Genomic DNA, 57671 nt, shown 5'->3' with positions numbered 1-57671 from the left:
AGCCCACCAGATCCTGGCCATCAACGAGCTAGGCAACCCAGAGCTCGGTACGACGGTCACTCCGACCAAGCTCGTCTCCGGTACGACGCGCAACACCGTCCCCGCCGCAGCGAGCTTCCTGGTCGATGTGAGGGCACGGACTGTCGCCGAGCAACTCCGAGTGGACGAGGCGATGCGAGCGCTCCAGCCGGTACTCCCCGAGGCAGTACTGGAGCTGATCGGTGGTCCGAACCGGCCGCCGTTCGAACGCAAGATGGCCGAGGACCTGTACGAGCAGGCCTCCCGACTGGCCGCAGAGCTCGGCCAGCCCCCGCTACGCCAGATCTCGGTCGGCGGCGCGTCTGACGGCAACTTCACTGCCGGAGTCGGTACGCCGACTCTCGACGGGCTCGGTGCGGTCGGTGGCGGCGCACACGCCGACGACGAGCACGTGATCGTCGACGAGATCGCACCCCGGACCGCTCTGCTCACCACACTGATCGCCGACCTGCTGGGGCGACGATGACCGAGACGGCAACCGGCGTCCAGGTCCGCGAGTTGAAAGAGCTCGCCGACCTGGAGGCGGTCTACCAACTGTTCGACTCCATCTGGCGTCCAGACCCGCACAACCCGCCGGTGACGACCGAACTGCTCCGGGCGATGTCCAAGGCCGGCAGCTACGTCGGTGGCGCGTACGACGCCGGCCAGCTGGTCGGAGCGTGCGTCGGATTCTTCGGTGCACCGTCTGAGCGGACTCTGCACAGTCACGTGGCCGGTGTGTCCCGTCAGGCACGTGGCCGGAGCGTCGGGTTCGCTCTCAAGCTGCACCAGCGCGAGTGGTCGCTGCAGCGTGGTCTCACCGCGATCGAGTGGACCTTCGATCCGCTGATCCGGCGCAACGCGTACTTCAACCTCGTCAAGCTCGGTGCGCGGCCGACGCAGTACCTGACCAACTTCTACGGGCAGATGCGCGACGAGATCAACGGCGAGGACGAGAGTGATCGGCTGATCGTGCGTTGGCAGCTGGACGAGCCGGTCGGTGGTGCTGAGTTGTCGGCAGCAACTATCGCCTTGGGACGTGGTGACGACGGCCGCCCGATCAGGGGTGAGCTGACAGCGGCGGGTCCCGTGGCGGTCGCCGTACCGGCTGATGTGGAGGCGTTGCGGGCAACGGACTTCGCTGCGGCGCGGGAGTGGCGGTTGGCGGTCCGTGAGGTGCTCGGTGGCCTGCTGGCGGACGGTGGCCGGGTGACCGGCTTCGATCGGACCGGAGCGTACGTAGTCGAACGAGAGGTAGGCGCATGAAGCTGACCGGAGTCGAGTTGCGGCGGGTGTCGCTGCCGCTGGTGTCACCCTTCCGGACGTCGTTCGGGACCGAAGTCACCCGGGACGCGCTGCTGGTCCGAGCCGTCGGCACTGAGGCTGAGGGCTGGGGCGAGTGCGTCGCCATGGCCGCACCGCTGTACTCGGAGGAGTACGTCGACGGTGCGATCGACGTGCTGCGCCGGTACTTCGTACCTGCGATGGCTGCTGTCGATCGGGCCACTCAGGTGGCGCCTGCCCTCGCGAAGTTCCACGGGCATCGGATGGCGAAGGCTGCACTGGAGACCGCCGTACTGGATGCCGAACTGCGGACCGAAGGTCGATCGCTGGGCCGCGAGTTGGGTGCAGTGCACGACCGGGTGCCGTGTGGAGTATCCGTTGGCATCATGGATTCCATCGATCAACTGTTGACTGCAGTTGATCAATATCTTGACGAGGGTTATCTACGGATCAAGTTGAAGATCGAGCCCGGCTGGGACATCAAGCCGGTCGCGGCCGTGCGAGAGCGGTTCGGCGACATCCTGCTGCAGGTCGACGCCAACACGGCGTACGCGGTCTCGGACGCCCGGCACCTCGCCCAGCTCGACGCCTTCGACCTGCTGCTGATCGAGCAGCCGCTCGACGAGGAGGACATCCTCGGACACGCGGAGCTGGCCAAGCAGCTCAAGACACCGGTCTGCCTGGACGAGTCGATCACCTCAGCCCGGGCGGCCGCGGCGGCCATCTCCCTCGGCGCGTGCTCGATCGTCAACGTCAAGCCCGGCCGGGTCGGTGGCTACCTGGAATCGCGGCGCATCCACGACGTCTGCGTGGCGAACGGCATCCCGGTCTGGTGCGGCGGCATGCTCGAAACCGGTCTCGGCCGCGCGGCCAACGTGGCCCTCGCCGCCCTTCCTGGTTTCACGCTGCCGGGTGATACGTCTGGCTCATCGCGCTACTACAAGACCGACCTCACGGCGCCGTTCACGCTGGCGGACGGTCACCTCGCCGTACCGGCTGGTCCTGGGATCGGTGTGGATCCGCTGCCTGATGAGCTGGAGGCGTTCACCACCTCGACCGAGTGGCTGCCCCTGTAGGAATCCACCAATCCAGGGACCAAAGCTGTCCGGATGCACAATGGCTGAGTGACGCAGCGACCCCGGGCCAGCCTCGGCCGAGTACTCGACGATCTCGGCGCGACCCTGCTCGAGCTCGTCGCCGGCGACCCGGATCGGCCCATCGGTGGGGTCGCCATCTACGACCCACTCGACGATCCGCTTCTCCCCCAGCACGCCCTCGTCCTCGGGGTCGGCCTCCGCGACCCCGAGGAGATCACCCAGGTACTGCGTGATCTCAGCCGCCAGCAAGCAGCAGGGCTGGTACTGCGCAGTCCGGTCACGGTGGAAGAGGACGTGGTCGAGGAGTCGGGGGTTGCCGTCCTCGCGCTGACCAGAGGCGCCACCTGGGACCAGCTAGGCATCCTCCTGCGCTCAGTGCTCGATGTCGGCGTCGCAGAGTCGGAGACACTCGGTGGGATGCCCGCCGGCGACCTGTTCGCGCTGGCGAACGCGACTGCGGCCCTGCTCGACGCACCGGTCACTATCGAGGACCGCAGCTCCCGAGTGCTCGCCTTCTCCGGACGACAGGACGAAGCCGACACAGCACGCGTCGAGACAGTCCTGGGCCGACAGGTCCCCGAACGTTACTCCCGACTGCTCTCCGAGCGTGGTGTCTTCCGAGAGCTCTACCGAAGCGACCAGCCCGTCTACGTAGCGCCGATGCCTGCCTCCGGACCCGAGGTCGCGATTCCGCGCGTTGCTGTCGCGGTGCGAGCTGGAGACGAGGTCCTGGGATCGATCTGGGTCGCTGTCCACGAGCCGCTGACCGAAGAGCGTTCTGAGGCCCTGCTGGATGCTGCCAAGGTCGTTGCCCTGCACATGCTGCGCATCCGCGCCGATGCGGACGTCGAACGCCGGCTACGCGCTGACTTGGTCAGTACGGCGCTCGACGGTGGTACCGGTGCACGAGAGGCGCTCGATCGGCTCGGGCTGGCCGACCACACGCTCGTCGTACTGGCTCTCGCCGTACCGGCGGCTGCTGAGCGGCAGCGGCTGGCGGATGCGTTCGCGATGCACCTTGGTGCGGTCCAGCAGCGGTCAGCGGCCGCGCTGGTGGGTGACGTGACCTACGGGCTGATGCCGGTCGACAACGAGGAGCGTGCAGCTCGCATCGCCCAGGACTTCCTGGACCGCGTCGGTGATCGCTTCGGCGCGACTATCGGCGTGGCAACCGCGGTGCGTCTGCCACAGGCGCGGGCGAGCGCGGATCGGGCATTGCGGGTGCTGCGGAGCGGGCGCCGTACTCAGCGCGTGGCCCGGCTGGCCGACGTACAGGTTGAGGCCTTGCTGCTCGAGCTACGCGACCTCGTCGAGGCCCGCGGTGAGCAACCGACCGGACCGATCGCGCGGCTGGTGGCGTACGACCGGGAGCACAACTCCACGCTCGTCGAGACACTGCGGGCTTGGCTGGACGCCTTCGGTGATGTGACTGCCGCAGCGGCCGCGGTCTACGTGCATCCGAACACCTTCCGGTACCGGCTGCGGCGGCTCGCTGAGATCGGCTCACTCGACCTGGGCGACCCGGACGCACGGTTCGCCGCGATGCTGCAGTTGCGAGTGCTTGCAGCTGACACGGTGTCAGGCGGTTCGCTGGACGAACCATGTTGAGTATCGGAGACCTCGCCCGGCACACCCGCATCTCAGTGCGGATGCTGCGGCACTACGACGCACTGGGGCTGGTTGTGCCCGAACGCGTCGACCCGCACACCGGCCACCGCTGGTACGCGCTGTCGCAGATCTGGCGTGTCGACAGTCTGGTCGCGCTGAAGGAGCTCGGGTTCACGTTGGAGCAGTGCGGCGCACTCCTCGACGAACAGCTACCTGTCGAGGAGCTACGCGGAATGCTGCGCCTCCGCCGCGCCCAGCTCGAGCAACGACTGACTGCGGACGCAGACCGGCTGACGGAGGTCGAGCGGCGGCTCCGATCGATCGAAAGAGGCCTGACCATGACGAACCAGACGCTACGACTCGGACCGCTCCCCGCCCTCCGCCTGCTGCACCTGAGCGCGGAGGTGAACGACGAGTCCGAGATCGGCGGCGCAGTACAGACACTGACCGAACAGCTCGACGCACTGCGGCTCCAAGGCCAGCGAATCCACGTGTACGACGGGCGCACCGACAAGATCACGGTCTCGGTCGGAGTCGCGGCCGAGGAGCCACGAGAGTGTCTGGAGCTCACTGAACTACCGGCCGAACCACAGGGTGTCTCAGTCACCTACCGCGGACCGCTGGACGGTGTGGCCGACACCTGGCGGACGCTGGACGTCGCACTCGAGGAACAAGGGCTGGAGTCGTACGGCGTCTATCGCGACCTCCGGCTGGACACCCAGGACCCGCAGCAGGTGATTGTCGAGCTACAGGTGACGGTCCGACCCAATGCGGGCTAGCCACGGGTGCCCCGGGTGCAGGTGGTCGATCATGTCGGCCAGCCAAACCCGCTGGTCGGCTGACAGCAGCGGGAGGGCGGCATTGAAGTCCAGCTCGTCCTTCGGCCTGGCCAGCTTCGCCTTGTAGGCAAGGGCCATCTCGGGGTTGAGGTAGCGGACACCGTCGGGCGCCCGCCAGGTGATGTCCTCGAGCGCGAAGTCGAGCGCCGGATCGCGCCGGAACACCCACCGGCCGGCGCGGTCCGGATTCACCACCACGTCGTACTCCCACGGTGCCAGCGCATGCTTGCGTAACCAGATCTGGTCCGCGTCCTCCGGGTGTTCGGGCGCCTGGTCGGTCAGCGGCCGGAACCGCCCACCGGCGTTCGACCACAGGTCGTACCTCCCCCGCAGATGCAGCCGCAGCTTCTCGACATCGCGCCGCCACAACGACAGGTCGACATCCTCGTGTGCCCGGTGCACTCCGGTGAACGCATCGATGGCCCATCCGCCGGCGATCCACCAGTCCCCGTCGTACCGGCTCATCATCGCCAACGCATCAGCCGGCGTTGACCGCTTCCACGGCCCGTGCAGCCGCTGGAACGCCAGCTCTTCGGGATCCAGCCCGTCCTCGTACCAGTACCGCTCCTCGTCAGCCACCTGCCGATCTTCACACAGCAGGAGCAGCACCGGCAGACGGTACGGATTAGAGAGCGGTGGCAACGATCCGGAGGTACTGCGAGTCGGCCAGCAGGGTCCCGTCAGTAGCTCGGTTCGCACGCTCGTACGCACCCTCAGCCGCCGCTGCCATGGCGGACTGCCCCTCTGGGTCCAATCGGTCGAACAGCATCCGCCAAGGCGGCAGGTGCGTCAGCATGGTCGCAACCTGCGCCTGCGCCGACTCCGCAAAGAACTCCTCCGTCAGTACGTCGGAACTGGCCACCGCAATGCGATCACCGAACAGCTCCTTGTAGCGCTGCTCAGTCCCCCACAGATGTGGCGACGGAACACCGGGTGGCGGTGGCGGCAGTACGGCGCCCAGCGCGCTCTGCAAGTCCGCCATCAATCCAGTCAGGCACCAGCTCACCAGTCCGATCCGGCCACCCGGCCGACACACCCGCAACAGCTCGTCGGCAGCACGCTGCTGGTCCGGCGCGTACATGACTCCGAACGTCGACAGCACGACATCGAAGCTCCCATCCTCGAACGGCAACTGCTGCGCGTCAGCCACCTCAGTCGCGATCGACACGCCCTCTGCCGCAGCCCGTCGTACCGCACGATCCAGACCGACCGGGCTGAAGTCCGTCGCGGTCACCAGTGCGCCACGCCGAGCCGCGGCCAGCGCGGTGTTCCCAGTCCCAGCAGCAACATCCAGCACGCGGTCACCCCACCGGACCGCGGCTGCCTGCACCTGTAGCTCGCTCGTCAGCACGGACTGCTGCGCCAACGGCTGGTAGTCGACCTCAGCGCTCCAAGCCGCCCGGACCCGCTCCGTGATCACCTCGAATGGTGTTGTCATCCCGTCCCCCGCAGTCTTGATCGTTTGACACTCCGATATTCACTAGCCTTTGCGGCTAGTCAATTGAGGACTACGGTAGCCGGGTGGCCGACAATGTCAACCCCCGCCGCTACACCTCGCCCGTTCGGGAACAGCGCGCACAGCAGACGCGGACCGCCGTACTGGATGCGGCGGAGCAGATGTTCACCACCCGCGGCTTCGTCCGGACGACGTTGCCCGCGGTCGCCGAGGAGGCCGGGGTGTCACTGGCGACGGTCAAGCTTGCGTTCGGCACCAAGACCGACCTGCTGCTGAACGTCTGGCACCGCACGCTCGCCGGTGGAGTGGACGATCAGGTGCCGGTGGTCGAGCGTGACTGGTACAAACAGCAGTTCGAGATCGCGGATCCGATCCAGCGGATCGCCTTCGCGACAGGCAACGGGCTGATGATCAGACGGCGGATCGCCGGGCTGATCGCGGTCATCGAGGCCGGCGCCACGGTGGACGACACGCTGGCCGCACTGCGCGACCGCATGTTCGAGGAGCACTGGCACGTCACCCGGAACTTCGCCCAGCGCTTGGCGGACGACGGGCATCTGCGCGACGGACTGACGGTCGAACGGGCCACGGACGAGCTCTGGCTACTCAACCACGTGAGCAACTACCGGCATTTGACCGAGACGCGCGGCTGGTCCGCGGCGGAATACGAAGCGTGGCTGACCAGATCGGTCAGCCACGCCCTACTGAAACCTGAGTTGTATTAGTCAGGACTTGCGCTTGGTGACCTCTTCGGTGGCGGCCGGGAGGACCTTGTGCAGGTCGCCGACGACGCCGAAGTCGACCAGCTCGAAGATCGGGGCCTCGTTGTCCTTGTTGATGGCAACGATCGTCTTCGAGGTCTGCATGCCGGCGCGGTGCTGGATCGCGCCGGAGATACCGGCGGCGACGTACAGCTGCGGCGACACGGTCTTGCCGGTCTGGCCGACCTGGTAGGCGTGCGGGTACCAGCCCGAGTCGACCGCGGCGCGCGAAGCACCAACAGCAGCACCGAGCGAGTCGGCAAAGGCCTCGACCGGACCGAAGTCACCGCCGGTACCGCGGCCACCGGAGACGATGATCGCGGCCTCGGTCAGCTCCGGGCGACCGGTGGCTGCCCGCGGCTTCGAGTCGGTGATGCGAGCCGTCTTGGCGGCGTCGGAGATCGTGACGTCGAACTCCTCGACCTCGGGCGACGTCTCGGACGCCTCCGGGGTGGCGGCGTTCGGCTTCACGGTGATGATCGCGATGCCCTTGGTGATCTTCGACTTGACGGTGTAGTTGCCCGCGAAGACCGACTGCGTGGTCACCGGGCCCTCCTGCACATCGACGGCGTCGGTGATCAGGCCGGACTCGAGCTTGACCGCGAGCCGGGCCGCGATCTCCTTGCCCTCGGCGTTCGACGAGATCAGGATCGCCGACGGCTCGATCTTGGCCGCGACCTGCTGCAGCGCCTCGGCCTTCGGGGCCACCAGGTACTGCGAGAGCTCCGGGTTGGTCAGCGCGATCACCTTGGTGGCGCCGTACTGGCCCAGGGCCGGAAGGGCGTCGGTAACGCCGTCGCCGATGAAGACGGCGACGGGCTCACCGAGCCGGCGGGCGATGGTCAGAAGCTCGGCGGTCGTCTTGCGCACGACGCCGTTGGTGTGGTCAACGAGGACCAGAACGTTAGACATCTAGGCCCCTCAGAGGAACTTGTTGGTGGACAGGAACTCGACGAGCCGGCCCGCACCGGAGCCGTCCTCATCGGTCACGATCGTGCCCGCGGTGCGCGCCGGACGGGCGGTCACCTCGACCACCTCGGTCCACGCCGACGAGCCGCCGACCTGCTGGGCCGTCAGCTCCAGGTCGGCCAGCGACCAGGTCTCGACCGGCTTCTTCTTCGCGGCCATGATGCCCTTGAACGACGGGTACCGCGGCTCGTTGGCCTGGTCGGAGACCGACAGCACCAGCGGCAGCGTGCCCTCGACGGTGTCGCTCGCGGTGTCACCGTCACGACGGATCTTCACCGACATACCGTCCACGGTGACCTCGGAGCCGAGCGTGACAGCCGGCAGGCCGAGGCGCTCCGACACCATCGCCGGTACGACGCCCATGCCGCCGTCGGTCGAGCTCATCCCGAACACGACCAGGTCAGCCTCGAGCTTCGCGAGCGCCTTCGACAGCACCAGCGAGGTGGCGACCGCGTCGGACCCGTGGATGGCGTCATCGAGCACGTGGACACCGGCGTCGGCGCCCATCTGCAGACCCTTCTTCACCGCGTCCGCAGCCTGCTCCGGGCCGACGGTGAGGATGGTCACCTCAGCGTCCCCGGCCTCCTTCACGGTCAGCGCGGTCTCGACGGCGTACTCGTCCAGCTCGGACAGCAGCCCATCCACACCGGCACGATCCACGGTGTTGTCTTCTGGGCGGAAGCGGCGGTCCGCCGTGGCATCCGGCACGAACTTCGCGCAGACGACGATCTTCATAGCGTGTTGGACCCCTTCTGGTTTTCGGTCTCTCCCAGCCTGCCACGGATGTTACTCGCGAGAAACATAAGCCACGTGCGAGCCCCATCACACCGCCGGCGCCTGCTCAGGCTATCCCCTCGCCTCAGACCCGGTCAGGGGCGGCAGCCGAGGCGTCCGACACACCCGACCCGGCCACGAACAGTCATCGAGGGTTTACCCATCGTGAGGTCGGGCACCGGATTGTCGTTAGTTGCTGCACGCAAACAACCACACGGGGTTGATGAGAATGACCATGCAGGGAATCGAGAACGTCGTCGGCGAGACGGCGTACGACGTGTCCGGGGACAAGGTCGGATCGGTGGGCAATCTCTACGCCTCCGACAGCACCGGCCGCCCGGAATGGGTGACCGTCAACACGGGCCTGTTCGGCAGCAAGCACACGTTCGTACCGCTCGACGGTGCGCATGTGGAGAAGGACGGCCTGCACCTGGCGCCGACCAAGTCGAAGATCAAGGACGCGCCGCGGATCGACGCCGGCGGTCACCTGTCCGAGGGCGAGGCCACCGAGCTCTACCGGTACTACGGCCTGGGCACGCCGAAGGCCAACGGCAATGCCAACAACGGCAAGGCAGGCATGGCCGGACAGCCCGGGATGCAGAACGCCAAGATGGACGGTACGGCGGCCGACGGGTCGATGGTGCGTTCCGAGGAGCGGCTGCGCGCCGGTACCGAGACGGTCGAGTCCGGCCGGGTCGGTCTGCGCAAGGTCGTCGTGACCGAGGAGCAGCAGGTCACCGTCCCGGTCAGCCACGAGGAGGTGCGCGTGGTGCGCGAGCCGATCGCCGAGGGCGAGACCGGCGGCCGGATCGGCGAGGACCAGCGCGAGGTCGTGCTGCACGAGGAGCGTCCGGTCGTGGCGAAGGAGACCGTCGCCGTCGAGCGGGTCGGCCTCGAGACCGAGACCGTTCGTGGCGAGGAGCAGATCACCGAGACCGTCCGCAAGGAGCAGGTCGAGGTGGACGGCCTTGACGACGACGGCACCGGGAAGCACAAGAAGCACTGATCTGATGCGTGGAAGGCGGTGTCCGGGCCGGGCGGGCCCGGACACCGCCTTTGTGCATAAGCTGACCGCGTGACCGAGACGTTGGCCCTCACCGGCGAAAGAACGGCCCCCGGCATCTGGCACGAGAACTACTGGTTCGCCCGGCACGAAGCGGCGTACCGGTGGATCGTGGCCGAACTGCTGCCGCTCGGTGGGCGGGTGCTCGAGGCCGGCTGCGGCGAGGGGTACGGCGCGGAACTCCTCCGCACATCTGGTTCGGAGCCCGTGTTCGGACTCGACTACGAGGAACTGACTCTCGAGCATGTACGGCGGGCTTATCCGCAGGTGCAGGTGGTCCGCGGCAACCTGGTCCAGACCCCGTACGCCGACGCGAGTTTCGGACTGCTCACGTCGTTGCAGACGATCGAGCACCTGTGGGAGCAGCCGCGGTTCATCACCGAGTGCGCGCGAATCCTGCGGCCGGGCGGGACCGCCGTACTGAGCACTCCGAACCGGCTGACCTTCCCCAGCGGGAACTGGTACCACACGCGTGAGCTGACGATGGCGGAGTTCACCGAACTGGTCGAACCGTCATTCGAGATCACGCACACGCTCGGGCTTCACCACAGCGAGCGGTTGCAGGACTGGGAAGCGACCAACGGTTCCTGCGTCGACGCCCAACTGGCCGCGCCCCATGACGAGTGGCCGGACGACCTGCGTGAGCTCGTGACAGGCACGACGTACAGGGACTTCTTTATCAAACACAGCGAGATCAGGCCGGGCGATCTCGACGAGTCGCTCGACCTGATTCTCGTTGCCGTGAAACCTACGGACGGATGAAGCGTTCGAGGATCTTGCCCGCGATCAGGTAGACGAGCGCGGCGATCCCCCAGTTCACCAGCAGGGTGTTCTTGGCGGTCTCGAGCCGGAACAGGTCCTTGAACGGGCCCACCAGGTCGTGCCCGCGCTCCAGCACCCAGCGCACGATCTCGTTGCTCTGGTTGGTCTGATCGAGTGCGGTGAACAGCGCACCAAGCGCCAGCATCGCGGCTGCCAGTACGGCGATCAGCCAGATCAGCGAGGCGAGCAGATTACGCACCTGCCGGACGCCAGTACCGACTGAGCTCAACGCCTGCTTACCAGCCGGCGCACTCTTCACCGCAGGCTTGGACGCCGGAGCAGCCGTCACCCGACTGACCGGCTTGGTGACCGTCGTCTCCTCCGACGACGGCGACGACGACGGAGTGGAAGCAGCCGAGGCCGCAGCCTCTTCGCGAGCCTTCTGCTCCGCCACGATCTCGGCAGCCGTCCGCGGCTTGGCCGTCTTGGTCGCCGTCGCACCGGCTACTGGAGTGTCCTCGGGTGTTTTGTCGGCCTCGGCCGCTTGCGCTTTGTCGTCCTTGCCCACGTCACCCATCTCCTCAGCCGGGTTCAGTTCCTCACCTGCGCCTGGAACCGGTGCTGCCGACTTCCGCCGGCGGCTGACCGGAACCGGCCGCGGCGACAACCGCCGCCGCGCCCCGGCGATCGGAGCCGGCGCCACGTCATCCGCTACCGGTATCCCACCGGCAACCGTTTCAAGCGCTGGTTCCAACGTAGCGCGTGCAGGTTCAGCCGCGGGGCCGTCGGTCCTGGCATGCTCAGCCACGCTGCTTCTCCTCTCCGACGGTCATCCGGTCGTGCGGGCCATAGTGCCCGACTGGTGAGTAACTTGAGAACCCCTCAGCGCCTTCTTTGTCGCCGCCGGTAGTCGGTGTCACGGTCACCTCAGGTGTCGCTGGCTGTGCTGGAACAGGCTGGACTGGTGCAGGCTCGACAGGACCCTGCGTGCGCAACTGGGCGGCGGTCGCGGCGTTCACCTCGGCGAGACCGGCCAAATAGGCACGGCGTGGCGCGTCGGCGGCATAGCGGGTGGTGCGGTCGGCGACGACGACCGCCGGAACCCCGGCGGCGACGGCGTACGCAGGAATGTTGCCACGGGCAACGCTGTTGGCGCCGATCACCACGCCGCGACCGAGGTCGGTTCCGCGGGTGACGGTGACCTTGGTGGCCAGCCAGCAGTCCGGCCCGATCCGGACCGGCGACTTCACCAGCCCCTGGTCCTTGATCGGCAGGCCGAGATCCTCGGTCTTGTGGTCGAAGTCGCAGATGTAGGTCCAGTCCGCGATCAGCGTGGAGGCACCGATCTCGATGTCCAGGTAGCAGTTCACCGTGACGTCGCGGGCGAACACGACCTTGTCGCCGATCCGCAGCGTGCCCTCGTGCGCGCGCAGCCGGGTCTCGTCACCGAGGTGCACCCACTTGCCGAGGACGATCCGGCCGTGCCCACGGCGCGCGACGATCTCGAGCTTCTTGCCCAGGAAGACGAAACCCTCGGTGATCACCTGCGGATGCCGGAGCTTGAACCAGGCGAACCGCCAGTACCGCTTGAGGTAGTACGGCGTCCACGCCCGGTGGCGCACCACCCAGCGCAGATTCGCCACGGACAGCAACCGCATCCAGTTACCTTACTGCTACTCCAGTGATCGAGACGTTGTAGTACAGCTCATCGGGGACGACGTTCGACAGCACCTTGTCCACCTTGGACAGCTGCAGCCACGACTTGTAGGCGAACATCCGCCAGCCGAAGCCGAGCTTCTGCTCCGGTACGGCGGCCTCGAACGTGCGGATCGGCCAACCGAGCCAAGCCGCGGTCAGCTCCTCGGTCACCGTCTTCACCTGTACGGCGCCCGCGCGGGTGGCCGTCCGCGCGAGGGTGTCCGGGTCGAAGGTGTGCAGGTCCACAACGGCTTCCAGCGCGGCGGCGCGCGAGGACTCGTCGAGCTCGGCCTGCGGGCGTCGCCAGTCCGACAATGCGGGCAGCTTGGTGACGTTGGTGGTCGCCCACCAGGTCAGGCGGGACAACCGGCGGGCGATGAAGTCGCCGTACCGAGTGGGTTCGCCACAGATGACGAAACGGCCGCCGGGCTTGAGGACGCGGAGCATCTCGCGGAACGCGAGCTCGACATCCGGGATGTGGTGAATGACCGCGTGCCCGATCACCAGGTCGAACGTGTCGTCGTCGTACGGGAGCTTCTCGGCGTCGGCGACCCGGCCCTCGACCGCGAACCCGAGGGTCTTGGCGTTCTTCTTGGCCGCCTCGACCATGCCCGGGGACAGGTCGGTGACGTGGGCCTCGTCCATCACGCCGGCCAGCTTGAGGTTCAGCGTGAAGAAGCCGGTACCGGCGCCGATCTCGAGCGACTTGCCGTACGGCCAGCCCTGGTCACCGGCAATGTCGGTGAACCGGTCCCGCGCGTAGGCGACGCAGCGCTCGTCGTACGAGATCGACCACTTCTCGTCGTACGTCGAGGCTTCCCAGTCGTGGTAGAGCACCTGGGCGAGCTTGTTGTCGTTCCAGGCGGCCTCCACCTGCTCGGCAGTCGCGGCGGGCTTCTCGGCTGAGGTGGTCATGTCACTGTCCCTTGAAGGAGGCCTTACCCGGCCCGTTTTCTACGAAAGACTTCATTCCGATGGTGCGGTCCTCGGTGGCGAAGAGGGCGGCGAACTGCTGCCGCTCGATCTCCAGGCCGGTGTTCAGGTCAACGCCCAGCCCGGCGTCGATCGACTCCTTGGCTGCTCTGAGAGCAAGCGCGGCACCCTTGGCGAACTGTGCGGCCCAGGCGACCGCGGCGTCGTACACCTCGGCGGCCGGGACGACCTTGTCGACCAGGCCGATCTGCAGCGCCTCGTCGGCAGCCACGAAGCGGCCGGTGTAGATGATGTCCTTGGCCTTGGACGGGCCGATCAGCCGGGAGAGGCGCTGGGTGCCGCCGGCGCCGGGGATGACGCCGAGCAGGATCTCCGGCTGGCCGAGCTTGGCGTCCTCGGCCGCGATCCGGTAGTCGGTGCACAGCGCCAGCTCGCAGCCGCCACCGAGTGCGTACCCGGTGATGGCTGCGACCGTCGGCTTGGGGATCGTGGCCACGGCGGACAGGGCGGCCTGCAGCGGACCGGAGCGCTTGACCATGTCGGCGTACGACATGTCGGCCATCTCCTTGATGTCCGCGCCGGCGGCGAAGACGCGCTCGCCGCCGTACACGACCACCGCACGGACGTCGTCGTTCGCCGTCGCCTCGTCGGCCGCGGCGCGGATCTCGTCCTGCACCTGGACGTTCAGGGCGTTCATCTTGGGCCGGTCCAGCCGGATCGTCCCGACACCATCACTCACGGTCAGGTTGACGAACTCACCCATACGCCACTCCCTTTGGTCACCTACCCACCGGTCACATCACCGGGAACCGTACTACAGGTCCACTGGCTGACCGGAAACCGCAGAACGACGAGCAGCGTCGACGATCTGTAGCGTGCGCAGGCCGACTGCCCCGTCCGGCTGCGGTACGACGGCCGGCTCCTTACCGGGGACCGGTGGACCGGACTCGCGGACCGCATTGAGGAAGGTCGCCAGCAACGACTCGTCGAGGTTGCCGCCGAAGGCCAGGAAGACCTCACCTTCCGGATCGGTACCACCGACATGCGGCAGGAAGGGCTCGATCTCCACCGAGCCGTTGGTTCCGGTCACCCGCAGCGAGACGCCGCCCCAGGTCGGACCGTTGTCCGGAACGCTCCACGAGCAGTCGATCGTTGCCAGCAGCCCGTTGTCGTAGGTGATGGTGACCAGTCCGCCGGTTTCGACCTGCACGTCCTTGTCCTGGTGCAGCACGTGATTCGCTGCCGCGTAGACGCGCGCAGCCGAAGCACCACCGGTCAGTCCGTCGATCAGGTCGGCACAGTGCACGGTGTGGTCGACCAGCGCGCCACCACCGGCCAGTTCGGCATCCGTGAACCACTGACGAGCGGCGTACGGGATCTTTCCGTTGTTGGTGCCGACGACGGCGTAGACGTCGCCGAGGCGGCCAGCTTCGACCAGAGCGCGCAGCCGCAGGTACGACGGCGCGAAGCGCACCGGGTACGCGATCATCAGGATCGAACCGGCTGCCGCGCAGGCGTCCAGCATGGCTTGGCCATCCGCGACCTCAGTGGCCAGCGGCTTCTCACACAGCACGTGTGCACCGACTGCTGCGGCCCGCTCGACCAGTGCGCGGTGGCCGGCGTTCTCCGACGTCACCACGACAGCGTCCGGGCCCCACGCGAACAGCTCGTCGTACGAGTCCACGTAGGCGACACCGAACTTCGCGGCGAGCTCTGCACCCCGCGGACCGGCGTCCGGTGCCGCTGCACCGTCCGGGTCGGCAGAGAGCACCTCGACGTCAGGCATCTGGGCCAGCAGGTAGGCGTAGGACGCCGCGTGGGTGTGAGCAAACGAAGCGATCGCAACCTTCATGCCACAGCTCCTGAAGAGGTGAAGGACTTCATGTCGATGGTCTTGCCGGACTCCATGGACGCACGGGCCGCCTCAGCGAGGTAGACCGCCGCTGCACCGTCGTCACCGACGACACGTGGCTCCGGACCACCCCGCAGTGCGATCGCCAGCTCCCGAAGCTGTGTCAGATAAGGACTCTCCCCGCGCGCAGCCGCCGGAATCAGTACGTCGCCACCGACCGCATCGTCCCGCAGTTCGTCGACGAACCCGGTGTCGGTACCGGCCGCATACTTCAGTACGCCGGAAGCCCCGGCAACGTGGAATCCGGTCCGGAACGGAGCTCCGGGCACACCCCAGGTCGCGCGGCAGAAGGAGATCGCACCGGACTCGTGGGTCAGCGTCACGTGCGCAGCGACGCACACCGGGCTGATGCCGTCCACGTTCGGCGGGCTCTGGACGGCGTACACGGTGGTGACCGGTCCGCACATCCACTGCGCCTGGTCGAGGTCGTGAACCATCAGGTCCATGATCACGCCACCGGAGTGGTTCACGTCGCGGTACCACTCCACACCGGCCGGGGAGGAGCCCTGACGGTAGAAGCGCGCGACGGCGACCGGACCGATCCGGCCAGCCTGGACAGCGTCGTACGCGGCCTTGTACTCGGGGAAGAAGCGCACCACATGCGCCGGGAAGACCTTCACGCCCGCAGCCTCGGCCGCGGCCATCACCTCGTGCGAGTCGGCCGCAGTGAGCGTCAGGGGCTTCTCACAAATCACGTCCTTGCCCGCTGCGATCGCTGCGAGCGTCAGCTCCTTGTGTGTCGGCGACGGGGTGACGATGTCGACGAACTCGACCTCGTCGAGCAGTCCGTCCAGTGTCGGCGCCACCTCGAGGCCGTACTGCTCGGCCAGCGACTCCGCGCCTTCGACCGAGTGCACGAGGATGCGTGCGCCGAGTGCTTTCCACGCCGCCACGTGGACGTGGGCAATGTTGCCCGCGCCGATCAGGCCGACTGTCAGATCGGCCAAGTGTTCCGCCATGAGACCCTCACTTGAGTCTGGAAGTATGTCGTAACTTAGTAACAGACCTTGCCTATCACTGCGCAGAGACGTTCACAACCACCGTCTCACGATCACAACCCGGGCATTCGGGGTCAATACACCCCGCCCTCCGACAGGTTTGCCAGTACCTGTGCAGAATGTGCCGGTGACTGACACGACCGCGACTCCGACCACAGCCGGTCCAGCCGGCGACCTCGGGCCGCGGCTGGGCGCAGTGGTCCAGACCGATGGGACGACGTTCACGCTGTGGGCTCCCGCGGCTGAGCGGGTGGAGCTCGCCCTCGTCGCCGAGGACGGCAGCCAGCGCAATCTCGACCTCGCGCACACCGGTGAGTTCTGGACCGGGTTCGTGGCCGGGGTCGGTCCCGGCCAGCGGTACGGGTACCGCGTGCACGGGCCGTTCGACCCGTCGCACGGACTGCGCTTCAACCCGTCCAAGCTGCTGCTCGACCCGTACGCGCGCGCTGTGGACGGTGTGCTCGATTTCGCCAGTCCGCTGATCTATGACTCCTCAGACGGCGACTCGGCCGGACATGTCCCGGTCAGCGTCGTGGTCGGCGAATCCGAGCCCCCACCGCCGATCTGCAAGCCGGTGCACTGGGGCGAGACAGTCGTGTACGAGCTACACACCAAGGGCTTCACGAAGCTGCACCCCGACGTACCGGAGCACCAGCGCGGGACGTACGCCGGTCTGGCGCACCCGTCGGTCATCAGCTACCTGCAGGAGCTTGGGGTCACCTCGGTCGAGCTGTTGCCGATCCACCAGTTCCTGACCGAGCCTGCGATCGCGGCGCGTGGTCTGCCGAACTACTGGGGCTACAACACCCTCGGCTACTTCGCTCCGCACGCTTCGTACTCGGCGTCAGGTAGCCGTGGTGAGCAGGTGACCGAGTTCAAGGCCATGGTGGCAGCGTTCCATGCTGCGGGCATCGAAGTGATCCTGGACGTCGTCTACAACCACACCGCCGAGGGCGGGTTCGACGGACCGACACTGAGCTTCCGTGGCATCGACAACCGCGCGTACTACCGGCTCGGCGCCGGCGGCACCATGTACGACGTCACTGGTACCGGCAACTCGGTCGACACCTCACATCCGCAGGTCCGGCGGCTCCTGATGGACTCACTGCGGTACTGGGTGGAGGAGATGGGGATCGACGGCTTCCGGTTCGATCTTGCTGTAACGCTGATACGTAACGAGCGTCATGAGGTCGACCTGGTCGATCACCCCTTCCTCTCCGAGGTGGCGGCCGACCCGGTGCTCGGCCGGGTCAAGCTGATCTCCGAGCCCTGGGACGTCGGCAACTTCGGCTACCAGGTCGGCAACTTCGGCACTCCGTGGTCGGAGTGGAACGGCAAGTTCCGCGACAGCGTGCGCGACGTCTGGCGCAACACCTCCGACGGCGTGAAGGACCTGGCCTACCGGCTCTCCGGCTCCAGCGACCTGTACGGCGACGACGGCCGCTACCCGTATGCGTCGATCAACTTCGTCACGGCACACGACGGCTTCACCCTGCGCGATCTGGTCAGCTACGACCACAAGCACAACGAAGACAACCACGAGGACAACCGGGACGGCACCGACGACAACCGGTCCTGGAACTGCGGCGTCGAGGGTGAGACCGACGACCCTGGCGTGGTCGCGTTGCGGAAACGCCAGATGGCGAATCTGATGTCCACCCTGATCCTGTCCACCGGCGTACCGATGATCACCATGGGCGACGAGTGCGGGCGGACGCAGGGCGGCAACAACAACGCCTACTGCCAGGACAACGGCATCTCCTGGTTCGACTGGACACTGCCAGACGAGTGGGCCGACCACCTCGCGCTGACCAAGAAGCTGATCGCGCTGCGGTCGACCCACCCCACTCTGCGGCAATGGCACTACTTCTCCGGACAGCCCGTCGTACCGGGTGGTCGTAAGGACCTGTCCTGGATCGCACCGCACGGCGGCGAGATGAACGAGTCCGACTGGCACGACGGGAACCTGCGCACGATCGGCATGTTCCTGGCCGGGGATGCGCTGCGGGCTACTGATGCGGAGGGCAACGCGCTGACGGACAGCTCGTTCCTGCTCGCTCTGAACGCCACCGCCGACACGCGGCCGGTCGTCGTACCGGATGCTTCGTGGGCCCCGGCGTACGAGGTCGTGCTGGACACCAGCAACAGCATGGTGACCGAGGTCGAGGCCGGTGCGACGGTGCCGCTTCCCCCGCGCTGTCTGGTGCTGCTGCGCGCGCTCTAAGGCCGGCGTGAGCGCACTCTCAGGCGTTTCCTGAGGTTGTTAACCTTCGCCTTGTACCTTCATTGGTCACCTGCTGTTCATGTTTGGGGGGACCAATGTTTCTGCTGCGCCGCGCCCCGCGTCGTGAACGAACCACGCCCATCGGGGCGATGCATCGCGCCATCATGCGCTGGGGCGAGGCGGACCGGACGAGTTCCCGGCTGGCTGTGCAGCGTTGGCTCGACGGTGTCGCGTACGTCGACGTCCAGGCACGCACGTACGCCGACTACTGGACCCAGCAGAACTCTCACGTGCTCGCAGGGAGCGGACCACTGTGGGTCGTACTGGGTGACTCGACTGCGCAGGGACTCGGCGCATCCAGCCCTCTGCACGGCTATGTGGGTCAGGTGCTCAACGCACTCCGCCGTACCGGGACTCCGTGGCGTGTGCTCAACCTGTCTCGTTCTGGCGCCCAGACGCGGCACGTGCTCGACGACCAGCTCCCTCTGCTCGAGGGACTACAACCTGCGCTCGTCACCTGCGGCATCGGGAGCAATGACATCCTTGCGACGCCGCCGAAGCGCTTCCGCGACCACCTCAAGCAGGTGATCGGCCGGCTGCCCGCGACGTCTGTAGTGATGGACCTGACCGTGCCCGACCGTCTGTGGCGCGTCGGTGGCGCAGTCAGCCCATATGTCGCCGGCATCAACCAGCACATCAGCACCGCGGCCGCTGATCGCGGCCTCCCGGTGGCCGAGGTGTCCCGGCATGCACGGCCGCCCTGGCGCGGAATGCTCGCGCCGGACAACTTCCACCCGAACAACCTCGGCTACCGGCGGCACGCCGACGCCCTACTCATGGCGCTTCAGGCCTCCGGAGTCTGCGGGCCGTCGGCCAGCAGCAGGTAGAGCGAGCGGCGCGCGTCGCCCAGGATCTTGGCGGCTGCGGCACGCTGCTCCTCAGAGCCAGTGCGGCCGACCTGCCGAGCAGCGATGTGCAGCTCCTCAAGCAGTCCACGCAGATCAGTGGCAGGCTCAGCCTGCGCAAACGCGGCGAACGGGTCGACCGACGCCTCACGGCGCTCTTCGACGTACGCACGGCCGGTGTCGGTCAGAGTGACGAGCTTGCGGCCTGCCTCTGCCGTGACGGCGACCAGGCCCTCGTCCTCTAGTTGGTTGATGGTCGGATAGATCGCGCCCGGGCTGGGGGTCCAGCGTCCGGCGCTACGGTCGGCGATCGCCTGCATCAGCTGGTAGCCGTGCATCGGCTGCTCACTGAGCAGCATCAGGACCGCCGTACGGACATCGCCGCGCGGAGCCCGGCCACGGCCTGAGCCGCGTCCCGGTCCCCGACCACCGCGTCCGCGGTGCATCGGCATGCCTTCTCCCATCCGCGGTCCACCGCGGTGGGGATGGTGGTGGCCGCGTCGGCGGCCACGGGTCTCGTTGGGGGTGTTCATGGTTTCCTCCTCGTATGGATTCATGACACTAACGATATATCGTTACCGTCATGAACGCAAGAGGGCTTTACTCTCCCCCTGGGGGAGGCTGTTGGATGACGATGTGTTGACGATCAGCGAGTTCGGGCGGCGGGCAGGGCTTTCCCAGAAGGCACTGCGGCTGTACGACGTCTCCGGGTTGCTGGCGCCCGCCCGGGTCGACCCGTCGAACGGCTACCGGTTCTACGACGAGGAGCAACTCGAGCGAGCCCGGCGGATCAGCGTGCTGCGGCAACTGGACATGCCACTGGCCACGATCACCGACGTACTGGCTGGATCGGATGCGGAAGCGGTCATCCGGCTCGACCGGTGGTGGGCGGCCGAAGAGGCGACGACCGCGGCGCGGCGCGCCACCCTCGAGTACCTGCGGAGCCGGTTGACCCACAACGGGACCGTCGGTCTGGCGCCGCGGCCGGTGCACGTCCGCGAGGTGCCGGAGACGAAGATCGCGACGATCCGGACGGAGACCGACCAGCAGTACCTCGTCGGCGTGATCGTGTCGTCGACCAGCGAGATCATGGCCTACCTGCGCTCGGCCGGCGCCGAGCTGACCGGTGAGTCCTGGGTGCTGTTCCACAGCGCGGTCACACCGGAGGCGGAAGGAACCGTCGAGATCTGCGTGCCGTTCACCGGCACGGTCGATCCGGCCGGCCCGATCGTGATCCGGATCGAGCAGGCGCATCAAGAGGCCTACACGACGCTGACGATGGACGAGTGCGCGTTCCCGCGGGTGCTGCTCGCCTACGACCTGGTCTACGACTGGGCCCGTGGATCTGAACACCCCGAGGCCGGTCCGCCGCGCGAGATCTACCGCCCCGACTGCCACCTGCTCCCCCGCGACGAGCCCGCCGTCGACGTTGCCCTGCCCATTGTTGTGAGGAGAAGTTGATGGACTACGCGAAACAAACGCCGTACAGCGACCCGGGTGAGCACGCCGCGCTGTTCGATGCACTGCCGGACGACATCCCCGCCATCGGCGCGGTCATCCGCAATCTGCTCATCCATTATCGCGGCGGCGGCATCGAGTTCACCGGCGACCGCCTGGCCGAGATCGACAACCGGTGGGTCTCCGCCATCCTCGCCACCGACCAACGCCGCAACGGTACGGCGCTCGCCACGCCCCGCGAGCCGGTCGACCGCGTCGTCGGCTGCTGCCGCGACTACACCTTGCTGTTCGTCTCCGCCCTACGCCACAAGGGCATCCCGGCCCGCAGCCGGATCGGGTTCGCGGTCTACTTCGGCGAAGGCTTCAATTACGACCACGTCGTCGCCGAGTACTGGAACGGCGACCGCTGGGTGCTGACCGACGCCCAACTCGACCCCGCCGGCAACCACCCCTTCAACACCCTCGACATGCCACCCGGCCCCTTCGTCTCCGCCGCCGAAGTCTGGCGCGACGCCCGCGCCGGCCGCATCGACCCCGACCTGTACGGCGTCCAGCCCGGCCTGGCGATCACCGGCGACGAGCTCAACACCAACCAGCCCGGCCTCGCCCTCGGCGGCCTCTGGTTCATCCGCACCTACGTACACCACCAACTCGCCCACCTAATGGGGGACGAACTCCTCCTCTGGGAAGCCTGGGGCACCATGGCCCCCACCTACACCGAAGCCGACGCCGCCCACACCGACGAGCTCGCCGCCCTCTTGATTGCCTCCGACAACAATGACGAAACCGCCACCAAAGAACTAGCCCACCGCTACCAAACCGACCCCACCCTCGCCCCGAACGGCCGCACCCTCCTCACCTCCCCCTCCGGCCGCCCCCACGAATGGGTCAACCTCGCGCAGTGAACCGGCCGCAAAGGCGTCCGGCCCGGAGACTTGATCAAGGTCTCCGGGTCGGATTCACACACCTAAGTTGCTATTGGGCTCAGCATGCCGTCGCCTTGGTCGACCGACACACACGCGATTCCGTTGGCATAGGCGCAGATGGCCAGCGCCGCGTTCCGACTGTCGGACCGCCTGCGGCTGGGGGTATCACCACCATCGAAACCCGTTTTGGATCGATCGGTCTAAAACATGTTATGGTCGGTGCATGGTCAGGCCGCGGATGTTCGACGAGGAGCAGGCTGTCGATGCTGCGATGCGCGTGTTCTGGGCTTCGGGGTATGAGTCGACGTCGACGCAGGCGCTCTGTGCGGCGACCGGGCTCGGGCGTAGCAGCATCTACAACACGTTCACCAGCAAGCGGGCGTTGTTCGACCTCGCCTTGCATCGCTATATGGAGCTGACGAGCTCGGCGCAGCTCGAGCTGATCCAGCGCGACGACCTCCCGATCCGCGAACGGGTACGGCGCATCCTGTGGAACGCCGTCGAGCCCGGCCCGGGCGATCCGCCCGGCTGCCTGGTCATCAACACCGCGGTCGAGCTCGGCCCGACCGATCCCGAACTCGTCGAGCTCCTCGACCGCGACCACGCACCCAAGCTCGAGGCCCTCGCCGCAGCGATCCGCACCGCACAGGCCGCGGGTGAGGTCGCCGCCGATCGCGACCCGACCGCGCTGGCCGACTACGTGTACGTCGTACTGGGTGGTCTGCGCGTGGCTGCCCGCCGCGGCGCGTCTGCCGGCGCTCAACAATCCGTCATCGAGGCCGCGCTCCAGGCCTTCTGAATCCTGAGGAAACCATGCCCTCCCAAGGGAAAACTCTGCCCTTTGCCGTCTATCTGCTCGGTGCCGCGATCTTCGCCCAGGGAACGTCTGAGCTGATGCTGGCCGGTCTGCTCCCGGAGATCTCGTCCGATCTCAACGTATCCATCCCGGCGGCCGGTCTGCTGATCTCGGCGTTCGCCATCGGCATGCTGGTCGGCGCCCCGGTGCTGGCCGTGGTCACGTTGCGCTGGTCGCGGCGGGCCGCGATGCTCGCCTTCTTGGTGGTCTTCGCGCTGACTCACGTCGCCGGCGCCCTGACCTCGAGCTACGGCTTTCTCCTCGCGACCCGCGTCGCCGGCGCCTTCGTGTACGCCGGATTCTGGGCCGTCGCGTCCGTCACCGCGATCGAACTGGCCGGCCCGCAGTCCCGCGCCCGAGCGATGAGCGTCCTGGCCGGCGGCCTGACCATCGCGTCGATCGTCGGCCTCCCGGCCGGTACCGCGCTCGGTCAGCACCTGGGTTGGCAGTCGGCCTTCTGGGCCGTCGCCGCACTGTCGGCGATCGCGATGATCGGAGTCGTCTTCACCATCCCGGGCGGCCGGTCCGCGACCACTCCCGAGCTCCGCCAGGAGTTCCGGGCAATGCGCAACCCAGGACTCTGGCTCGCCTACGGCACCACGGCACTGTCCACGGCAGCAATCCTGGCAATCTTCTCCTACCTCGCTCCGCTGCTCACCGAAACCACCGGCCTGCCCGAAGCCTGGATCCCCGCAGTTCTGGCCGTGTACGGCGTCGGCGCGCTGATCGGCATCACCACCGCCGGCCGCACCGCAGACCGCCGCCCCTTCACCACCCTGACCGTCGCGCTCACCGGTCTCGGCGTGGCCGCCATTGCCCTCGCCCTCGGCGCCAGTACCCCGTGGCTCGCCGTACCGGCCATCATCCTGGTCGGCGCCTTCGGCTTCGCCAACAACCCCGCCGTCAACGGCCGAGTCTTCAGCCTCGCCGGCTCCGCCCCCACCCTCGCGGCCGCCTTCAACGTCTCCGCCTTCAACGTAGGCATCACCGTCGGCCCCTGGTTCGCCGGCCTAGCCCTCGACGCCGGCGCCGGCTACTCCTCCGTCGGCTGGGTAGGCGCCCTCTTCACACTCCTTGCCCTAGGCACCGTTCTCCTAGCCACCCGCCTCCGCGCGCCATCCACCGAGCTCCAGTCCGCGATCGCCGGCTGACAGTGCCGCCTGGCGGTACCTCACGCTACGCTCGGCTGCTGCGGATCCTTGAGGAAGGCTGGTTGTCGTGGTTCACGAGCGGGCGATTGCGCTAGCGGCGCTGGAGAGCTTTCCTGTTGAGGTACGGCGGATTACTCGCGCGGCGCAGTCGTTCAACACGATCTACCGGGTTGAGACGCTGGGCGGGACTTATGCGCTTCGCGTTGGGCCGGCGTTGCAGATTCACGCAGCCGGTACGGCGGCCGCGGAGGCGGAGTGGCAGCGCGCTCTGGTGGCCGATGGGTTCGCGGTGCCTGACGTGGTGCTGACCCGTGAGGGTGAGCCGGTGGTGACGGTCGAGGGGCGCACGTGTGTGTTGTTCACCTGGATCCACGGGCGCTCGATGCGGACGCGGCTCGGTCCTTCACGGGCTCGTACGCTGGGCCGGTTGATGGCTCGGTTGCACGATCATCCGGGGCGGCGTGATGTCGACGTACTGCATGCGGACAAGGTGCTGTACTGGCTGCTGCCCGATCGGTTGGGTGATGTACCTGAGCACGGGAAGGTACTGGCCGAGGCGCGGGACAGTGTTCAAGCGCTGATCGATGAACTCTGGACCGGCCGCGAACCGCAGGTCGTCCACGGCGACCTCACCGCGGCCAACGTCATCGAAGCTCCCGGCCCCGTACCGATCGACTTCCAGGACCTGGTGATCGGCCTCCCCGAGCAGGACATCTCGTTCACCCTCGCCTCGTTCGGCCGCCGCGACGACCGCGACGCGATGGCCGAGGCGTTCCGCACCGGCTACGCGGAGGTCCGCGCCTGGCCGGAGATGCCGGAGACCACCTTGCGCGGTCTGATCGTCGCGCGTGGCCTGCACCAACTGAACCTCTCGCTGGCCACCGCCGAAGGCCCACTCCCCCAGGACTACCTCGACTACCACGGAGCCCGGGCCAAAACCTGGCTGAATTCCTGACCGCACCCGCTGCTCGTGTACCGATGAACGGGTAGTAGTCGGCTCGGCGGCCTCATCCCAGGCGCAGGTCCGCCGACGGCAGCTCGTTCGGCGGGACCACTACCCGTTCTTCCGTACATCCCTCCCACAGCCCGCGGGAAAATCAAGACCCCGCCTGGTGAGGTAGGCGGGGTCTCCTTGTAGGTGGCTTAGAACTCTGAGCCGGCCGGGAGGTCGGGCGCGCTGGGGTCGTCCGGGTCGGACGGGCCGGCGGCCAGGCCTAGTTCGGCAGGGCTGGCGAGCGCCTTGTGCTGCGGGACGACTCGGACCGTGTAGCCGAAAGGGCCGGTGCGGTCGAGCTTCAGTTCGCCCTCGTAGCGGTGGCGGTTGCCTTCGTAGGTTTCGGCCAGCGACAGGGAGGCGCGGACCGGGTCGGTGATCTCGTCGTTGGCGTCTACGCGGCCGTGCAGAACCTCGACGCAGATGTCGGTCGGTTCGAGGTCGCCGAGGGCCGCGAAGGCGCGGACGCCGACGGTGGTCCCGAGCTGCGGTACGTCGCCGAGGCCTTGCAGCTCCACGTGGTCGACGCGGATCTGGGGCCAGGCGGCGCGGACCTTCTTCTTCCAGGCGGCGAGGTCGCGAGCGCCGTCGTACGTGGAGTTCAGCGCACGCGATGACAAGGCGGCCGGCACGTAGAGCTGCTGGACGTAGTCGCGGACCATGCGGGTCGCGAGGACCTTCGGGCCGAGCTCCTTGATGGTGTGCCGGAGCATCTCGATCCAGCGGCCGGGGACGGCGCCGTCGTAGAAGCGCGGGGCGACCTGCTTCTCGATCAGGTCGTAGAGGGCGTGCGCCTCGAGGTCGTCGCGGCGGTCGGTGTCCTCGATGCCTTCAGCCGAAGGAATCGCCCAGCCGAACTCGTCGTCGTACCACTCGTCCCACCACCCGTCGCGGATGGACAGGTTCAGCGCGCCGTTGAGCGCGGCCTTCATGCCGGACGTGCCGCAGGCCTCGTACGGGCGCAGCGGGTTGTTCAGCCAGACGTCGCAGCCCGGGTACATCGGCTGCGCGAGCGCGATGTCGTAGTCCGGGACGAAGACGATGCGGTGCCGCACCTCGGGGTCGTCGGCGAAGCGAACCATCTCCTGGATCAGCTTCTTGCCACCCTCGTCGTGCGGGTGGGACTTGCCGGCGATCACGATCTGGACCGGCCGCTGCGGGTGCAGCAGCATCGCCTTCAGCCGCGCGGGGTCGCGCAGCATCAGGGTCAGCCGCTTGTACGACGGGACGCGGCGCGCGAATCCCATCGTCAGTACGTCGGGGTCGAGGATCTCGTCGACCCAGCCCAGCTCGGCGTCACTGGCACCGCGGTTGATCCACGACTGCCGGACCCGGGCCCGGGTGTCGTCGATGAACCGCTGGCGCAGGATCCGCTTGGTCTCCCAGATCTGCGCGTCGGTGGTCTTGTCGAGACCGTCGAAGACGTCCTCGGACTCGGACCGGTCGGTGGCCGCGAGCGTCAGGTCGTTGATCTCCCGCGCCACCCAGGTCGGCGCGTGGACGCCGTTGGTGATCGAGGAGATCGGTACGTCGGTGGAGTCGAAGCTCGGCCACAGCCCGGCGAACATCCCCCGGCTGACCAGGCCGTGCAGCTTGGAGACACCGTTGGCGCGCTGCGCGAGCCGCAGACCCATGATCGCCATGTTGAAGACGCCCGGGTCACCGCCCTCGAAGTCCTCGGCGCCGAGCTGCAGGATCCGGTCGATCGGCACACCCTCACCGAAGGCGTCCGGCGAGAAGTGCTGCTGGATCAGCTCGACCGGGAACCGGTCGATACCGGCCGGGACCGGCGTGTGCGTGGTGAAGACGGTGCCACCACGGTTGACCTCGAGCGCGGTGTCGAAGTCGAGGCCCTTGTCGGCCGCCAGCTCACGGATGCGCTCGACGCCGAGGAATCCGGCGTGGCCCTCGTTGGTGTGGAACACCTCCGGCGCGGCGTGCCCGGTGATCCGGCAGAACTCACGGACCGCACGGACACCGCCGACGCCGAGCAGGAGCTCCTGGAGAAGACGGTGCTCGGTAGTACCGCCGTACAGACGGTCGGTGACCTCGCGCTCGGCGGGCTCGTTCTCTTCGATGTCGGAGTCGAGCATCAGCAGCGGCACCCGGCCGACCTGGGCGACCCAGATCTGCGCACGCAGCTCCCGCTCACCAGGCAGCGTCAGCGTGACGGTCGCAGGTGCGTCACCGTCGCGGAGCAGGCTGATCGGCAGCCCGTCCGGGTCAACAAGCGGGTAGCGCTCCTGCTGCCAGCCCTCGCGGTTCAGCGACTGCGCGAAGTAACCGTGCCGGTACAGCAGACCGACACCGATCAGCGGTACGCCGAGGTCACTGGCGGCCTTCAGGTGGTCACCGGCCAGGATGCCGAGACCGCCGGAGTACTGCGGCAGCACGTGGGTGATGCCGAACTCCGGGGAGAAGTAGGCCACCCCGGTCACCGGAGAACCCGCCTCGGCCTGGAACCAGCGGTCGTCGGTGACGTAACCGTTCAGGTCGGACACAGCCAGTTCGAGGCGGCGCAGGAACGCCGGGTCGCTGGCCAGCTCGTCAAGCCGGGCCGCCGGGACCTCGCCGAGCAACCGGACCGGGTCACCACCGGTGCTGCGCCACAGCTGGGGATCCACGGCCTCGAAGACATCCTGCGTCTCCGGGTGCCAGGCCCAGCGGAGGTTGTTCACCAGGGTGCCGAGGCCGGTCAGGGGCTCGGGCAGGACAGGGCGGACGGAGAATCGTCGTATCGCTCGCACCGGGACACCGTACCGGCCATCCGCTGCGAGAACACCCTCGGCGTGCATCTTTTTTGCAACGCGAGCAAGACTTTGCAGAGGTTGTCCCGGTGACCGGCTGTTCACATTCCAGGCAGTGGACCGAACCGTGACCCCCGGTTGCGAGATGTGGACGGTGGGAACCGATACGGTCAGGGTTGTAGTTCAACGATCACAGAGTTCCCCACCCGCCGCACCGCTAATTACGGAAGCGAAGGTTTCTTTACGCCATGACTGGGCGCATCCCGATCACCGACGTCACCCCGACCGTCGACGCCGGCGCGTATCCGGCCAAGGCCGCCGTGGGCGAGACGTTCACCATCGCGGCCACCGTGTTCCGCGAAGGCCACGACGCGGTGAATGCGAACGTCGTCCTGACGTCGCCGACGGGACAGACCAGACGGATGCTGATGACGCCGGGCGCGCCCGGCACCGACCGCTGGAGTGTCGACGTCACCCTGCAGGAGCAGGGCGCGTGGACGTTCGCGGTCGAGGGCTGGAGCGACCCGTACGGCACCTGGCGGCACAACGCCGAGATCAAGATCCCGGCCGGGATCGACGTCGAGCTGATGTTCGCCGAAGGCGCCGCCTTCTTCGACCGCGCGGCGGCCGGCGTACCGCCCGCCGTACGGGCTGATCGGGCCACCCTGGGCGACGCCGCGCAGGCGCTGTCCAACAGCGCGCTCCCGCCGGAGGCACGGCTCGCGGCCGGTATCTCGCCGCAGGTGCGCGCCGCGCTCGGGCGCTACCCGGTGCGTGAGCTGATCACCTCGTCGGAGACCTACCCGGTGTGGGTCGACCGGGTGCGTGCGCTCTACGGCAGCTGGTACGAATTCTTCCCGCGCTCCGAAGGCGCCGAGTACGACGAAGCTTCCGGGCAATGGAAGTCCGGCACCTTCCGGACGGCGGCCGAGCGCCTCGAGGCCGTGGCCAAGATGGGCTTCGACATCCTCTACGTGCCGCCGATCCACCCGGTCGGCAAGGCCTTCCGCAAGGGCCCGAACAACACCCTCGACCCGAAGGAAGGCGACCCGGGGTCGCCGTGGGCGATCGGTTCGGAGGAGGGCGGCCACGACGCCATCCACCCCGAGCTCGGCACCTTCGAGGACTTCGCGTACTTCGTCGGCCGGGCCCGTGAGGTCGGTCTCGAGGTCGCCATCGACCTGGCCCTGCAGGCCTCGCCGGACCACCCGTGGGTCAAGGAGCACCCGAAGTGGTTCAACGTCCGCGCCGACGGCTCGATCGCGTATGCCGAGAACCCGCCGAAGAAGTACCAGGACATCTACCCGATCAACTTCGACAACGACCCCGAAGGCATCTACGCCGAGGTGCTGCGGATCGTGAAGCTGTGGATCGACAAGGGCGTCACGGTGTTCCGGGTCGACAACCCGCACACCAAGCCGGTCAACTTCTGGGAGTATCTGCTCGGCGAGATCCGCAAGACCGACCCGGACGTGGTGTTCCTGTCCGAGGCGTTCACCCGGCGGCCGATGATGCACGAGCTGGCCAAGGTCGGCTTCCACCAGTCCTACACCTACTTCACCTGGCGCAACGAGAAGTGGGAGCTCGAGGAGTACCTGGAGGAGCTGACCAAGGAGAGCGGCCACTTCCTGCGGCCGAACTTCTTCGTCAACACCCCGGACATCCTGACCGCCTACCTCCAGTACGGCGGACCCGGCGCATTCAAGATCCGTGCCGCGATCGCCGCGACCTCGTCACCGTCGTGGGGTGTGTACGCCGGGTACGAGCTGTTCGAGCACGTCGCCCTGCGGCCGGGCTCGGAGGAGTACCTCGACACCGAGAAGTTCCAGCTCCGCCCCCGCGACTGGGCCGCCGCCGACGCCGAGGGCCGCACCCTGGCGCCGTACATCACCTTGCTGAACACGGTCCGCCGCCGGCACCCGGCGCTGCAGCAGCTGCGCAACCTGTCGCTGCACACGACCGACGACGAGGCGATCATGTGCTTCTCGAAGCGCACCACCGTCGCCGACGGTCACAGCGACACCGTGATCATCGTCGTCAACACCGACCCGCACGCCGTTCGCGAGACCGTCGTCCACCTGGACATGGCCGCCCTCGGCATGCGCCCGGAAGACACCTTCACCGTGTACGACGAGATCACCGGCGCCACGTGGCGCTGGGGCCAGCAGAACTACGTCAAGCTCGACCCCAACGCCGAGCCCTGCCACATCCTCGCCGTACGCCGCGGCCAAGCCTGACCCGCGACGTGTGACATCCAGCTGTGTGGAAACAAATGTGCGGTAGGCGGCATGGAGTTTCCACACAGCGGACCCGGGCCCTTCCCGGCGCTGCTCCCCATGGCCTGATGGGTTGCCCATTGAGGTGGTGGGTTGCCCCCTGAGATTTTCAACGGGCAACCCTCCAGCTGAGGGGATATCTCCCGAGGTGGAGGGTTCGCCGATGTGGGGTGAGTGTGCTGCGGCGGTCGGTGGGGGAAGGCTTGTCAGCGGACGACCTGGTAGCGGAGGTGGGTTACGCCGCTGCCGGCTTCTACTACTCGGGTGCGGTCGAGGGTGATGGGGCCGCCGCCGAGGAGGTCGAAGAGGCGGACGCCGCCGCCGAGGAGGACCGGGACGAGGTGGACGTGGATCTCGTCGAGGAGGCCGGCGGCGAGGGCCTGTTGGGGTGCGGTGGCGCCGTGGAGACCGACGGTCTTGTCGCCGGCGACGGCTTGGGCCTGCTTGACGGCACTCTCGATGCCGTCGGTGACGAAGGTGAACACGTCGGGCGCTTCAGCGGGCGGGTTGTGCGTCAGCACGAAGCACGGGACCTGGCCGGCGGGACCGCCGTCACCCCAGCCGCCTTCGCCGACAGAGATGTCGTACGAGCGGCGTCCCATCAGGATCGCGCCGGCTCCGTCGCCCATCTCCTGAAGCACTGCCTGGTCGGCGGCGGTCGCCTTGGTATTCAGCCACTCGTGCAGGACCAGTCCACCTTCACCGAGCGGGTTCTTGCGGCTGACGTGCGGTCCGGTGACGTAACCGTCCAGCGACATCGACATGGCCGAGGCGACCGTACCCATGATGTTTCTCCTTCGCAGGCTTGCTGTTGATGTCACAAGCCTGCTGGTACGGCGCCTCGGTGTGATCCGTAGTCACCACTGAATCGCGTCCGGCGACCTTGAGCACGGTTCAACCATCTGACCGTGCGATTCATGGTTGATCGGTGCTCAAGGTGCAACCACCCGGCCACCTTGAGCACGGTTCAACCACCAGACCAGGCGATTCATGTTGATGGGTGCTCAAAGTGGCCGCCGGAGTTTGGGCGCCTCAGGCGTGAGTCGTTCGGCCTGCTGCGAGCGACAGGGTGGTTGTGCGCTCGAAGTCCGCGTCGATGCGGTCCCATTGGGCTACCGCTTCGACCAGCAAGGCCCGATCACCACTCAGACGAGCTCGGGCGCGGGTCAGACAGGCGGCGGCCCAGTCGTTCTCGGCCGCGGCTGGTTCGGCTGCAACCAGGTAGTCGGCTGCATCGGGCAGCCCGGCGACCACTGCCAGCTCCGCCCCGGCCGCGTGGGCGTAGGGCAACCACCACTTCTCGGCGAACGGCATCAGGGCGGCGTCGACCAGCACGCGGGCGTCGTCGTACCGGGCGGTGTGGACGGCGATGCGCGCGTCGACGAAGGCGGCCGGAGCGGCCAGGGCGAGGGAATCGGCGGCGTTGTCGACGTGAGCGATGCGGCGAGCGCGCAGGCGCCATTCCTCGTACGCCGGTCCGTCACCACGCAGGCCGTGGACCATGGCCACGATCGACGCGGCTGATGACGGCCAGTCGCCACGCAACGAGGAGAGCTCGCCGACCGCGGTCGCGGACAGCCAGCCGTCCCAGAGGATGTCGGCCTGCTCCAGCGCTTCGTCGAATCGACCGGTCAATCCATAGAGGCGGATGAGCCGCGGCGCGATGATCGCGGGATGCGTCGCGACCGAACCCTCCTGTACGGCGATGCGCGCGGCCGCCGGCAGATCCCCCGCCGCGATCGCGGAGGTCGAGGCAACGTGCAAGAGGTCGACCAACTCGGCCGCAACCGCGGGATCGTGAGGCGAGGCGCCAGCGGCCAACCGCAGTCGCTCATCCGACAACCGATGCGCCTGGCGTAGTCGGCCGGCGTTGGCGAGCGCCGTACCCAACGCATCCAGCGCGCCCGGCACCAACACAGGATCGCCCGTACGACGAGCCGCCTCCACCGCGGTCCGCGACAGCTCGAGATCCGGATCGAGCGGCGTCTCCCCCGAAGCCCAAGCTCGCGCAATCGCCAGTACGGCGACACATCGCGCGTCGCCGGGATCAGCCGAAGCCGTCGCCTCATCCAGTAAGGCGATCAACCGCTCCCGCGGAACCGGTTCCTCGAACGACATCGAGAATCGGGTAGCCGCCACCACGGCCGAAGCAAGCGCCACCGCCCGCGCCGCCCCGTCCACCTGATCACTTGCCTTCAGCAACAATCCGTAGGCGGTCGCCCCATCGGCAGACACCAGAGCGACGGCGGCAGCCGACCCGAGATCGTCCGCAGGGTGATCCGGGTTCAGCTCCGCGGCCCGGACGTAGTGGTTGCGGGCAGCAACCACCTGGCCGCGGATGAAGCTCAAGTGGGCCAGGGATTTCGCGAGCCGGTAGCTGTCGGGTGTCGTCTGGGTGAGGGCGTTGCGAAGGTCGTCGGCGACCGCATCGAAGTCAAGAGCGTCCACTGCAGCTGCCGTGTCGGCGGCCCAGCGCACGTACCGCGGAGTGATGTCCTCGCCGCTTGCCACCAGTTCGTGGAGGGCAACCGCTCGCACCGTCTCCAGCAGCGACCATCGCGCAGTGGTACCGACTCGGCGGTGGACGACGAGGCTTCGGTCGGTGAGGCGGCCGATCAGGTCGGCGGCTGCGCCAACGGTCAGCTCCCGGTTGAGGGCAACGACTGCGTCCAGGTCGAAGCCACCGACGAAAGCACCCAGCCGACGGAAGAACAGGCGCTCCTCATCGGAGAGCAGGTCGAGGCTCCAGCCGATGACCTCACTGAGCGAGTGGTGGCGTTGATCCGGGCCACGGCCGCCGGAGATCAACCGGAGCAGGTCGTCCAGAGCGGCCTCGACGCCGTCGACTCCGAGAGAGGCGGAGCGGGCGGCGACCAGTTCGATTGCCAACGGCATTCCGTCGAGGGCGGTGCAGAGGCGTTCGACCACCGATGGGGCCGCGACGATGCCGGGGTCGGTGGCTTTGGCGCGGTCCAGAAACAGACGCGGAGCCTCGGCGCCCAGGGACGGTACTTGGATCAGCCGCTCACCCGGTACGGCGAAGCGCTCCCGGCTGGTCGCCAGGACCCGTACCTGTGGACACAGCCGGAGGATGCGGGCAACCAACTCACCGACTTCGGCGATGACATGCTCGCAGTTGTCCAGCACCAGCAGGACCCGCTCCGACCTCAATCGGTCGAGTACGGCATCGGTCGGCGTACCAGGAGGTCGTTCGACGACGCCCAGAACCTGAGCAATCGTTTGCCCAACTCCCCCAGCCCGGACCGGAACCAGGTCAACGAAGTAGGCATCCTGACCAGCGGCCGCCTCGACGGCCAGCCGGGTCTTGCCCATGCCGCCGGCCCCGACCAGGCTCACCAGCCGTGACTCGCCGAGCGCGGCGACGACCGCCGTACGCTCCACTAAGCGCCCGACGAACGACGTCGGGTACACGGGCAAACCAGTGACCGACTCAGCCGCGAGCGCTGCCAGCGAACGACGATCCGATACGCCGGCCTTGCGCAGCAGCGACGCGACGTGGCTCTCGACTGTGCGGATGGACAGATGCAGGCGAGCTGCGATCTGCGCGTTCGACTGGTGCGCGCGAATCGCGGCCAGCACCTCGGCCTCCCGCGCCGACACCAGCTCCGTCCACTCCACGTCGGCACTCTAATCTCCGTGGTGGCCACGGATGCCGGAACTTCGGCCCGCGCCGAAGCTGGGGGTATGACACCCGAAGACACCGCGCGGCGCCTCATCGACGCCAACAACTACCTGACGCTGGCCACCGCAGACCGCGACGGCCATCCCTGGGCCTCCCCCGTCTACTTCACGCCTGACGGGAACGACTTCTACTGGGTCTCCCGGCCGACCAGCCGGCACTCGACCAACATCGCCGAACGCCCTGAGGTCGCGATCGTCATCTTCAACTCCCAGGTGCCCTTCCTGGCAGGCGAAGCCGTCTACCTGACCGCACACGCCGAGCAGGTCGGCGTACCAGAGCTATCCCGGTGCCTGCAGATCTTCCGCAGCAGACGCTCCGAGCTGGCCGCATTCGAACCAGGCGAACTCAAGCTCTACCGAGCACGCGTGATCGACGCCTCCGTCCTCATCAACGACGGCGGCCCCGACATCCGCGTCCCCATCACCCTCTGCCGCTGACGCCGACGCTGACGCCGACGCCGACGCCGACGCCGACGCCGACGCTGACGCTGACGACCAGCCTGGCCGTTCCGGCCGGCACGCCGCGCCATCTCATGGGTTCCCCCATCAGGTTGTGGGTTCTGCACCCGCATGCGAGTCCAGAACCCACCATCTGATGGGTTAACCCATCAGATGGTGGGAGGGGTCAGCCGGCTCGGAGGGAGGTGATGGCGGGAGGGTCAGCCGGCTCGGAGGGAGGTGATGGCGGGAGGGTCAGCCGGCTCGGAGAGAGGTGATGGCGGGAGGGTCAGCCGGCTCGGAGGGAGGTGATGGCGGGGTGCTGGTGATCGGTGAGGCGGAAGCCGGTTCCCCGTACGGCGTCGATGGTGACCGTCGTACCGAGGTCGTCGAGTTTCCGGCGCAGCCGTTTCACCACCGAGTGGACGTCGGCGGTGCCGCGGAGTTCGCGGGTTCCCCAGACGGCCTGGTGGAGAGCGTCGTACGTCCAGACCCGGACGGGCGCCGACATCAGCCGGGCCAGTAGGTCGTGTTCGAGCTCGGTCAGCTGGACCTCCCGGCCACGCCATTGGGCGACCGAGCGGACCCGGTCGATGGTGAGCACCTCGTCCGAGGTGAGGTCGGCGGACTCGGGTTCGGGGGGCTCCGGCTGTTCGGACGGCGGTGGTTGCCGGCCGGGAACCAAGAGCTTGCGCAGTTCGTCGAGACTGGAGACGAGCAGCAGCGGCGCGACGTCGTCGATGAGCTCGGCGAGGCGCACGCGCTGTTCGGGTGAGGCTGCTACTGCGATGAGCAGCGGGAACGGATGGGCGTCGGTCGTGGTCAGATCGACGTCCGCTGGGGCGGGGACACGGGCGGTGACCATCCCGTCACGATGTCAACCTCTGCCTCAGATCGTCAACGGACTGCCAATTTTTGACCAGTTTGCTTCGATTCACGCGACAGCTAGTCACATCTTGCTCACGAAGTGTGCTTGTGACCCGGTTCAGCTGACGCATAGGGTCCTCGACAGGCTCGCCGTGTCACATGCGGCGACCTGGGGGGCACGGAGCGCGTTCGCTCACACCGGTTCACCGCCAGCGAACCGGCTGCACCCTCTGCGCACCACATGACTCGGGGGAGTCAACTCGGGGTCGTCACAGTGAGGGGCTGCGAAGAATGTCAGACAGCAGACGTAGGGGGCTCGCCAGAACTCTGGTCGGCGCCCTGGCGACGGTGGCCGTCGTCGCGACGGGGTTGGGCGCCACTGGCGCCGCCCTGGCCGCGCCGCCCACCAAGCCGACCGGTACGGACCCGGTGAGCAAGATCAAGCCGGATCTGATGACCAAGCTCAACGGCAAGGACGCCAAGGCCGCCACGGACTTCTGGGTGTACTTCGGCCAGAAGGCGGACCTGACCGCCGCCAGCAAGATCACCGACTGGACCGAGCGCGGGACCGCGGTGGCCGAGACGCTGCGCGCGACCGCGACCGCCACCCAGAAGGCCGTCAAGGCCGAGCTCGACGCCAAGGGCGTGCAGTACAAGGCGTTCTGGGCCACCAACGCGATCCGGGTCAATGGTGGATCGTTCGACCTGGCCAAGCAACTGGCCGCGCACACCGAGGTCGCCGGGCTCTACAACCCGATGACGGTCGAGGTGCCGAAGGTCACCGCGGGCACCTCCGAGCACGAGATCAACTCGGTCGAGTGGGGCGTCGCGAACATCAAGGCCGACCAGGTCTGGTCGCAGTTCGGTGACAAGGGCGCCGGCATCACGGTCGCCAGCATCGACACCGGTGTGCAGTTCGACCACCCGGCGCTGGTGAAGCAGTACCGCGGAAACCTCGGCAACGGGACGTTCGACCACAACTACAACTGGTTCGACGCGGCCGGTACGTCGCCGAACCAGCCTGCCGACGGCAACGGTCACGGCACCCACACGATGGGCACGATGGCCGGTGACGACGGCGCCGGGAACCAGATCGGTGTCGCACCGGGCGTCAAGTGGATCGCCGCGAACGGCTGCTGCCCGTCCGACGAGGCCCTGATCGCGTCCGGTCAGTGGATGCTTCAGCCGACCAACCTGGCCGGGGCGAACCCCGACGCCAGCAAGCGGCCGAACGTCATCAACAACTCGTGGGGTTCGACGGCGCCGTCCAACGACCCGTTCATGGAGGACGTCACCCTCGCCTGGACCGCGTCCGGCATCTTCGGTGCGTTCGCCAACGGCAACAGCGGCTCGGCCTGTAACACGTCCGGTTCACCGGGCAGCTCGACGAGCAACTACTCGGCCGGTGCCTACGACGTCAACAACAACATCGCCTCGTTCTCCGGCCGTGGTGCCGGTCAGAACGGCACGATCAAGCCGAACATCTCGGCCCCCGGCGTGAACGTCCGGTCGAGCCTGCCCGGCAACACCTATGGCGCCTTCAACGGTACGTCGATGGCCACGCCGCACCTCGCGGCCGCGGTAGCGCTGCTGTGGTCGGCCTCACCGACGCTGAAGGGTGACGTGGCCGCTACCCGCGCGCTGCTGAACACGACGGCGATCGACACCGCCAGCACCCAGTGCGGTGGCACCACCGAGAACAACAACGTCTTCGGTCAGGGCCGCCTCGACGCACTCGCGCTGGTCACCGCCGCTCCGACCGGTAACACGGGCACCCTGTCCGGCAAGGTCACCGCCGCTACCGGCGGCGCTGCGCTCGCCGGCGCCAGCGTGACGGTCAAGGCGGCGGGTCAGCCCGACAAGGTCCTGACCACCACCAGCACCGGCACCTACTCGAGCGTGCTCCCGGCCGGGTCGTACGACCTGACCGTCGCATCGTTCGGCTACAAGTCGCAGACCGCGACCGTCGTCGTCACCACCGGCCAGACCACCACGAAGGACTTCGCCCTGGCGAGTTCGCCGCAGGTCAGCGTCGGCGGCACCATCTCCGACGGCTCCGGCCACGGCTGGCCGCTGTACGCGAAGGTCAGCGTCGTGGGCGCGGGCGGCGTGTTCGACTACACCACCCCGAGCAACGGCCGGTTCAGCTTCAAGGTTCCGGGCGGCGCGGCGTACAGCCTGAAGGTCGAGTCGCAGATCCCGGGCTACGAGACCACGACCGTCCCGGTGACGGTCGGCACGACCAACGTCACCAAGAACGTGGCCGTCAAGGTCCGGCAGGACTCCTGCCTGACCGCTCCGGGCTACAAGAACGGCTCGGACGGCGTCTACGAGACGTTCGACGCCGCAGCGGCGCCGAGCGGCTGGACCGTGGTCGACAACAAGGCCAACGGCCAGGTCTGGAAGTTCGACGACCCGGGCAAGCGCGGCAACCTCTCCGGCGGTGCCGGTGGCTTCGCGATCATCGACAGCGACAAGTACGGCTCCAGCGGCGCGCAGGACACCTCGCTGGTCAGCCCGGCCGTGGACCTGTCCGCGGTCACCGCTCCGGTGATCCGGTTCAACCAGGACCTCAACTGGCTCGGCGGCGAGAAGGCCGACGTGGACCTGTCGATCGACGGCGGGACCACCTGGGCCAACGTGCTCACGCAGGCGACCGATCTCCGCGGTACCAAGGAGATCGCGATCCCGCAGGCGGCCGGCAAGTCCGCCGTCAAGGTTCGCTTCCACTACTACGACGCCTCGTACGAGTGGTGGTGGCAGGTCGACAACGTCCTGATCGGCAGCCAGGTCATCTGTCAGCCGGTCGGCGGCGGTCTCGTCGTCGGCAACGTCAAGGACGCCAACACCGGCGCTGCCGTCAACGGCGCGGTCGTCACTCGTGACGGCTCCACCGAGTCCGGTACGACGGTCGCCACGCCGGAGGACACCGGTCTGGCCGACGGCTTCTACTGGCTGTACTCCTCGGCCGACGGCGACCAGGGCTTCACCGCCAAGGCCGGCAACTACGTCAGCGCGCAGTCGACCGTCTCGGTCGAGGCGGACTGGGTGACCACGGCCGACTACACGCTGGCCGCCGGTCAGCTCAGTGTCACCCCGGGCGACATCGGTGCGACGCTGCCGATCGGTGGCAAGACCACCAAGAACTTCACCGTCACCAACACCGGCGGTGCGCCGGTCAAGGTGAAGTTCGGTGAGAAGGACGGCGGGTTCGTCCTGCAGAACGCCAACGGCACCAAGACCACCGAGGCGCAGGTGCTGACCGGCACGGGCGCCCCGCTGCAGCGGATCCAGGTCCCGACCTCGTTCGCGCAGACCCTGTCGGGCAAGCCGGTCGACGTTCCGGACACCAACGCTCCGGGTGCCGCACCGTGGACCGGGATCGCCAACTACCCGTCCGCCGTGATGGACAACCGCGTCGTCACGGTCGACGGCACGATCTACTCGATTGCCGGTGGCAACGGGTCGGCGTCGTCCGGGAACAGCTACAAGTACGACACCGCGGCCAAGGCGTGGACTGCCATCGCCCCTCTACCGGGTGCCCGTAACGCCATCACCGTCGGTGCGGTCAACGGCAAGATCATTGCCAGCGCCGGCTGGGGTGCGTCCGGTCCGGACGCGGCGACCTGGTCCTACGACCCGGCTGCCAACGCCTGGACCGCAGTAGCGGCCAACCCGTCCCCGCGTGCGGGTGCCGGTCAGGCCGTCGCCAGCGGCAAGCTGTACGCCGTCGGTGGCTGCACCACCTCGGACTGCCTGCCGATGAGCAACACGGTGGTCAGCTACGACCCGGCCAGCAACACCTGGACGCCGCTCGCGGCGTACCCGAAGGCGGCCGCGTTCATCTCGTGTGGCGCGATCGACGGCAAGGTGTACTGCGCCGGCGGTAACGACGGCACGAACTCGCTGAAGAACGCCTACGTCTACGACCCGGGTGCGAACTCGTGGACCGCGGTGGCCGACGCTCCGGCCGATCACTGGGCCGGTTCGTACGCCGTTGCCGGTGGCAAGCTGCTCGTGGTCGGCGGGGTCCAGGCGGGCGCCGTCACCAACGCCGGCTTCGCCTACGACCCGGCCAGCAACACGTGGGCAGCCTTGCCGAACGCCAACCAGGCCCGGTACCGCGGTGGCGCGGCCTGTGGCTTCTACAAGGTCGGCGGCTCGTCCGGTGGCTTCACCGCCACCCCGGACTCGGAGAACCTGCCGGGTCTGGAGGACTGCTCGGAGTCCGCGGCCGACGTGAGCTGGCTGTCGCTCGACAAGACCGAGGCCGAGCTGGCCCCGGGCGAGTCGGTGACGGTCAAGGTCGCCCTCAAGGCGACGGTCGACCAGCCGGGCACCTACACCGCTGCGGTCACGATCGGTGAGGACACGCCGTACACGGTCAACCCGGTCGACATCAAGCTGACCGTCACGCCGCCGTCGACCTGGGCCAAGATCCAGGGCACGGTGACCGGCGTCAGCAAGACCGGTGCCAGCGCTCCGCTGCCGGGTGCAACCGTCGAGGTGGACTCGTGGGCGCAGTCCTACACGTTCATCACCGACAAGGACGGCAACTACGCGTACTGGCTCGACATCCGCAACAACCCGCTCACCCTGATTGCAGCCAAGGACGGCTACAAGCCGCAGACTCGGAGCACCGAGCTTGTGTCCGGTGAGCCGATCACGGAGGACTTCGCACTGAACGCCCTCAAGTAGCACCGACAACTGAAGAGATAGTCAGGCCCCGGACCGCTGACGGTCCGGGGCCTGACCTTTGTCTAGGTAGTGGGCAGCAGGTGGAAGCCGACGCCGCGGACCGCATGGATGGTGACCGTGGCTTCGAGGTTGACCAGCTTCTGGCGCAGGCGCTTCACCACGGAGTGGATGTGCGAGCCGTGGCCCAGGTGCTCGTTGCCCCAGACCGCATGGTGCAGGCGCTGGTACGTCCAGACCTGACCGGGCTCCTCCACCAGACAGTGCAGGAAGTCGTGCTCCAGCCGGGTCAGTGGTACCTCGCGGTCCTCCCAGCGGACCACGCGGCGCTCCACATCCAGCAGTAGCTCGGGTTCCGTGCGTACTGGCTCTGGCTCTGGCTCTGGCATCGGTACGACGGTTGGCGTCATTACGAGTGGTGTGGCCGGTGACATCGTCTCGGTGAGCTCCAGGAATGCACGGGCCTGTTCGGCACTGGACACCAGCAGCAGCGCATCGGCGTCACCGAGCAGACGAGCCAGCTGCACCCGCTCGGCGGTCGACGTGGCCACACCGATGATCAACGATGAATCCGCTGTCCTCTCCATCGGACCCCTCCCTCTTCACACCCGACGGTGTCAAACGCACGCACCAGTACGGTTTATGACCAGAACTAAGTCAAGGGATTCCCTGCACGCCGGGCTGGCACATATGCGACCTGTCCGAGACAGGACAGTTCTGACCGGATCTGGTCAGCCGACACGCGGTACCGATTTGCCAGACGGGCGTGCATCCCGTGTGCGAGGCGGAGTACTCTCCTCGCGCACGGTCACTTCGGCCCGCACCCGTCGAAGGACCGCTTCTGACGGAGGAAGAGTGTCCCGACTCGCTCGGCGGCCGGTCGTCTGGCTGCTCGCGGCTCTCGCCGTACCTGTGTTGCTGACCGCTGTCATGGTCCCGGTCCGGGCCGACTCGATCGAGAAGGATCTCCAGACGCAGGCAGTCGCCGCGCTGGCGGCCCGCGGGGTCAACGGCGCGACCGTCGTGATGGACGGCCGCGATGCCTCGATCCTGTTGTCCACCGATGCGGACGTCACCCAGATCGAACAGATCGTGCGCCAGGTCGACGGTATCCGTACCGTCTCCTTCGGCAGCGGATCCAGTACGCCGGAGCCGACCGAGGGTCCCGACCAGCAGACGACCCCCGGATTCGAGGTCGGCCGGACCGACAGCTCGATCCGCGTGCAGGCAGTCGTGCGCAGCGAGCTCGCCAAGGACTCGATCAAGTCCGAGGTGGAGAAGGTCCTCGGGCCCGATCGTGAGTACGACCAGCGCGTCACGGTCGATGCCGCGAAGGGCATCGAGGATGTGAGCACACTGTCGGGATTGCTGCACGCGATCGCGATCGGCACCGGGGACGCGTCGGTCCGGTACGACGGGACCACGGTCACGCTGAGTGGCGCCGTACCGGATCAGGCCACGAAGGCGATGGCGGCGCGGGCTGCTGCCACCGCCGTACCGGGTGCGGTGATCGCGAACCAGCTCGAGGTGCCGATCACCAAGCCGGTCGAGAGCGAGGCGTGCCGGACGTTCAAGACCCGGCTGGCCGAGTTCAGCCGGGTGAACAAGATCCACTTCCTGTCCGGGACCGCGATCGTCAACGATGCCTCGAAGCAGGCAGTCACCCGGGCAGCCGCGCTGCTCAAGACCTGCGCAGGAGTGCGGATCGAGGTCGCCGGCCACACCGACAACCTCGGCTCCCCCGCCACCAGCCTGCCGCTGTCCGAACAACGCGCCGCTGTCGTCAAAGCGGACCTGGTCCGCCTCGGTATCCCGACCGACCGCATCACCGCCACCGGCTACGGCCAAGCCTTCCCGATCGCCCCCAACACCACCGCCTCCGGCCGGGTCGCCAACCGCCGGGCCGAGATCAGAGCACTGCAGGAGAACTGAATGACCCATCTCGTCCTCGACACCTGGATCCTGCTCCTGCTCGCCTTCGCGGTCGGCAGCGCGCTCGCCTGGCTCCTGCACCGCACCACCAAGGCGGCCCGCCGATGAGCTGGCTCCTCCGCCACAACTGGCCCTGGCCCCTGCTCGCCTTCCTGCTGGGCGCCGTCATCACCTGGCTCCTCCTCGACCGCCGCACCAAAGCGGCCGCCGAGGAACCCGCCGAGGCCGAGGTCAGAGAAGAAGCCCTAGTTGGCGCCGCCCACGCCGCGGCCTCCACCCACGCACCCCCACGCCCCGAACGCACCACACCCCCTAAACACGCAGCCCCCTCCCCCAACCCCACGGAGCCAGAGGTCACCCCGGAACCCGCGGTTGCCGCGGGTTCCGTAGTTGCGAAGCCGGTCGCCAAGCAGCCGGTCCCTGCTCCGGAGCCGGTTGTTGCGGAGCCAGAGGTTGTTGCCGAGCCGGTCGCTCCTGTTGAGGAGCCCGCCGCGCCCGCGGCCAAGGCCGAGGCCGAGGCTGCTCCGGAGCCCGCGGTGGTAGCGGAGCCGGAGGTTGTTGCCGAGCCGGTGGTCACGCCGGAGCCTGTGGCTGCTGCAGAGCCAGAGGTTGTTGCCGAGCCGGTCACTCCTGTGGAGGAACCCGCCGAGGCCGAGCCCGCGCCCGCCGTACAGCCGGCTGCTGAACCTGAGCAGGCGACGCCGGTGATGGCTGCGGAGCCGGAGTTCTCGCGGTTGATGGATGGTGGTTCGTCCGCCGAGCCGACGCTGTTCGACGACGACACGTCACCCGGCGACGAGGTCCCGGTCGGGCGGTTCGGCCCGGGCTCCGCCGACGCCGTACCGCATCAAGGACCGCCGGACGGGTTCACCATCAAGGGAAACGCGCAGTCGATGCTGTTCCACACCCCGGACTCGCCGTACTACGGCCGCACCAAGGCCGAGGTCTGGTTCCGCACCGAGGCCGACGCCGAACGCTCGGGCTTCACCAAGTACGTCCGCAAACCCCGCAAGTCCGCCCAGCCCGGCAACTGACCAGGAGATCAGCTGTGCAGCGTGAAATCAGCGTCCCGTACACCATCGAGCAGGACGAGGACGGGATCTGGTGCGCCGAGGCGGCGCTCACCCCGAAGTCGTTCGCGAACGGCTCCGGCGCGACGCCGGAGGCGGCTCTCGAGGACCTCAAGGACGCGATCACCATCCTGGCCGAGACCGTTGGAGTGCCGGAGCAACTGGTTGTGACAGTCGAGGTCGACTGATGCCACCGATCAAGGTCCGCGACGCCGAGCGGCTGCTCCGCGCCGCGGGCTACCGGAAGCTCGAGGGGCGCGGCAAAGGCAGTCACATGGTGTATCAGAACGACGCAGGCATCTCGGTGACCGTCCCGAGCCACGGCGAGATCCCGACCGGGACCTGGAGCGCCATCCAGCGGCAGGCCGGACTGAAGGATCAGAAAGGCGCCCGCGACAACGGAGAAGACGCGCAGCGACTGGCGAACGACGGTGTTGTGAAGCCTGGTGGCAAGTCCGGCGCGCAGTCCCCGCAGCCGTCGCCGGGGCGGCACGACCCAGGCAGGACACGTGGTTCGGGGCGCGGGGGGCGGTGAAGACCAGTGGGGCAATGGTTTTACTCTGCGGGATGTTTGCGGGTTGGTTTGCTTGTACTGGCAAAGGGCCGTCAGACTAAGCGCAACGCACTCGCGGAACCGTCACTCGCGCGGCGTCACCACATCACCGGGCTCGATTGATCCTGTGCACTGCTCCTTTTGACCGACCCCGGTTCGGGGTACGGGAAGGTCAGGCGCGGGCGGGTCCCCCACAACACTCCCGATGGAGGTGAGCGTGACCGACATGCTGCCGGAGCAGCACCACGGATTGACGAAGAAGGATCCGCTGTGGTTCAAGCGGGCCGTCTTCTACGAAGTCCTGGTGCGGTCGTTCAAGGATTCGAACGCCGACGGCATCGGCGACCTGCAGGGCCTGACCGAGAAGCTGGACTATCTCGAATGGCTCGGCGTGGACTGCCTTTGGCTGCCACCGTTCTATCCGTCACCGTTGCGCGACGGCGGTTACGACATCTCCGATTACACCGGCGTGATGCCGGAGGTCGGCACGATCCAGGACTTCGCCGCGTTCATGGAAGCGGCGCACTCGCGCGGGATGCGCGTGATCGTCGACTTCGTGATGAACCACACCTCGGACGCGCACCCCTGGTTCCAGGAGTCGCGCAGCAACCCCGAGGGCCCGTACGGCGACTTCTACGTCTGGTCCGACACCGACGAGCCGTACGGCGACGCGCGGATCATCTTCGTGGACAGCGAGCAGTCGAACTGGACCTGGGACCCGGTCCGCGGCCAGTACTTCTGGCACCGGTTCTACTCCAGCCAGCCGGACCTGAACTTCGAGAACCCGGCCGTCGGCGACGCGATGATCGAGGCGCTGAAGTTCTGGCTCGACCTCGGCATCGACGGGTTCCGCCTGGACGCGGTGCCGTACCTGTTCGAGGAGGACGGCACCAACTGCGAGAACCTGCCGCGCACCCACGAGTTCCTCAAGCGGGTCCGCAAAGAGGTCGACGCGAACTACGAGGACCGGATCCTGCTCTGCGAGGCCAACCAGTGGCCGGCCGACGTGGTCGACTACTTCGGTGACCGCGACTCCGGTGGTGACGAGTGCCAGATGGCGTTCCACTTCCCGGTGATGCCGCGCATCTTCATGGGGGTCCGGCGCGAGTCGCGGTTCCCGATCTCGGAGATCCTGGCGCAGACCCCGGCCATCCCGGACACCTGCCAGTGGGGCATCTTCCTGCGCAACCACGACGAGCTGACGCTCGAGATGGTCACCGACGAGGACCGCGACTACATGTGGTCGGAGTACGCGCAGGACCCGCGGATGAAGGCGAACATCGGCATCCGCCGCCGGCTGGCACCGCTGCTGGACAACGACACCAACAAGATGGAGTTGTTCACCGCGATGCTGCTGTCGTTGCCGGGATCACCGATCCTGTACTACGGCGACGAGATCGGCATGGGCGACAACATCTGGCTGGGTGACCGCGACGGCGTCCGGACCCCGATGCAGTGGTCGCCGGACCGGAACGCGTCGTTCTCGACCGCGACCCCGGGCAAGCTCAGCCTGCCGGTCATCATGGACCCGGTCTACGGCTACCAGGCGGTGAACGTCGAGGCCGAGATGGAGAACGCGTCCTCACTGCTGCACTGGACCCGGCGGATGATCCAGACCCGCAAGCAGCACCCGAGTTTCGGCATGGGTACCTTCACGGATCTGGGCGGTTCGAACCCGAGCGTCCTGTCGTACGTGCGGGAGTTCGGCGACGACGTGGTGCTGTGCGTGAACAACCTGTCGCGCTTCCCGCAGCCGATCGAGCTCGACCTGCGGCAGTGGCAAGGTGTCGAGCCGGTGGAGCTGCTCGGCGGGGTGCACTTCCCGGCGATCGGTGAGCTGCCCTACCTTTTGACGCTCGGCGCGCACGGTTTCTACTGGTTCCGGCTGCCCAAGCCGGCCGACCACGAGGAGAGCATTTCGTGACTTCCCATCTGGACCAGGTCCAGTCCTTCTGTGCGGGCCAGCGATGGTTCGGGGAGAAGGGACACGACGTCGTCGTCGACGCGATGGCCACCTCGGTGTGGCTGTCCGACGACGGCGTGTGGCCTGCGGTCCGGATCGGGTTCGTCTACTGTTCGGGTCCCCCCGGGTCGGATATCCCGATCCGGGTGTACCAGTTGCCGCTCAGCTACCACCAGGCCCCGGTCGAGAACCTCGGCCATGCCCTGGTCGGTGACTGGGAGGAGCAGGATCTCGACGACACCCGCGTGTGGGTGTACGACGCCTTGCACGACAAGGAAGCCACGCCGTACTGGCTGGACGGCCTCACCAACGGCCGCCGGCTGGACGGACTGGAGTTCCACCCGGTGCACGCACCGGAAGGCGCGACGGAGGTGCCGGAGGACGCCCAGTCCCTGGTGCTGACGGTCGAGCAGTCCAACACCTCCTTGGTGTACGGCGATGTCGCGCTACTGAAGGTGTTCCGCCGGCTCGAGCCCGGGAGCAATCCCGGCGTCGAGATCGAGTCGGCGCTCACCGAGTCCGGGTCCGAGCTGGTCCCGGAGGTGCTGGGGTCGGCGCGTGGCAGCTGGCCGCGGGCCGGCGGCGGCACCGACAGCGGTGAACTCGCGATGATGACGGCCTTCCAGAAGAACGCCACCGACGGCTGGTCGTTCGCGACCTCGTCGGTGCGCGATCTGTACGCCGAGGCCGACCTGCACGCCGCCGAGGTCGGTGGCGACTTCGCCGGCGAATCGCATCGGCTCGGCGCCAGCACCGCCCAGGTGCACGCGGAGTTGGCGAAGGCGCTCGGCACCGACATCTGGGAGCAGTCCAAGCTCGTCGAGCATGCGACCTCGATGCACCGGCGGCTCGCTGCGGCTGTGGCCGCGGTACCCGAGCTCGCGCCGTACGCCGAAGGTCTGGGCCGTGCGTTCGACAACCTGGCCGCGGCCGACCAGCCGGTGCGGGTGCAGCGCATCCACGGCGACTTCCACCTCGGTCAGGTGCTGCGCACGATCGAGGGCTGGAAGCTGATCGACTTCGAGGGTGAGCCGGCCAAGTCGCTCGTCGAGCGGCGGGCGCTGGACACGGCGGTGAAGGACATCGCGGGGATGCTGCGGTCGTTCGACTACGCGGCGCGGTCGCTGCTGCTGACCGATCACGAAGGTGATCAGCAGATCGCCTACCGTGCGTCGGAGTGGGCGAGCCGGAACCAGCAGGCGTTCTGCGACGGCTACGCGGAGGTTGCGGAGAGCGATCCGCGCGAGCACTCCGCGCTGCTGGATGCGTTCCTGGCCGACAAGCTGATCTACGAAGTGCTGTACGAAGCACGCAATCGCCCCACCTGGTTGCGCATCCCGCTGGCCGCCGCGGCACAGCTCGCCGGGGTCGAGGAGTAGAACCTTAAAACTGGTCCAAGTACCCCAAATCTCAGCCAAGTAATCCTCAGTGCGGTGAGAATTACAGAGCGTGGGGACGCGGTCGCTGTAATACTTGCGGGTATGCCCCCCGCTCCGCCGCTAGAGGTGCTCGTGCTCGGGCCTCTGGCCGTCCGGCTCGGGGGCAGGGCCGTGGCTGTGGACCGGCCGCTGGAGCGGGCGTTGCTGGTGCGGCTGGCCTTGGCCGGTGGCATGTCGGTCCCCGATCATCGACTGGCCGCGGACCTTTGGGGTGACGTCGATCTGGCGCGTCCGACCGAGCGGCTGCGCGTTCTCGCTTCCCGGCTCCGGGCCGCGATCGACTCCCCCGATTCGCTGACGCGCGTCAACGGCGGCTACGCGTTGGCCGCCGATCTGAGTGACTTGACCGAGGCCCGTGCGGCCGCCGAGCGGATGCACGTCGCCGTACGGGCTGGTGATCGTCTGGGCGTCAAGAAGGCCGCCCAGGAGGCGCTCGAGCTGTGGCGTGGCCCGTCGCTCGCCGACCTGCGCACCATCCCGTACGCCGTTGCCGAGGGCGAGCAACTGGATGCGTGGAAGCTGACGCTGCAGGTGGAGTTGCTCGATGCGGAGTTGTCACTCGGTCATGCGGCCGAGGCCGCGCGCGAGCTGGAGGCGCTCGCCGCCGAGAACCCTTTGCACGAACGGCTGTGGTGTCTGCTGGCGCTCGCGCTCTACCGGACCGGCCGCCAGGCGGATGCCCTCAGCAGGCTGGCGAAGCTGCGCAACCGGCTGGCCGATGAGCTCGGCGTGGACCCGGCGCCGGACACCGCGGCGATGGAGCTGCGGCTGCTCCGGCAGGATCCGACCTTGTTGCCGACGGCATCCGAATCACCCGCACCGAGCCCGGCGACCCGCGGTACGGCGGCTCCCGCCGGTGACGTGGCCGACCTACCGTCACCGCTGACGAGCTTTGTCGGCAGGCAGGCCGAGTTGGCCTGGCTGACCGAGCGGCTCAGTCGGCCTGGCGTAGTCACGCTGACCGGCGGTCCGGGCAGTGGCAAGTCCCGGTTGTCGTTCGAGGCGGCCCGGTCCGTGACCGATCGCCCGGTCCGGCTGGTCGAACTGGCGCCGCTGACCCGCGAAACCGCCGTACTGGAAGCGATTGCGGGAGAAGACGCCAGCGGCAACGATCCGGTCGGCGCGGCCGCAGCCTCGCTCGACGGTTCGGTGCTGGTGATCGACAATGCCGAGCATGTGGTCGAGCAGGTCGCCGACATCGTGGCCGCGCTGGTACGACGCGCGCCCGGCCTGACCGTCCTGGTGACGTCGCAGCGACCGCTCCAACTGGAGGCCGAAGAGGTCCGACCGATGCGACCACTGGACGCACTCGCGGCGGCCCAGCTGTTCACCGAGCGTTGCGCGATCGATGCCCAAGGCGCCGATCCCGAACAGGTCGCCGCAATCTGTACGGCGGTCGACCGGTACCCGCTCGGGATCGAGCTGGCCGCTGGTCTCACCCGCACGCTGACCGTCCCGCAGCTGGCGAAACGGCTCACCGACCGGATGCGGCTACTTGTCTCGGGAGGTCGGGATTCGCAAGCCCGTCACACCAGTCTGGTCGCGGCACTGGACTGGAGTCACCAACTGCTCGGCGATGCGGAGCGCGCCGTACTGCGCCGGGTGGCGGTCTTCGCTGGTGGCTTCACACTCGAGGCCGCGGAGCAGGTCGCGCTCGATCCGCGTGACGTCGCGCCGGCGCTCACCGAGTTGGCGGACCGGAGTCTGCTGACGGTCGAGGCCGTCAACGGGCGTCGCTTCCGTTTGCTGGAGACAGTGCGCGACTACGCGCTGACCAAGCTCGAAGAAGCCGGCGAGACCAAGAGCGTGCGGAGTGCCGAGCTGGAGTGGGCACTGGGCTACATACAGACCGCCGGCCACAACAGTGACGACTTCGCGAACGCCGATGCGCTCAACGAGGTCTTCGCCGAGTGGCCGAATCTGCTCGACGTACTCGATCGAGCGGCCGGCACGGAGCTCGCGGCGAGTGGCCTGCGACTCGCCCTCGCGATGCACACCCCGTGGCTGATCCGCGGCTGGTTCGCTGAGGCCGCTCGGCATTACGACGCGTTGACGGATGCACCCGGCGCGACGACGTCCGAGCAGCTGACCGCGTTGTGCAACCACGGTTTCGTGCTGACGATGCGTGGCCGGTTCGACCAGGCCGCGGAGTTGCTGACCGAGGCCGAGCGGCTCGCACCGCTCCAGGACGACGAGACGCTGACACTGACCGCGCTGTACTACCGCAGCATCGTCGAGATCGAGCGCGGCCGACTCCTGGACGCCTTCACCCCACTCCTGACCGGCCAGGCGCTGGCCCGGTCCTCGTCGGAGCACGAGCGTCGCCTGTCGGCGTTCACCGATGCCCTCGGCACGTTGTATGTGTACGCCGGTCAGTCCGAGCGCGCTCTCGAATGCTACGAATCCTGCATCGGCGCCGACCGTGAGTACGGCGACGAGCACGGGTTGTCGCGCGGCCTGAGCAATCTCGCCGGTGCCTTGGTCGGCCTCAACCGCTGGGACGAAGCCCTCAAAGCAGCCAACGAGTCCGACCACTACGCCCGCCGTTTGGACGACCGCCAGATCCTCCCGCTGAACGACGTCATCCGCGGCCTGGCCGCCGTCGCCCGCGACGACCTGGACGAAGCCGAGAAACATCTCCGCTCCGCCGTCGAATACGCCCTCGCCGACGACAGCGGCGTCAGCCACGCCTACATCGACCTGGCCGACGTCCTCGTCCGCCAAGGCGAACTCGACGAAGCAGCAGCCCTCCTCGACGCCGTCTTCGCCGAAGCCCCCGCTCAGAGCACCTCCTGGCTCGCAGCCCGCGCCGTAGCCGCCGCCCTGGCCCTCGCCCAAGGCGATCGCCCCCGCGCCACCAGCCTCGTCAACGACACCACCGTCGCCTACACCCGCACCGGCTTCGGCTGGCCCCGCTACGCCACCCGCCTCGCCGAAGTCCGCGAGGCATTGCGCTAAGCAGCCCGATCACCAGCGACATGGCGAGAAACAGCACCAACTGATAGCTGCTGTTGATGAGGGTCAGCTTCGGCGGTTTCAGCTCGAACGCGTTGTGCTGAAGCAGTGTGCTCGCCGAGAACGCCAACCACGCCACGACGCCGACCAGCAACGCCAGCCACACCCCATCATCACCAGTCGCCTTTGACGTCGTACCGACTGCAGCCGCCAGCCCGACCGCCGTCACGCCGTTCGCGACGAGCAGCTGAACCAGGTTCCGCGGACTGGCCTGCTTCGACTGCTCCGGCGTGATCCCGGTCAACCTCCACCAGACAAGCCCGAAGCCGCGCTTGCTGTACCAAGCCATCGCCACCGCCATGCCCGCGACCAGCGCGAGCACAGCACCAAGCCAGTCGATCTCCACGGCATCGCTCCTTGAGATTGCCCACCTAGCAGATGGTTGATAAAATCAATCTCGATGGACAAAGTCAAGCGTGCCCCCAGTCGCTCCTACGGACAGTTCTGCGGACTTGCCCGCGCCCTGGACGTGATCGGCGACCGCTGGAATCTCCTGATCGTGCGCGATCTGCTGTGCGGACCGATGCGCTACAACGAACTGAAGGCCTCCCTCGCCGGCATCGCGACCAACCTCTTGGCGGAACGACTACGAGTCCTGGCAGAGAACGGGATCGTCGAGCGGCAACTCGCCGGGACGGGCGTCCACTACGCGCTCACCCCGAGGGGCGCGGAACTGCGCGAGCCGATGGAAGCGCTAGGCAGATGGGGCGCACCGCTGTTGGCGACAGGACGCAACGGCGACGCGTTCCAGCCGCGCTGGCTTGCGCAGGCGTTGCCGGCACTGCTGCGCGATGCGACGGCGGATCCCGCACTGGAGTTCGGCTTCGAGATCGACGGCGCCCTCATCGTCGTACACATCGGCAAGAAGCACGCACAGGCAGATCTCGAGCCCAGCCACCGCCCCGACACCGTCCTGACCGCCACACCGGACACCGTTGTGGGCCTTGCCACCGGAGCACTCACAGTCGACCAAGCCCTCTCCGCAGGACACCTTGAAGGCGACCCCCAGATCCTCCACACGGCTTTTCCGCCACGAGCAATTGTGTAGCTCGCGACTTGTCGGGTACGGGGTGCAGTGAATGCGGTTTCGATCGGGCAGGATGGGGTGCATGGGATCGAGTGAGAGCGAAGCCATGGAGCAGCCGGTGGTGGCGGCCGAGGAGCCTGTGGTGACAGCAGTTCCGGTGGACCGGACCGTTTTGGAGCGGGTGGTCGGTGGGACGTTCCACGACCCGCATCAGGTGCTCGGGCCGCATGTCGGCGAGCACGGGGTCACGGTGCGGGTGCTGCGTCCGTTCGCGAGCTCGGTCGTCGTCCTGTACGACGGGAAACGGCTGCCGCTGCGACACGAGTTCGACGGCATCTGGGTCGGCGTACTGAGCATCGACAAGGTGCCGGACTACCGGCTCGAGGTCAGCTACACCGATGGTCCCGCGGTCGAGGTCGACGATCCGTACCGCTATCTGCCGTCGCTCGGCGAGGTCGACCTGCACCTGATCGGCGAGGGCCGGCACGAGCAGCTGTGGACCGTGCTCGGTGCGCACGTCCGCCGGTACGACGGTCCGACGGGTGCTGTCACCGGGACGTCGTTCGCGGTGTGGGCGCCGAATGCGCAAGGCATCCGGCTGACCGCCGACTTCAACTTCTGGGACGGCCGCGCGCATCCGTTGCGCTCGCTGGGTGGGTCCGGGGTGTGGGAGATCTTCGTGCCGGGCATCGGCCCGGGCACGCGGTACAAGTTCGACATCTGCGGCCGGGACGGCGTCTGGCGGCAGAAGGCCGACCCGATGGCGAACCTCGCCGAGGTGCCGCCGGCCAACGCCTCGGTCGTGCACGAGTCGTCGTACGAGTGGGCGGACGCGGCCTGGCTCGAGAAGCGCGCCGCGACCCACCACCATGCCGCGCCGATGAGCGTCTACGAGGTGCACCTCGGATCGTGGCGCAAGGGCAAGACCTACCGCGACCTGGCCGACGAACTCGTTGCCTACGTCAACGACATGGGCTTCACCCACGTCGAGTTCATGCCGGTGATGGAACACCCGTTCGGCGGTTCCTGGGGCTACCAGGTCACGTCGTACTTCGCGCCGACCTCGCGGTTCGGCGATCCCGACGACTTCCGGTTCCTGGTCGACAAGCTGCACCAGGCCGGCATCGGCGTACTGGTGGACTGGGTTCCGGCGCACTTCCCGAAGGATGCGTGGGCGCTGGCCCGCTTCGACGGGACCCCGCTCTACGAGCACCCGGATCCGCGGCGTGGCGAGCAGCCCGACTGGGGCACGCTGGTCTTCGACTTCGGCCGTCCGCAGGTGCGCAACTTCCTGGTCGCGAACGCGATCTACTGGGCCGAGGAGTACCACATCGACGGCCTGCGCGTGGACGCGGTCGCCTCGATGCTCTACCTGGACTACTCGCGCCAGGAGGGCCAGTGGGTCCCCAACCAGTACGGCGGCCGCGAGAACCTCGAGGCCGTGTCGTTCCTTCAGGAGATGAACGCGACGCTCTACAAGCGCGTGCCCGGCGTGATCACGGTCGCCGAGGAGTCGACGTCGTGGCCCGGCGTCACCCGCGACACCCACCTCGGTGGGCTCGGCTTCGGCTTCAAGTGGAACATGGGCTGGATGAACGACTCGCTCCGCTATCTGGAGCACGAGCCGGTGCATCGTCAGTACCACCACCACGAGCTGACGTTCTCGATGATGTACGCCTACTCGGAGAACTTCGTCCTCCCGCTGTCGCACGACGAGGTCGTGCACGGCAAGGGCTCGCTGCTGCGCAAGATGCCGGGCGACCGCTGGCAGCAGCTGGCGAACCTGCGTGCGTACCTCGCGATGATGTGGGCGCACCCGGGCAAGCAGTTGCTGTTCATGGGCTGCGAGTTCGGCCAGGAGTCGGAGTGGTCCGAGAAGGGCGAGCTCGATTGGTGGCTGCTGGACCACGAGAACCACCGCGGTCTGCAGCAGCTCGTCCGCGACCTGAACGGCGTCTACCGCGACACCGCGGCGCTGTGGGGTACCGACCACGCGCCGGAGAAGTTCAGCTGGATCGACGCCAACGACGCCGGAAACAACGTGTTCTCGTTCGTCCGCTTCGGCGCCGAGGGCGAGCCGACGGTCGCCTGCATCGCGAACTTCTCCGCGCTTCCGCACCACGGCTACCAGCTCGGCCTGCCGTTCGCCGGGACCTGGTCCGAGGTGATCAACACCGACGCCGGCAACTACGGCGGTTCCGGGGTCGGCAACTTCGGTGCGGTCCAGGCCGACGGGCCGGAGTGGCACGGGATGGCGACCAGCACCGAGCTGTCCGTTCCGCCCCTCGCCACCGTGTACTTGCGGTACGACGGGTAGCGTTCGTGGAGTGACCGCCGTACAGCCGCTGACCGATGGTGACCTGACGCTGACTCTGTCTGCACAAGACCAGCAGGTGATCACCTTCGACGTCGAGAACGGAAGCCCGCTCGGCACAGTGGAGGTACGGCGGACAACGCCCGGTGCCGGCTTGATCGTGTGGGCGCTGGAGGGCGGCATCGGGGTCGCGATTCCGAGCGTCCGTCTCGTGTCGGAGTACGCCTTCGCTGAGCTCGGCTTCGATCGCCTGCAGATCGAGGCCGACCCATCGCTGCCCCCTTCGATGCGAGTCGCGATCCGCGCCGGTTTCCGCCGCGAAGGTCTCCTGCGCGGCGCGGCCCTCGTCGACGGCGAGCGCCGCGACGTCATCGTCTACGGCATGCGCAGCGACGACCCGCGCCCCGACTCGGTCCTCGGCTGGACCACCCTGATGGACTCGACGCTGCCGAAGAAGCGCGTGATCGCACACGTCGTCGTCCGGGACACCACCGACCGCGTCCTGCTCTGCCAGGTCAGCTACAAACAGGACCTCGAACTCCCCGGCGGCGTCGTCGAACCCGACGAAGACCCCGCCACCGGCGCCGCCCGCGAAATGGAGGAGGAGCTCGGCACTGCCCTCCCCCTCCTCGGCGTCCTCGCCATCGACTGGCTCCCCCGCTGGGAAGGCTGGGGCGACGCCATCGAGATCCTGTACGACGGCGGCGTCCACGACCCGTCGCTCCTCGAGACCCTGCACCCCGACGGCCACGAGATCCTCGCCCTCTCCTGGCACTCCCCCGACGCCCTGGCCGGCCTCGTCTCCCCCCTCAACGCCCGCCGCCTCCCCTTGGTGCTGAGCGCCACCGACCAGCTCCACAACCTGAGCAACGGTTCGCCGATCCAGCCCTGACCGATTCCTTTTCGCGGGTCCGCCGGTCTTTACCGGTGACGAACCCCATCGAGAAGGGACCTGAGCATGGCGAGCAAGGAGTCCGAAGCGGTCAAGCAGCACTGGGCCAAGGCTCGGGAGGCTGCCCCGGAGACGGACCGGGAGCTGGGTGATCACCGTTGGGCCGAGCTGACCACCGAGCCTTCGGATGTGGACTATCTGACCGTGGACGGCCGTCCGGCGTTGTGGATCGTGCCGAAAGGCGCGGCCCAGGACCGAGTACTGCTGTGCATGCACGGTGGCGGCTTCATCACCGGATCCCGCTATTCGCACCGCAAGCTGTTCGCGCATCTGGCGAAGGCGGTCGGCGTACGAGCGCTGGTCTTCGACTATCCCCTCGTCCCGGAACAGCTCCATCCGGCGCAGGTGGACGACGCGACCGCGACGTACCGCTGGCTTCTCGATCAGGGCATCGAACCGACCCACATCGCGTTCGCCGGGGACTCGGTCGGCGGTGCACTCACCATCACGACCCAGTTGCGCGCGAGGTCGCTGGGACTGCCACTGCCGGCCGCCGCACTCCCGATCTCGCCCGCGGTCGACCTCGAGGCGACAGGAGCGTCGTACGACGGCAATCGCGATCGTGACGCGTTCTTCCACCGCGACCTGGTCCTCGGCCTGGTCGCGATGCACCTCGGGCCGAACGGCTCGCCGCGGGACCCATTCGCGAACCCCCTGTACGGCGATCTGACCGGCCTCGGCCCGATCTACATCCAGGTCGGTGGGGACGAGGTGCTGCTGGACGATGCCGGACTGCTGGCAGCTGCCGCGGAGAAGGCCGGGGTCGAGGTACGGGTCGACGTGTTCCCGCAGATGCAGCACACCTTCCAGATGGCGGCCGGCCGGGCGCCGGAGGCCGATGACGCGATCCAGCGGATGGCAAGCTGGGTGCGGCCACTGCTGGGGCTGGTGAGCTGATGACTCTCGAAGGAGCTGTGATGACGGGCGAGGCCGAGTTCACTCGCCGTACCGAGCCGTTCCGGAAGGAGTTGCTCGCGCACTGCTACCGCATGCTCGCCTCGGTACACGAGGCCGAGGACGTCGTACAGGAGACCTACCTGCGAGCGTGGCGTTCGTACTCGGCTTTCGAGGGACGCTCGTCGCTTCGGGTCTGGCTGTACCGGATCGCCACCAACGCGTGCTTCACCGCGCTCGATCAGCGCGGCCGGCGGGCACTGCCGTCGGGGCTCGGCGCCCCGGCGACCGACCTGTCGCCGGGCGCACCGGCCGAGCCCGGCACCTTGTTCGTGGAGCCGATCGCGGACTCGCTGGTTGTCGGAGAATCGGCCGATCCGGCAACGATCGTGGCCACGCGCGAAAGTCTTCGGCTGGCGTTGATCGCCGCCCTGCAGTACCTGCCGGCCAAACAGCGCGCCGTTCTGATCCTGCGGGAGGTGCTCGGGTTCCCGGCGGCCGAGGTCGCGACGATGCTCGGTACGTCGGTCGCCGCAGTGAAGAGCACGCTGCAACGAGCCCGTGCCCGGCTGGATGACACCTCGCTGTCCGTCAGCGAGGTTCCTGCGCCCACCGATCCTCAGGCCCAGGCCCTGCTGACCGACTACATCACCGGCTTCGAGAACGCCGACACCGCCGCCCTCGAACGGGCTCTGCGAGCCGACGCCGCCATCGAAATGGTCGGCAGCCCCACCTGGTTCAGCGGGCGCGAACTCTGCATGCAAGTTCTCAATGACGCGGTCGGATCTCCCGGCGACTGGCGAATGATCCCGATCATCGCCAACGGCCAGCCCGCAGTCGCCAGCTACGGCCGGACCACAGCCGGTCTGATGGCCTTCGGCGTCGCCGTCCTCACGCCCACGTCTACCGGCATCACGCACATCCACGTCTTCAGCGACCCCAGCCTGGTCACCCTGTTCGGCCTCCCACCGACAGCCGATTGAGATCGGCGACGCACCACGCGTAGTGGCCGTCGCCCGCGTTCTCGTCGTACACGGTCGCGGTGATGATCGCGTAGGCCTGGCGGTAGAGGTGCATGCGGTCACGGTCGTGGCCGAGTGCCTCGAAGCGGTCGAGTAGTTCGGTATCGCGGTGGCGGGCGTCCGCGCCGTACATGTCGTAGAAGCCGGCGGCTAGGGCCGCGTCGAAGGTGTTGTCGCCGGCGGTGGAGCAGAAGCCCCAGTCGAGGAGGGCTACGGGGCGGGGCCCGTCCATCAGGAGGTTCGGCGGGCAGATGTCGCCGTGGACGATGCTCAGGTGATCCAGCTCGATGGATGCGAGGCGGCGGGTCACATCGTCAAGCACAGCTGGGAAGTTGGTGACGTCGCGCTCTAAATGCCGGTACGACGCTTGTGCCCGCCGCCGTACCAGGGCGGCGAGCGACTCACCCCAGGAGCCTTGCCAGAACGGCTGGTTCAGCACGGGAAGCGCTTTGCTCGCTGGGCCCGCCGTGGTCGTACCCAGCGCCTGGACCACCGTCACGAACACCTCGGGATCACTCCGGTCGAACGGCGTACCGGTGAGCCTGTCTTCATCAGTGACCGCCAGTCCGTTGTCCCCGGCATCGATCGACCGAATGCGCGGCGTACGGAACGGGAGCGGCGGTATCTCGTCCAGGAACGCCTGCAACGGACGGATGTCATCGGGGCGCCGATCGACCCAGACCTTCCGGACCAGCCCGTCCCCCAGGTCGTAGACGGCGCCTTCCATGCCTTGGCCGATCAGTTCCATAGGTGTGCACTCTGCCTCAGCGGACGATGGGGGTCGAGGCAATAACGCGGACCGCACTCACCAACCTGCGCGGTGCCTGACGCGGTACGTCTTCTCTCCTCCGTCTCGCTCATCTGCGGCCGGTCCGGTACGGCGGGGATGGTTGCTCGCCATTCCGTCTGCGGCCGGGGAGGTGGGTTTGTGGTTGCTCGCCGCTGCGGCCGATTTACAGTGACGGGTGGCTGGCGCCCGGCGCGTGGCTGAGGGGGATGGACCCGTCAGCGACCACAGTTCCCGTCGCCTGAGCTTCCGGGCTTCGGTTGCCGCCGGTAACAACGAGGCCTGAAAAGTGACCCACCGTGGCGAACGCTCCCGCACAGGCCCTCGCCCCCCTCCGCATCTCATGGGTTCCCCCACCAGCTTGTGGGTTCTGCACCCCCATGCGAGTCCAAAACCCACAACCTCATGGGGTAACCCATCAAATGGCGAGGCCCCGGGGGCGCTGGGGGTACTGCCGCGCCTGGCAACCCCCGCTAATTGGTGGATTTTCGTCACCGGGTCCCTAAAACTCACCAGCTAACGCGACCCACCCAGAGCTCCGGACCCCCCGGCTCTCTAATTGGTGGATTTTCGTCACCGGGTCCCTAAAACTCACCAGCTAACGCGACCCACCCAGCGCTCCGGACCCCCGGCTCGCTAATTGGTGGATTTTCGTCACCGAGTCCCCAAAACTCACCAATTAACGCGGCCAACCCGCGCTTAGGGTCCGCCGGCTCGTTACCGGTGACTTTTTCGGCGCATGGACCCGAAAAGTTCACGGATAACGCGGAACATGCCCACTGTCGGTCGCCCCGTTCGCCGGGTGGAACGTTTTGTCCACATGGCGACCAGGACCGTCTCCTCGGCGCCGATCTTGGACCCCAGCCACAACCCGGAAGCTCAAACAACGGGAACGCGGTCGCCGACCGCACCATCCCCCTCAGCCAGGCACCGGCCCCAGGCACCCGTCACTGTAAATCGGCCGCAGCGGCGAGCAACCACCAACCCACGCCCCCGGCCGCAGACGGAATGGCGAGCAACCACCCCCGCCGTACCGGCCAGCGCCTCCCGACCCGCGCGACCCCCTAACCGCATTTGAACGGATATCCCTTCAAATGGCCCCTTCTCCCCTCGAATTTTCAGGGGAGAAGGGTCAACTTCAGGGGTTATCCGTTCAAATTCCCGGAGGCGGCGGCTGAGGAGGCGGCGGCGGAGACGGGAGGCGGCAGGCGGAGACTGGAGGCGGCAGGCGGAGACTGGAGGCGGCAGGCGGAGACTGGAGGCGGCGGCGCGCAGCCGACGCCGTACCGGAC

Annotated in this window: 48 protein-coding genes (1 of these 48 running past the window's edge); 30 read left to right on the top strand and 18 right to left on the bottom strand. The window is 67.7% G+C overall.

Annotated features, from left to right (window positions below; genetic code table 11):
* The 5 genes in view from ACFVWG_RS40275 to ACFVWG_RS40255 are tightly spaced (at most 48 nt apart) and all read left to right on the top strand, a layout consistent with a single transcriptional unit that may run on beyond the window.
* Nucleotides 1-505: the final stretch of a M20 family metallopeptidase gene (locus tag ACFVWG_RS40275; RefSeq protein ID WP_391548801.1), read on the top strand. Its footprint begins 581 nt before the window's first position; 505 of the gene's 1086 nt are visible here — the last part of the coding sequence; its start codon lies off the left edge, out of view; it ends in the stop codon at nt 503-505.
* Nucleotides 502-1284, top strand: coding sequence for a GNAT family N-acetyltransferase (locus ACFVWG_RS40270; protein WP_391548799.1), 783 nt, complete (start codon nt 502-504; stop codon nt 1282-1284). Before ACFVWG_RS40275 ends, ACFVWG_RS40270 begins: the two co-directional genes overlap by 4 nt.
* A complete protein-coding gene (menC, locus tag ACFVWG_RS40265; RefSeq protein ID WP_391548798.1) occupies nt 1281-2378 on the top strand; it encodes an o-succinylbenzoate synthase in 1098 nt (365 codons plus the stop codon). The genes ACFVWG_RS40270 and menC overlap by 4 nt, the downstream gene beginning before the upstream one ends.
* Nucleotides 2379-2426: 48 nt before the next feature.
* Nucleotides 2427-4007, top strand: coding sequence for a PucR family transcriptional regulator (locus ACFVWG_RS40260; RefSeq protein WP_391548797.1), 1581 nt, complete (start codon nt 2427-2429; stop codon nt 4005-4007).
* Complete coding sequence (locus tag ACFVWG_RS40255) at nt 4001-4786, top strand: MerR family transcriptional regulator (protein WP_391548796.1); 786 nt, start codon at nt 4001-4003, stop codon at nt 4784-4786. Before ACFVWG_RS40260 ends, ACFVWG_RS40255 begins: the two co-directional genes overlap by 7 nt.
* On the opposite strand, the gene ACFVWG_RS40250 is transcribed toward ACFVWG_RS40255, so the two are convergent.
* Complete coding sequence (locus ACFVWG_RS40250) at nt 4754-5455, bottom strand: nucleotidyltransferase domain-containing protein (RefSeq protein ID WP_391548795.1); 702 nt, start codon at nt 5453-5455, stop codon at nt 4754-4756. The genes ACFVWG_RS40255 and ACFVWG_RS40250 overlap by 33 nt on opposite strands.
* Before the next feature lie 16 nt (nt 5456-5471).
* Nucleotides 5472-6284: a class I SAM-dependent methyltransferase gene (locus ACFVWG_RS40245; RefSeq protein WP_391548794.1), complete on the bottom strand. Its 813-nt coding sequence runs from the start codon at nt 6282-6284 to the stop codon at nt 5472-5474.
* Between the two features lie 83 nt (nt 6285-6367).
* Between ACFVWG_RS40245 and ACFVWG_RS40240 the strand changes: the two genes are divergently transcribed.
* Nucleotides 6368-7027, top strand: a complete 660-nt coding sequence (locus ACFVWG_RS40240) for a TetR/AcrR family transcriptional regulator (RefSeq protein WP_391548793.1) — start codon at nt 6368-6370, stop codon at nt 7025-7027.
* Here ACFVWG_RS40240 and ACFVWG_RS40235 read toward each other — a convergent pair whose 3' ends face one another.
* Both ACFVWG_RS40235 and ACFVWG_RS40230 read right to left on the bottom strand, forming a co-directional pair.
* Nucleotides 7028-7975 (bottom strand): electron transfer flavoprotein subunit alpha/FixB family protein, encoded by a 948-nt coding sequence (locus tag ACFVWG_RS40235; protein ID WP_391548792.1) that lies wholly within the window; start codon nt 7973-7975, stop codon nt 7028-7030.
* Nucleotides 7976-7984: 9 nt separating this feature from the next.
* A complete protein-coding gene (locus ACFVWG_RS40230) occupies nt 7985-8767 on the bottom strand; it encodes an electron transfer flavoprotein subunit beta/FixA family protein (RefSeq protein ID WP_391548791.1) in 783 nt (260 codons plus the stop codon).
* 268 nt (nt 8768-9035) lie between these two features.
* Here ACFVWG_RS40230 and ACFVWG_RS40225 point away from each other — a divergent pair, with 268 nt between their 5' ends.
* Both ACFVWG_RS40225 and ACFVWG_RS40220 read left to right on the top strand, forming a co-directional pair.
* Entirely contained in the window at nt 9036-9812 is a 777-nt protein-coding gene (locus ACFVWG_RS40225; protein WP_391548790.1) for a DUF2382 domain-containing protein, read from the top strand.
* A 69-nt stretch (nt 9813-9881) separates the two neighbouring features.
* Entirely contained in the window at nt 9882-10631 is a 750-nt protein-coding gene (locus ACFVWG_RS40220; protein WP_391548789.1) for a class I SAM-dependent methyltransferase, read from the top strand.
* Here ACFVWG_RS40220 and ACFVWG_RS40215 read toward each other — a convergent pair.
* The 6 genes from ACFVWG_RS40215 to ACFVWG_RS40190 form a co-directional block, all read right to left on the bottom strand.
* A complete protein-coding gene (locus tag ACFVWG_RS40215) occupies nt 10618-11334 on the bottom strand; it encodes a hypothetical protein (protein ID WP_391548788.1) in 717 nt (238 codons plus the stop codon). The genes ACFVWG_RS40220 and ACFVWG_RS40215 overlap by 14 nt on opposite strands.
* A 97-nt stretch (nt 11335-11431) precedes the next feature.
* Nucleotides 11432-12289 (bottom strand): acyltransferase, encoded by an 858-nt coding sequence (locus ACFVWG_RS40210; RefSeq protein ID WP_391548787.1) that lies wholly within the window; start codon nt 12287-12289, stop codon nt 11432-11434.
* 4 nt (nt 12290-12293) lie between these two features.
* Nucleotides 12294-13244 (bottom strand): methyltransferase domain-containing protein, encoded by a 951-nt coding sequence (locus ACFVWG_RS40205; RefSeq protein WP_391548786.1) that lies wholly within the window; start codon nt 13242-13244, stop codon nt 12294-12296.
* Nucleotide 13245: 1 nt separating this feature from the next.
* Nucleotides 13246-14025, bottom strand: a complete 780-nt coding sequence (locus ACFVWG_RS40200) for an enoyl-CoA hydratase/isomerase family protein (RefSeq protein ID WP_391548785.1) — start codon at nt 14023-14025, stop codon at nt 13246-13248.
* A gap of 51 nt (nt 14026-14076) precedes the next feature.
* Entirely contained in the window at nt 14077-15114 is a 1038-nt protein-coding gene (locus tag ACFVWG_RS40195) for a Gfo/Idh/MocA family protein (RefSeq protein ID WP_391548784.1), read from the bottom strand.
* Nucleotides 15111-16133, bottom strand: a complete 1023-nt coding sequence (locus ACFVWG_RS40190) for a Gfo/Idh/MocA family protein (RefSeq protein WP_391548783.1) — start codon at nt 16131-16133, stop codon at nt 15111-15113. Before ACFVWG_RS40190 ends, ACFVWG_RS40195 begins: the two co-directional genes overlap by 4 nt.
* A gap of 166 nt (nt 16134-16299) precedes the next feature.
* Between ACFVWG_RS40190 and glgX the strand changes: the two genes are divergently transcribed.
* Nucleotides 16300-18396 (top strand): glycogen debranching protein GlgX, encoded by a 2097-nt coding sequence (gene glgX / locus ACFVWG_RS40185; RefSeq protein WP_391548782.1) that lies wholly within the window; start codon nt 16300-16302, stop codon nt 18394-18396.
* 149 nt (nt 18397-18545) lie between these two features.
* A complete protein-coding gene (locus ACFVWG_RS40180; protein WP_391548781.1) occupies nt 18546-19283 on the top strand; it encodes an SGNH/GDSL hydrolase family protein in 738 nt (245 codons plus the stop codon).
* On the opposite strand, the gene ACFVWG_RS40175 is transcribed toward ACFVWG_RS40180, so the two are convergent.
* Nucleotides 19241-19858 (bottom strand): PadR family transcriptional regulator, encoded by a 618-nt coding sequence (locus tag ACFVWG_RS40175; protein WP_391548780.1) that lies wholly within the window; start codon nt 19856-19858, stop codon nt 19241-19243. The two genes, ACFVWG_RS40180 and ACFVWG_RS40175, sit on opposite strands and share 43 nt — an antisense overlap.
* 67 nt (nt 19859-19925) lie before the next feature.
* On the opposite strand from ACFVWG_RS40175, the gene ACFVWG_RS40170 reads away from it, so the two are divergent.
* The 5 genes from ACFVWG_RS40170 (at nt 19926) to ACFVWG_RS40150 (ending at nt 24647) form a co-directional block, all read left to right on the top strand.
* Nucleotides 19926-20762, top strand: a complete 837-nt coding sequence (locus tag ACFVWG_RS40170) for a MerR family transcriptional regulator (RefSeq protein ID WP_391548779.1) — start codon at nt 19926-19928, stop codon at nt 20760-20762.
* Nucleotides 20762-21664, top strand: coding sequence for a transglutaminase-like domain-containing protein (locus tag ACFVWG_RS40165; protein WP_391548778.1), 903 nt, complete (start codon nt 20762-20764; stop codon nt 21662-21664). Before ACFVWG_RS40170 ends, ACFVWG_RS40165 begins: the two co-directional genes overlap by 1 nt.
* A gap of 244 nt (nt 21665-21908) precedes the next feature.
* Nucleotides 21909-22484, top strand: a complete 576-nt coding sequence (locus tag ACFVWG_RS40160) for a TetR/AcrR family transcriptional regulator (RefSeq protein WP_391548777.1) — start codon at nt 21909-21911, stop codon at nt 22482-22484.
* 14 nt (nt 22485-22498) lie between these two features.
* Nucleotides 22499-23692 carry a Cmx/CmrA family chloramphenicol efflux MFS transporter gene (locus ACFVWG_RS40155; RefSeq protein WP_391548776.1) on the top strand — a complete coding sequence of 398 codons (1194 nt, stop codon included), beginning with the start codon at nt 22499-22501 and terminating at the stop codon, nt 23690-23692.
* Nucleotides 23693-23759: 67 nt separating this feature from the next.
* The gene (locus ACFVWG_RS40150; RefSeq protein ID WP_391548775.1) at nt 23760-24647 is read left to right on the top strand and encodes a phosphotransferase enzyme family protein; all 888 of its coding nucleotides are present in this window, start codon (nt 23760-23762) and stop codon (nt 24645-24647) included.
* 188 nt (nt 24648-24835) lie between these two features.
* Here the strand turns inward: ACFVWG_RS40150 and glgP are convergent, their stop codons facing one another.
* Nucleotides 24836-27433, bottom strand: coding sequence for an alpha-glucan family phosphorylase (glgP, locus tag ACFVWG_RS40145; protein ID WP_391548774.1), 2598 nt, complete (start codon nt 27431-27433; stop codon nt 24836-24838).
* A 248-nt stretch (nt 27434-27681) separates the two neighbouring features.
* On the opposite strand from glgP, the gene ACFVWG_RS40140 reads away from it, so the two are divergent.
* Entirely contained in the window at nt 27682-29670 is a 1989-nt protein-coding gene (locus ACFVWG_RS40140) for a maltotransferase domain-containing protein (RefSeq protein WP_391548773.1), read from the top strand.
* A 245-nt stretch (nt 29671-29915) separates the two neighbouring features.
* Here ACFVWG_RS40140 and ACFVWG_RS40135 read toward each other — a convergent pair whose 3' ends face one another.
* Complete coding sequence (locus ACFVWG_RS40135) at nt 29916-30494, bottom strand: dihydrofolate reductase family protein (RefSeq protein WP_391548772.1); 579 nt, start codon at nt 30492-30494, stop codon at nt 29916-29918.
* Between the two features lie 247 nt (nt 30495-30741).
* Nucleotides 30742-33348 carry an ATP-binding protein gene (locus tag ACFVWG_RS40130; RefSeq protein ID WP_391548771.1) on the bottom strand — a complete coding sequence of 869 codons (2607 nt, stop codon included), beginning with the start codon at nt 33346-33348 and terminating at the stop codon, nt 30742-30744.
* A gap of 66 nt (nt 33349-33414) precedes the next feature.
* On the opposite strand from ACFVWG_RS40130, the gene ACFVWG_RS40125 reads away from it, so the two are divergent.
* Complete coding sequence (locus ACFVWG_RS40125; protein ID WP_391548770.1) at nt 33415-33849, top strand: pyridoxamine 5'-phosphate oxidase family protein; 435 nt, start codon at nt 33415-33417, stop codon at nt 33847-33849.
* Between the two features lie 289 nt (nt 33850-34138).
* Here ACFVWG_RS40125 and ACFVWG_RS40120 read toward each other — a convergent pair whose 3' ends face one another.
* Nucleotides 34139-34714: a winged helix-turn-helix domain-containing protein gene (locus ACFVWG_RS40120; RefSeq protein ID WP_391548769.1), complete on the bottom strand. Its 576-nt coding sequence runs from the start codon at nt 34712-34714 to the stop codon at nt 34139-34141.
* A 293-nt stretch (nt 34715-35007) separates the two neighbouring features.
* Between ACFVWG_RS40120 and ACFVWG_RS40115 the strand changes: the two genes are divergently transcribed.
* Nucleotides 35008-39414: a S8 family serine peptidase gene (locus tag ACFVWG_RS40115; RefSeq protein WP_391548768.1), complete on the top strand. Its 4407-nt coding sequence runs from the start codon at nt 35008-35010 to the stop codon at nt 39412-39414.
* A gap of 62 nt (nt 39415-39476) precedes the next feature.
* Here the strand turns inward: ACFVWG_RS40115 and ACFVWG_RS40110 are convergent, their stop codons facing one another.
* Entirely contained in the window at nt 39477-39998 is a 522-nt protein-coding gene (locus tag ACFVWG_RS40110) for a winged helix-turn-helix domain-containing protein (RefSeq protein WP_391548767.1), read from the bottom strand.
* A 268-nt stretch (nt 39999-40266) separates the two neighbouring features.
* Here ACFVWG_RS40110 and ACFVWG_RS40105 point away from each other — a divergent pair, with 268 nt between their 5' ends.
* From ACFVWG_RS40105 to ACFVWG_RS40075, 7 genes are all read left to right on the top strand, one after another.
* Entirely contained in the window at nt 40267-41343 is a 1077-nt protein-coding gene (locus tag ACFVWG_RS40105; RefSeq protein ID WP_391548766.1) for an OmpA family protein, read from the top strand.
* Nucleotides 41344-41447: 104 nt separating this feature from the next.
* The gene (locus ACFVWG_RS40100) at nt 41448-42377 is read left to right on the top strand and encodes a hypothetical protein (protein ID WP_391548765.1); all 930 of its coding nucleotides are present in this window, start codon (nt 41448-41450) and stop codon (nt 42375-42377) included.
* 14 nt (nt 42378-42391) lie between these two features.
* Nucleotides 42392-42601, top strand: coding sequence for a hypothetical protein (locus ACFVWG_RS40095; protein WP_391548764.1), 210 nt, complete (start codon nt 42392-42394; stop codon nt 42599-42601).
* On the top strand, nt 42601-42948 hold the full coding sequence (locus ACFVWG_RS40090) for a type II toxin-antitoxin system HicA family toxin (protein ID WP_391548763.1): 348 nt from the start codon (nt 42601-42603) through the stop codon (nt 42946-42948). Before ACFVWG_RS40095 ends, ACFVWG_RS40090 begins: the two co-directional genes overlap by 1 nt.
* Nucleotides 42949-43192: 244 nt before the next feature.
* A complete protein-coding gene (gene treS / locus ACFVWG_RS40085) occupies nt 43193-44890 on the top strand; it encodes a maltose alpha-D-glucosyltransferase (protein WP_391548806.1) in 1698 nt (565 codons plus the stop codon).
* Nucleotides 44887-46308: an aminoglycoside phosphotransferase gene (locus ACFVWG_RS40080; protein ID WP_391548762.1), complete on the top strand. Its 1422-nt coding sequence runs from the start codon at nt 44887-44889 to the stop codon at nt 46306-46308. The genes treS and ACFVWG_RS40080 overlap by 4 nt, the downstream gene beginning before the upstream one ends.
* 102 nt (nt 46309-46410) lie before the next feature.
* Nucleotides 46411-49326, top strand: a complete 2916-nt coding sequence (locus tag ACFVWG_RS40075; RefSeq protein ID WP_391548761.1) for an ATP-binding protein — start codon at nt 46411-46413, stop codon at nt 49324-49326.
* On the opposite strand, the gene ACFVWG_RS40070 is transcribed toward ACFVWG_RS40075, so the two are convergent.
* Entirely contained in the window at nt 49235-49729 is a 495-nt protein-coding gene (locus ACFVWG_RS40070; protein ID WP_391548760.1) for a DUF1761 domain-containing protein, read from the bottom strand. The two genes, ACFVWG_RS40075 and ACFVWG_RS40070, sit on opposite strands and share 92 nt — an antisense overlap.
* 54 nt (nt 49730-49783) lie before the next feature.
* Between ACFVWG_RS40070 and ACFVWG_RS40065 the strand changes: the two genes are divergently transcribed.
* The 5 genes from ACFVWG_RS40065 to ACFVWG_RS40045 all read left to right on the top strand — a co-directional run bounded on the left by ACFVWG_RS40065 (nt 49784) and on the right by ACFVWG_RS40045 (nt 55553).
* Nucleotides 49784-50431, top strand: coding sequence for a winged helix-turn-helix transcriptional regulator (locus ACFVWG_RS40065; protein ID WP_391548759.1), 648 nt, complete (start codon nt 49784-49786; stop codon nt 50429-50431).
* Between the two features lie 61 nt (nt 50432-50492).
* Complete coding sequence (gene glgB / locus ACFVWG_RS40060) at nt 50493-52727, top strand: 1,4-alpha-glucan branching protein GlgB (RefSeq protein WP_391548758.1); 2235 nt, start codon at nt 50493-50495, stop codon at nt 52725-52727.
* A gap of 10 nt (nt 52728-52737) precedes the next feature.
* The gene (locus ACFVWG_RS40055) at nt 52738-53616 is read left to right on the top strand and encodes a GNAT family N-acetyltransferase (protein WP_391548757.1); all 879 of its coding nucleotides are present in this window, start codon (nt 52738-52740) and stop codon (nt 53614-53616) included.
* A 66-nt stretch (nt 53617-53682) separates the two neighbouring features.
* Complete coding sequence (locus tag ACFVWG_RS40050; RefSeq protein ID WP_391548756.1) at nt 53683-54573, top strand: alpha/beta hydrolase fold domain-containing protein; 891 nt, start codon at nt 53683-53685, stop codon at nt 54571-54573.
* Nucleotides 54573-55553, top strand: coding sequence for a sigma-70 family RNA polymerase sigma factor (locus tag ACFVWG_RS40045; RefSeq protein ID WP_391548755.1), 981 nt, complete (start codon nt 54573-54575; stop codon nt 55551-55553). Before ACFVWG_RS40050 ends, ACFVWG_RS40045 begins: the two co-directional genes overlap by 1 nt.
* Here the strand turns inward: ACFVWG_RS40045 and ACFVWG_RS40040 are convergent.
* Nucleotides 55519-56340, bottom strand: a complete 822-nt coding sequence (locus ACFVWG_RS40040) for a phosphotransferase family protein (RefSeq protein ID WP_391548754.1) — start codon at nt 56338-56340, stop codon at nt 55519-55521. The two genes, ACFVWG_RS40045 and ACFVWG_RS40040, sit on opposite strands and share 35 nt — an antisense overlap.
* Between the last annotated feature and the right edge of the window lie 1331 nt (nt 56341-57671).

Origin of the sequence: Kribbella sp. NPDC058245 (assembly GCF_042882005.1) — a bacterium.
Taxonomy (GTDB): Bacteria; Actinomycetota; Actinomycetes; order Propionibacteriales; family Kribbellaceae; genus Kribbella.
The sequence above is the reverse complement of the archived record's forward strand: the minus strand, read 5'-3'. Positions and strand labels throughout refer to the sequence as shown.

Coding starts and splice junctions, on each gene's coding strand:
- ACFVWG_RS40125 (WP_391548770.1), top strand. CDS start 33,415: ATGACACCCGAAGACACCGCGCGGCGCCTCATCGACGCCAACAACTAC.
- ACFVWG_RS40050 (WP_391548756.1), top strand. CDS start 53,683: ATGGCGAGCAAGGAGTCCGAAGCGGTCAAGCAGCACTGGGCCAAGGCT.
- ACFVWG_RS40175 (WP_391548780.1), bottom strand. CDS start 19,858: ATGAATCCATACGAGGAGGAAACCATGAACACCCCCAACGAGACCCGT.
- ACFVWG_RS40255 (WP_391548796.1), top strand. CDS start 4,001: ATGTTGAGTATCGGAGACCTCGCCCGGCACACCCGCATCTCAGTGCGG.
- ACFVWG_RS40195 (WP_391548784.1), bottom strand. CDS start 15,114: ATGAAGGTTGCGATCGCTTCGTTTGCTCACACCCACGCGGCGTCCTAC.
- ACFVWG_RS40270 (WP_391548799.1), top strand. CDS start 502: ATGACCGAGACGGCAACCGGCGTCCAGGTCCGCGAGTTGAAAGAGCTC.
- ACFVWG_RS40165 (WP_391548778.1), top strand. CDS start 20,762: ATGGACTACGCGAAACAAACGCCGTACAGCGACCCGGGTGAGCACGCC.
- ACFVWG_RS40065 (WP_391548759.1), top strand. CDS start 49,784: ATGGACAAAGTCAAGCGTGCCCCCAGTCGCTCCTACGGACAGTTCTGC.
- ACFVWG_RS40075 (WP_391548761.1), top strand. CDS start 46,411: ATGCCCCCCGCTCCGCCGCTAGAGGTGCTCGTGCTCGGGCCTCTGGCC.
- ACFVWG_RS40210 (WP_391548787.1), bottom strand. CDS start 12,289: ATGCGGTTGCTGTCCGTGGCGAATCTGCGCTGGGTGGTGCGCCACCGG.
- ACFVWG_RS40245 (WP_391548794.1), bottom strand. CDS start 6,284: ATGACAACACCATTCGAGGTGATCACGGAGCGGGTCCGGGCGGCTTGG.
- ACFVWG_RS40205 (WP_391548786.1), bottom strand. CDS start 13,244: ATGACCACCTCAGCCGAGAAGCCCGCCGCGACTGCCGAGCAGGTGGAG.
- ACFVWG_RS40225 (WP_391548790.1), top strand. CDS start 9,036: ATGACCATGCAGGGAATCGAGAACGTCGTCGGCGAGACGGCGTACGAC.
- ACFVWG_RS40100 (WP_391548765.1), top strand. CDS start 41,448: ATGAGCTGGCTCCTCCGCCACAACTGGCCCTGGCCCCTGCTCGCCTTC.
- ACFVWG_RS40200 (WP_391548785.1), bottom strand. CDS start 14,025: ATGGGTGAGTTCGTCAACCTGACCGTGAGTGATGGTGTCGGGACGATC.
- ACFVWG_RS40115 (WP_391548768.1), top strand. CDS start 35,008: ATGTCAGACAGCAGACGTAGGGGGCTCGCCAGAACTCTGGTCGGCGCC.
- menC (WP_391548798.1), top strand. CDS start 1,281: ATGAAGCTGACCGGAGTCGAGTTGCGGCGGGTGTCGCTGCCGCTGGTG.
- ACFVWG_RS40140 (WP_391548773.1), top strand. CDS start 27,682: ATGACTGGGCGCATCCCGATCACCGACGTCACCCCGACCGTCGACGCC.
- ACFVWG_RS40180 (WP_391548781.1), top strand. CDS start 18,546: ATGCATCGCGCCATCATGCGCTGGGGCGAGGCGGACCGGACGAGTTCC.
- ACFVWG_RS40190 (WP_391548783.1), bottom strand. CDS start 16,133: ATGGCGGAACACTTGGCCGATCTGACAGTCGGCCTGATCGGCGCGGGC.
- ACFVWG_RS40045 (WP_391548755.1), top strand. CDS start 54,573: ATGACTCTCGAAGGAGCTGTGATGACGGGCGAGGCCGAGTTCACTCGC.
- ACFVWG_RS40110 (WP_391548767.1), bottom strand. CDS start 39,998: ATGGAGAGGACAGCGGATTCATCGTTGATCATCGGTGTGGCCACGTCG.
- ACFVWG_RS40160 (WP_391548777.1), top strand. CDS start 21,909: ATGGTCAGGCCGCGGATGTTCGACGAGGAGCAGGCTGTCGATGCTGCG.
- ACFVWG_RS40040 (WP_391548754.1), bottom strand. CDS start 56,340: ATGGAACTGATCGGCCAAGGCATGGAAGGCGCCGTCTACGACCTGGGG.
- glgB (WP_391548758.1), top strand. CDS start 50,493: ATGGGATCGAGTGAGAGCGAAGCCATGGAGCAGCCGGTGGTGGCGGCC.
- ACFVWG_RS40230 (WP_391548791.1), bottom strand. CDS start 8,767: ATGAAGATCGTCGTCTGCGCGAAGTTCGTGCCGGATGCCACGGCGGAC.
- ACFVWG_RS40090 (WP_391548763.1), top strand. CDS start 42,601: ATGCCACCGATCAAGGTCCGCGACGCCGAGCGGCTGCTCCGCGCCGCG.
- treS (WP_391548806.1), top strand. CDS start 43,193: ATGCTGCCGGAGCAGCACCACGGATTGACGAAGAAGGATCCGCTGTGG.
- ACFVWG_RS40235 (WP_391548792.1), bottom strand. CDS start 7,975: ATGTCTAACGTTCTGGTCCTCGTTGACCACACCAACGGCGTCGTGCGC.
- ACFVWG_RS40120 (WP_391548769.1), bottom strand. CDS start 34,714: ATGGTCACCGCCCGTGTCCCCGCCCCAGCGGACGTCGATCTGACCACG.
- ACFVWG_RS40155 (WP_391548776.1), top strand. CDS start 22,499: ATGCCCTCCCAAGGGAAAACTCTGCCCTTTGCCGTCTATCTGCTCGGT.
- ACFVWG_RS40135 (WP_391548772.1), bottom strand. CDS start 30,494: ATGGGTACGGTCGCCTCGGCCATGTCGATGTCGCTGGACGGTTACGTC.